General features: G+C 70.2%; 57 protein-coding genes and 1 tRNA gene (1 of these 58 only partly in view). 39 read left to right on the top strand and 19 right to left on the bottom strand.

The genetic code is table 11. The features are described from left to right. Positions 1 to 1,102, top strand: partial view of a YihY/virulence factor BrkB family protein gene (locus ACETWP_RS16940; RefSeq protein ID WP_373973459.1) — the 3' portion only. 110 nt of this gene lie to the left of the window's left edge; the window shows 1,102 of its 1,212 coding nt (coding positions 111-1,212); its start codon lies off the left edge, out of view; its stop codon occupies positions 1,100 to 1,102. Positions 1,103 to 1,148: 46 nt separating this feature from the next. Here ACETWP_RS16940 and ACETWP_RS16935 read toward each other — a convergent pair whose 3' ends face one another. From ACETWP_RS16935 to sdhC, 5 genes are all read right to left on the bottom strand, one after another. After that, positions 1,149 to 1,913: an alpha/beta hydrolase family protein gene (locus ACETWP_RS16935; RefSeq protein ID WP_373973458.1), complete on the bottom strand. Its 765-nt coding sequence runs from the start codon at positions 1,911 to 1,913 to the stop codon at positions 1,149 to 1,151. A gap of 141 nt (positions 1,914 to 2,054) precedes the next feature. After that, positions 2,055 to 2,837, bottom strand: coding sequence for a succinate dehydrogenase iron-sulfur subunit (locus tag ACETWP_RS16930; RefSeq protein WP_373973457.1), 783 nt, complete (start codon positions 2,835 to 2,837; stop codon positions 2,055 to 2,057). Continuing rightward, entirely contained in the window at positions 2,837 to 4,624 is a 1,788-nt protein-coding gene (gene sdhA, locus ACETWP_RS16925) for a succinate dehydrogenase flavoprotein subunit (RefSeq protein ID WP_373973456.1), read from the bottom strand. The genes ACETWP_RS16930 and sdhA overlap by 1 nt, the downstream gene beginning before the upstream one ends. A 53-nt stretch (positions 4,625 to 4,677) precedes the next feature. Continuing rightward, positions 4,678 to 5,127, bottom strand: coding sequence for a succinate dehydrogenase hydrophobic membrane anchor subunit (locus tag ACETWP_RS16920; protein ID WP_373973455.1), 450 nt, complete (start codon positions 5,125 to 5,127; stop codon positions 4,678 to 4,680). Positions 5,128 to 5,130: 3 nt separating this feature from the next. Further along, complete coding sequence (gene sdhC, locus ACETWP_RS16915; protein ID WP_373973454.1) at positions 5,131 to 5,526, bottom strand: succinate dehydrogenase, cytochrome b556 subunit; 396 nt, start codon at positions 5,524 to 5,526, stop codon at positions 5,131 to 5,133. A 240-nt stretch (positions 5,527 to 5,766) separates the two neighbouring features. Between sdhC and ACETWP_RS16910 the strand changes: the two genes are divergently transcribed. From ACETWP_RS16910 to ACETWP_RS16795, 24 genes are all read left to right on the top strand, one after another. Beyond that, positions 5,767 to 6,879 (top strand): mannose-1-phosphate guanylyltransferase, encoded by a 1,113-nt coding sequence (locus tag ACETWP_RS16910; protein ID WP_373973452.1) that lies wholly within the window; start codon positions 5,767 to 5,769, stop codon positions 6,877 to 6,879. Positions 6,880 to 7,030: 151 nt separating this feature from the next. Then, the gene (locus ACETWP_RS16905; RefSeq protein ID WP_373973472.1) at positions 7,031 to 8,176 is read left to right on the top strand and encodes an amidohydrolase; all 1,146 of its coding nucleotides are present in this window, start codon (positions 7,031 to 7,033) and stop codon (positions 8,174 to 8,176) included. A 268-nt stretch (positions 8,177 to 8,444) separates the two neighbouring features. Beyond that, positions 8,445 to 9,575 (top strand): BMP family lipoprotein, encoded by a 1,131-nt coding sequence (locus tag ACETWP_RS16900; RefSeq protein ID WP_373973451.1) that lies wholly within the window; start codon positions 8,445 to 8,447, stop codon positions 9,573 to 9,575. A gap of 205 nt (positions 9,576 to 9,780) precedes the next feature. After that, complete coding sequence (locus ACETWP_RS16895; protein WP_373973449.1) at positions 9,781 to 11,328, top strand: ABC transporter ATP-binding protein; 1,548 nt, start codon at positions 9,781 to 9,783, stop codon at positions 11,326 to 11,328. Beyond that, entirely contained in the window at positions 11,321 to 12,688 is a 1,368-nt protein-coding gene (locus ACETWP_RS16890) for an ABC transporter permease (RefSeq protein ID WP_373973447.1), read from the top strand. The genes ACETWP_RS16895 and ACETWP_RS16890 overlap by 8 nt, the downstream gene beginning before the upstream one ends. Beyond that, a complete protein-coding gene (locus ACETWP_RS16885; protein WP_373973446.1) occupies positions 12,685 to 13,974 on the top strand; it encodes an ABC transporter permease in 1,290 nt (429 codons plus the stop codon). The genes ACETWP_RS16890 and ACETWP_RS16885 overlap by 4 nt, the downstream gene beginning before the upstream one ends. 9 nt (positions 13,975 to 13,983) lie before the next feature. After that, positions 13,984 to 14,463, top strand: a complete 480-nt coding sequence (locus ACETWP_RS16880; RefSeq protein WP_373973445.1) for a cytidine deaminase — start codon at positions 13,984 to 13,986, stop codon at positions 14,461 to 14,463. Between the two features lie 69 nt (positions 14,464 to 14,532). Beyond that, positions 14,533 to 15,843, top strand: a complete 1,311-nt coding sequence (locus tag ACETWP_RS16875) for a thymidine phosphorylase (RefSeq protein ID WP_373973444.1) — start codon at positions 14,533 to 14,535, stop codon at positions 15,841 to 15,843. Positions 15,844 to 16,010: 167 nt separating this feature from the next. Further along, complete coding sequence (locus tag ACETWP_RS16870; protein ID WP_373973443.1) at positions 16,011 to 16,748, top strand: DedA family protein; 738 nt, start codon at positions 16,011 to 16,013, stop codon at positions 16,746 to 16,748. Between the two features lie 57 nt (positions 16,749 to 16,805). Continuing rightward, entirely contained in the window at positions 16,806 to 18,011 is a 1,206-nt protein-coding gene (locus ACETWP_RS16865; protein ID WP_373973441.1) for an adenosine deaminase, read from the top strand. A gap of 36 nt (positions 18,012 to 18,047) precedes the next feature. Then, positions 18,048 to 18,746 (top strand): MazG nucleotide pyrophosphohydrolase domain-containing protein, encoded by a 699-nt coding sequence (locus ACETWP_RS16860; RefSeq protein WP_373973439.1) that lies wholly within the window; start codon positions 18,048 to 18,050, stop codon positions 18,744 to 18,746. A gap of 16 nt (positions 18,747 to 18,762) precedes the next feature. Continuing rightward, positions 18,763 to 19,170 (top strand): DUF4259 domain-containing protein, encoded by a 408-nt coding sequence (locus ACETWP_RS16855; protein WP_373973437.1) that lies wholly within the window; start codon positions 18,763 to 18,765, stop codon positions 19,168 to 19,170. A gap of 121 nt (positions 19,171 to 19,291) precedes the next feature. After that, a complete protein-coding gene (gene eno / locus ACETWP_RS16850; protein WP_373973436.1) occupies positions 19,292 to 20,572 on the top strand; it encodes a phosphopyruvate hydratase in 1,281 nt (426 codons plus the stop codon). Positions 20,573 to 20,659: 87 nt separating this feature from the next. Further along, on the top strand, positions 20,660 to 21,451 hold the full coding sequence (locus tag ACETWP_RS16845) for an FtsB family cell division protein (protein ID WP_373973435.1): 792 nt from the start codon (positions 20,660 to 20,662) through the stop codon (positions 21,449 to 21,451). Between the two features lie 23 nt (positions 21,452 to 21,474). After that, entirely contained in the window at positions 21,475 to 22,188 is a 714-nt protein-coding gene (locus ACETWP_RS16840) for a DUF501 domain-containing protein (protein ID WP_373973434.1), read from the top strand. After that, complete coding sequence (locus ACETWP_RS16835; protein WP_373973471.1) at positions 22,185 to 23,144, top strand: Ppx/GppA phosphatase family protein; 960 nt, start codon at positions 22,185 to 22,187, stop codon at positions 23,142 to 23,144. Before ACETWP_RS16840 ends, ACETWP_RS16835 begins: the two co-directional genes overlap by 4 nt. 71 nt (positions 23,145 to 23,215) lie before the next feature. Further along, positions 23,216 to 24,727 (top strand): S8 family serine peptidase, encoded by a 1,512-nt coding sequence (locus tag ACETWP_RS16830; protein WP_373973433.1) that lies wholly within the window; start codon positions 23,216 to 23,218, stop codon positions 24,725 to 24,727. A 41-nt stretch (positions 24,728 to 24,768) separates the two neighbouring features. Continuing rightward, positions 24,769 to 26,214: an NAD(P)/FAD-dependent oxidoreductase gene (locus ACETWP_RS16825; RefSeq protein ID WP_373973432.1), complete on the top strand. Its 1,446-nt coding sequence runs from the start codon at positions 24,769 to 24,771 to the stop codon at positions 26,212 to 26,214. Positions 26,215 to 26,311: 97 nt separating this feature from the next. Next, positions 26,312 to 26,385: transfer RNA gene (locus tag ACETWP_RS16820), tRNA-Leu, on the top strand. A gap of 444 nt (positions 26,386 to 26,829) precedes the next feature. Beyond that, positions 26,830 to 27,234, top strand: coding sequence for a RidA family protein (locus ACETWP_RS16815; RefSeq protein WP_373973430.1), 405 nt, complete (start codon positions 26,830 to 26,832; stop codon positions 27,232 to 27,234). 440 nt (positions 27,235 to 27,674) lie between these two features. Then, complete coding sequence (locus tag ACETWP_RS16810; RefSeq protein WP_373973429.1) at positions 27,675 to 28,406, top strand: zinc metallopeptidase; 732 nt, start codon at positions 27,675 to 27,677, stop codon at positions 28,404 to 28,406. Positions 28,407 to 29,188: 782 nt separating this feature from the next. Beyond that, complete coding sequence (locus ACETWP_RS16805) at positions 29,189 to 29,677, top strand: hypothetical protein (RefSeq protein ID WP_373973427.1); 489 nt, start codon at positions 29,189 to 29,191, stop codon at positions 29,675 to 29,677. Positions 29,678 to 29,870: 193 nt separating this feature from the next. Continuing rightward, the gene (locus ACETWP_RS16800) at positions 29,871 to 30,056 is read left to right on the top strand and encodes a hypothetical protein (protein WP_373973426.1); all 186 of its coding nucleotides are present in this window, start codon (positions 29,871 to 29,873) and stop codon (positions 30,054 to 30,056) included. A 545-nt stretch (positions 30,057 to 30,601) separates the two neighbouring features. Beyond that, the gene (locus ACETWP_RS16795; protein WP_373973425.1) at positions 30,602 to 30,766 is read left to right on the top strand and encodes a hypothetical protein; all 165 of its coding nucleotides are present in this window, start codon (positions 30,602 to 30,604) and stop codon (positions 30,764 to 30,766) included. A gap of 96 nt (positions 30,767 to 30,862) precedes the next feature. Here the strand turns inward: ACETWP_RS16795 and ACETWP_RS16790 are convergent, their stop codons facing one another. Further along, on the bottom strand, positions 30,863 to 31,423 hold the full coding sequence (locus ACETWP_RS16790) for a hypothetical protein (protein WP_373973424.1): 561 nt from the start codon (positions 31,421 to 31,423) through the stop codon (positions 30,863 to 30,865). After that, positions 31,420 to 32,628 (bottom strand): hypothetical protein, encoded by a 1,209-nt coding sequence (locus ACETWP_RS16785; RefSeq protein WP_373973423.1) that lies wholly within the window; start codon positions 32,626 to 32,628, stop codon positions 31,420 to 31,422. The genes ACETWP_RS16790 and ACETWP_RS16785 overlap by 4 nt, the downstream gene beginning before the upstream one ends. 342 nt (positions 32,629 to 32,970) lie before the next feature. On the opposite strand from ACETWP_RS16785, the gene ACETWP_RS16780 reads away from it, so the two are divergent. Next, entirely contained in the window at positions 32,971 to 33,195 is a 225-nt protein-coding gene (locus tag ACETWP_RS16780) for a helix-turn-helix domain-containing protein (RefSeq protein WP_373973422.1), read from the top strand. Between the two features lie 138 nt (positions 33,196 to 33,333). On the opposite strand, the gene ACETWP_RS16775 is transcribed toward ACETWP_RS16780, so the two are convergent. The 4 genes from ACETWP_RS16775 to ACETWP_RS16760 all read right to left on the bottom strand — a co-directional run bounded on the left by ACETWP_RS16775 (position 33,334) and on the right by ACETWP_RS16760 (position 35,481). Beyond that, positions 33,334 to 33,492, bottom strand: a complete 159-nt coding sequence (locus ACETWP_RS16775; RefSeq protein ID WP_373973421.1) for a helix-turn-helix domain-containing protein — start codon at positions 33,490 to 33,492, stop codon at positions 33,334 to 33,336. Between the two features lie 196 nt (positions 33,493 to 33,688). Then, a complete protein-coding gene (locus tag ACETWP_RS16770; RefSeq protein ID WP_373973420.1) occupies positions 33,689 to 33,979 on the bottom strand; it encodes a hypothetical protein in 291 nt (96 codons plus the stop codon). A gap of 388 nt (positions 33,980 to 34,367) precedes the next feature. After that, positions 34,368 to 34,580 carry a hypothetical protein gene (locus tag ACETWP_RS16765; RefSeq protein ID WP_373973419.1) on the bottom strand — a complete coding sequence of 71 codons (213 nt, stop codon included), beginning with the start codon at positions 34,578 to 34,580 and terminating at the stop codon, positions 34,368 to 34,370. 280 nt (positions 34,581 to 34,860) lie between these two features. Then, a complete protein-coding gene (locus ACETWP_RS16760; protein WP_373973418.1) occupies positions 34,861 to 35,481 on the bottom strand; it encodes an L-threonylcarbamoyladenylate synthase in 621 nt (206 codons plus the stop codon). A gap of 204 nt (positions 35,482 to 35,685) precedes the next feature. Between ACETWP_RS16760 and ACETWP_RS16755 the strand changes: the two genes are divergently transcribed. After that, positions 35,686 to 36,936, top strand: coding sequence for an ABC transporter substrate-binding protein (locus tag ACETWP_RS16755; RefSeq protein ID WP_373973417.1), 1,251 nt, complete (start codon positions 35,686 to 35,688; stop codon positions 36,934 to 36,936). A 525-nt stretch (positions 36,937 to 37,461) separates the two neighbouring features. On the opposite strand, the gene ACETWP_RS16750 is transcribed toward ACETWP_RS16755, so the two are convergent. The 4 genes from ACETWP_RS16750 to ACETWP_RS16735 all read right to left on the bottom strand — a co-directional run bounded on the left by ACETWP_RS16750 (position 37,462) and on the right by ACETWP_RS16735 (position 41,649). Then, positions 37,462 to 38,247 carry an ABC transporter ATP-binding protein gene (locus ACETWP_RS16750; RefSeq protein WP_373973416.1) on the bottom strand — a complete coding sequence of 262 codons (786 nt, stop codon included), beginning with the start codon at positions 38,245 to 38,247 and terminating at the stop codon, positions 37,462 to 37,464. Then, positions 38,244 to 39,290: an ABC transporter ATP-binding protein gene (locus ACETWP_RS16745; RefSeq protein WP_373973470.1), complete on the bottom strand. Its 1,047-nt coding sequence runs from the start codon at positions 39,288 to 39,290 to the stop codon at positions 38,244 to 38,246. The genes ACETWP_RS16750 and ACETWP_RS16745 overlap by 4 nt, the downstream gene beginning before the upstream one ends. Before the next feature lie 95 nt (positions 39,291 to 39,385). Beyond that, entirely contained in the window at positions 39,386 to 40,366 is a 981-nt protein-coding gene (locus ACETWP_RS16740) for a branched-chain amino acid ABC transporter permease (RefSeq protein WP_373973415.1), read from the bottom strand. 8 nt (positions 40,367 to 40,374) lie between these two features. Next, a complete protein-coding gene (locus ACETWP_RS16735) occupies positions 40,375 to 41,649 on the bottom strand; it encodes a branched-chain amino acid ABC transporter permease (protein WP_373973469.1) in 1,275 nt (424 codons plus the stop codon). Between the two features lie 509 nt (positions 41,650 to 42,158). Between ACETWP_RS16735 and ACETWP_RS16730 the strand changes: the two genes are divergently transcribed. The 4 genes from ACETWP_RS16730 to ilvA all read left to right on the top strand — a co-directional run bounded on the left by ACETWP_RS16730 (position 42,159) and on the right by ilvA (position 46,498). Further along, positions 42,159 to 42,983 (top strand): Bax inhibitor-1/YccA family protein, encoded by an 825-nt coding sequence (locus ACETWP_RS16730; protein WP_373973414.1) that lies wholly within the window; start codon positions 42,159 to 42,161, stop codon positions 42,981 to 42,983. A 100-nt stretch (positions 42,984 to 43,083) separates the two neighbouring features. After that, complete coding sequence (locus tag ACETWP_RS16725; RefSeq protein WP_373973412.1) at positions 43,084 to 44,016, top strand: aldose 1-epimerase family protein; 933 nt, start codon at positions 43,084 to 43,086, stop codon at positions 44,014 to 44,016. Beyond that, positions 44,007 to 45,221: an AI-2E family transporter gene (locus ACETWP_RS16720; protein ID WP_373973411.1), complete on the top strand. Its 1,215-nt coding sequence runs from the start codon at positions 44,007 to 44,009 to the stop codon at positions 45,219 to 45,221. Before ACETWP_RS16725 ends, ACETWP_RS16720 begins: the two co-directional genes overlap by 10 nt. A 23-nt stretch (positions 45,222 to 45,244) precedes the next feature. Continuing rightward, positions 45,245 to 46,498, top strand: coding sequence for a threonine ammonia-lyase (gene ilvA, locus ACETWP_RS16715; RefSeq protein ID WP_373973410.1), 1,254 nt, complete (start codon positions 45,245 to 45,247; stop codon positions 46,496 to 46,498). A gap of 114 nt (positions 46,499 to 46,612) precedes the next feature. Here the strand turns inward: ilvA and greA are convergent, their stop codons facing one another. Continuing rightward, positions 46,613 to 47,104 (bottom strand): transcription elongation factor GreA, encoded by a 492-nt coding sequence (gene greA, locus ACETWP_RS16710; RefSeq protein ID WP_373973409.1) that lies wholly within the window; start codon positions 47,102 to 47,104, stop codon positions 46,613 to 46,615. Between the two features lie 226 nt (positions 47,105 to 47,330). Beyond that, positions 47,331 to 47,771: a DUF4307 domain-containing protein gene (locus tag ACETWP_RS16705; protein WP_373973408.1), complete on the bottom strand. Its 441-nt coding sequence runs from the start codon at positions 47,769 to 47,771 to the stop codon at positions 47,331 to 47,333. A gap of 75 nt (positions 47,772 to 47,846) precedes the next feature. On the opposite strand from ACETWP_RS16705, the gene mca reads away from it, so the two are divergent. Together mca and ACETWP_RS16695 are read left to right on the top strand one after the other, a co-directional pair. Continuing rightward, the gene (gene mca / locus ACETWP_RS16700; protein WP_373973407.1) at positions 47,847 to 48,755 is read left to right on the top strand and encodes a mycothiol conjugate amidase Mca; all 909 of its coding nucleotides are present in this window, start codon (positions 47,847 to 47,849) and stop codon (positions 48,753 to 48,755) included. Positions 48,756 to 48,855: 100 nt separating this feature from the next. After that, the gene (locus tag ACETWP_RS16695; RefSeq protein ID WP_373973406.1) at positions 48,856 to 49,152 is read left to right on the top strand and encodes a hypothetical protein; all 297 of its coding nucleotides are present in this window, start codon (positions 48,856 to 48,858) and stop codon (positions 49,150 to 49,152) included. Between the two features lie 468 nt (positions 49,153 to 49,620). Here the strand turns inward: ACETWP_RS16695 and trhA are convergent, their stop codons facing one another. Continuing rightward, positions 49,621 to 50,289 (bottom strand): PAQR family membrane homeostasis protein TrhA, encoded by a 669-nt coding sequence (gene trhA / locus ACETWP_RS16690; RefSeq protein ID WP_373973405.1) that lies wholly within the window; start codon positions 50,287 to 50,289, stop codon positions 49,621 to 49,623. A gap of 273 nt (positions 50,290 to 50,562) precedes the next feature. Between trhA and ACETWP_RS16685 the strand changes: the two genes are divergently transcribed. Both ACETWP_RS16685 and phoH2 read left to right on the top strand, forming a co-directional pair. Continuing rightward, positions 50,563 to 51,324, top strand: a complete 762-nt coding sequence (locus tag ACETWP_RS16685) for an isoprenyl transferase (protein WP_373973404.1) — start codon at positions 50,563 to 50,565, stop codon at positions 51,322 to 51,324. Positions 51,325 to 51,764: 440 nt separating this feature from the next. Further along, positions 51,765 to 53,057 carry an RNA 5'-3' helicase PhoH2 gene (gene phoH2 / locus ACETWP_RS16680; protein ID WP_373973468.1) on the top strand — a complete coding sequence of 431 codons (1,293 nt, stop codon included), beginning with the start codon at positions 51,765 to 51,767 and terminating at the stop codon, positions 53,055 to 53,057. 89 nt (positions 53,058 to 53,146) lie between these two features. On the opposite strand, the gene ACETWP_RS16675 is transcribed toward phoH2, so the two are convergent. After that, entirely contained in the window at positions 53,147 to 53,971 is an 825-nt protein-coding gene (locus ACETWP_RS16675; protein ID WP_373973403.1) for a hypothetical protein, read from the bottom strand. Between the two features lie 58 nt (positions 53,972 to 54,029). Between ACETWP_RS16675 and ACETWP_RS16670 the strand changes: the two genes are divergently transcribed. The 4 genes from ACETWP_RS16670 to ACETWP_RS16655 all read left to right on the top strand — a co-directional run. Then, a complete protein-coding gene (locus ACETWP_RS16670; protein ID WP_373973402.1) occupies positions 54,030 to 54,536 on the top strand; it encodes a prepilin peptidase in 507 nt (168 codons plus the stop codon). Between the two features lie 4 nt (positions 54,537 to 54,540). Next, on the top strand, positions 54,541 to 55,011 hold the full coding sequence (locus ACETWP_RS16665) for an NUDIX hydrolase (protein ID WP_373973401.1): 471 nt from the start codon (positions 54,541 to 54,543) through the stop codon (positions 55,009 to 55,011). A gap of 181 nt (positions 55,012 to 55,192) precedes the next feature. Further along, positions 55,193 to 55,642 (top strand): ferritin family protein, encoded by a 450-nt coding sequence (locus ACETWP_RS16660; RefSeq protein ID WP_373973400.1) that lies wholly within the window; start codon positions 55,193 to 55,195, stop codon positions 55,640 to 55,642. Further along, the coding region (locus ACETWP_RS16655) for a family 1 encapsulin nanocompartment shell protein (protein WP_373973399.1) at positions 55,639 to 56,460 on the top strand (822 nt) is incomplete at its 3' end. The genes ACETWP_RS16660 and ACETWP_RS16655, both read left to right, overlap by 4 nt.

Genomic DNA, 56,460 nt, shown 5'->3' with positions numbered 1-56,460 from the left:
TCCCGCGGAGCCCGTGGACCCGCTGGACCGCGCGGAGCTGCGCGCCGAGGCGATCCGCAAGCGCGCCGCGTGGGGCAAGACCCGGCGGGAGAAGGCCGGTCCCGTGGCCGAGGCCCTCGCCGCGGGCGGGTGGTTCATGGCGCGGATGGGGTCGCGGCGGCCCTTCCGCGCCCTGCGGCTCTACCTGCTGCGGCACGGGCCGTTGCTGGCCGCCGGCATCGCCTACAACCTGTTCTTCTCTGTCGCCGCCATGCTCGTGGTGGGGTTCTCCATCCTCGGGCTGATCGTCAGCGGCAACACCGAGCTGCAGGAGATCATCGTCGCCTTCGTCGCCCGCACCGTCCCGGGGCTGATCGACACGGGCGAGGGAGGGCTGGCCCAGCCCGAGGACCTCTTCGACGCGAGCGCCTTCGGCTGGTCGCTGGTGATCTCCACCGCGGCCATGCTGATCACGTCGCTGGGCTGGATCGCGGGCCTGCGAACGGGCATGCGGGGCATCTTCGGGATCCCGCCGGAAACGACCAACCCTGTCCTGGCGAAGGTCCGGGACCTGGGCGTGCTGGCGCTGCTGGCGGTGTCGCTGATCATCACCACGGTCCTGGCGCTGGCGGTCGGCACGGCGTTGGACTGGGTCACTGGGCTGCTGCGGCTGGATTCGGCGCTCGCGGCGCCGTTGGCGCGTGCCGGTGGCATCGCCGTGATGCTGGTGCTGGACGCCGCCGTCGCGGTGGTCCTCTTCCGCCTGGGGTCGGGGATCCGCATGCCGCGCCGCGTCATGTTCCAGGCGGCGGTGCTCGCCGCCGTCGGGTCCACGGTCCTGCGCTTCTTCAGCTCGTCGCTCCTGGGCAGTGTCAGCCGCAACCCGCTGCTCGCCTCGTTCGCGGTCGTGCTGGGCCTGTTCGTCTGGTTCTACCTACTCAGCCAGGTCTACCTGCTGGCCACCGCATGGGGCGCCGTGGGCACGGCCGACGCCGCGGCGCGCGACGGCGCGGCGACGACAGGCGGCGGCCTGCGGCGCAGGGCGATGCGCATGCGGAGGTCGGCCCGCGCCGCGAAGAGCCGCGAACCCGCGGGCGCGGCGGACTGGCCGCCCGGCACGTAGGTCCGGTGGGAACCGGCGGGGACCGGCCCGTGGGGGCCTGCCCGCGCTAGTCCCGTTCCCCGAGGTAGGGCTCGGCCCACACCGCGATCATCCGCGCGGCCCGCTGCCCGTGGACGCGCCCGGTCAGGAGGTGGTCTGCACCGTCCAGGGCAAAGAACGACTTGGGGTGCTTGGCGGCGGCGAAGATGTCCCCGGCGTTGGCGACGCCCACCGTGTTGTCGGTGGGGGAGTGCATCACCATCAGGGCGGCCCCGAGGTCCCGGATGCACGCGGAGAGGTCGTGCTCCTCGAGGTCCTTCACGAACGCCCGCGTCACCTCGAGGCTACGGGTCCCCAAGACGAGTTCGGCGCTGCCGTTGGCCTCGATCTCGTCGAGGAGGTGGCCGATGGTCTTCTCCAGGTGCCGGGGCGAGTACGGCGCACCGATGGTCGCGACGGCGCGCGGCCCGACCTCGCCGGCGGCGGCGAGGACGGCCGCGCCCCCCAACGAGTGCCCGACCAGCAGGTCGACCCGGTGCCCCCGCTCCCGCAGCGCGCGCGCCGCGAGGACGGTGTCCCGCGTCTTGAGGCCGAAGGACGTGTCGGCGAAGCGCCCCCCGGAGTGCCCGAGGCCGAGGTTGTCGAACCGCAGCATGGCGATCCCCTCGGCGGCCAGGCCCCGGCAGACCCGCACCGCGGCCAGCGAGTCCTTGCCGAGCGTGAAGCCGTGGGAGAAGACGCCCCAGCCGGCGGGTTCGCCGTCCGGGAGGTCGATGACGCCCGCGAGCTCGGCGCCGCTGGCGCTGGTGAACGTGATCTTCTCGCTGGGCATGGCGGTCGCTCGTTTCGTCGTGGTGGGGTGGTGCGGGTCCCGACGCGACGAAGGCGCCGCGGCCCGGAACCGGCCGGTCTCTCCGTGGTGTGGGGGAGAGACCGGATCCGGTGCCGGCCGCGGCGCCTTCGGGGCCGGTGGCTACATCGCGCGGGAGAGGATGGCCTGCTTGACCTCGGCGATCGCCTGCGTGACCTGGATGCCGCGGGGGCAGGCCTCGGTGCAGTTGAAGGTGGTGCGGCAGCGCCACACGCCTTCCTTGTCGTTGAGGATCTCCAGGCGCATGTCGCCGGCGTCGTCGCGCGAGTCGAAGATGAAGCGGTGCGCGTTGACGATCGCGGCCGGGCCGAAGTACTGCCCGTCCGTCCAGAAGACGGGGCAGGAGGACGTGCACGCGGCGCAGAGGATGCACTTCGTCGTGTCGTCGTAGCGCTCCCGGTCCTCGGCGGACTGGTACCGCTCGCCCGACGGCTCGTGGCCCTTGGCGATGAGGAACGGCATGACCTCGCGGTAGGACTGGAAGAACGGCTCCATGTCCACGATCAGGTCCTTCTCCACCGGCAAGCCCTTGATGGCCTCCACGGTGATGGGCTTGTTCGTGTCCAGGTCCTTGAGGAGCGTCTTGCAGGCCAGGCGGTTGCGGCCGTTGATGCGCATCGCGTCGGACCCGCAGACGCCGTGGGCGCAGGAGCGGCGGAACGACAGCGATCCGTCGTGCTCCCACTTGACCTTGTGGAGGGCGTCCAGCACGCGGTCCGTGCCGTACATGGTCAGCTGGAAGTCCTCCCAGGCGGCCTCCTCCGAGACCTCCGGGTTGTAGCGCCGCACGCGCAGCGTGATGTCGAACTGCGGGATCTCCCCGCCGCCGCCGACCCCGGGGGCGAGCTCGACCTTGGAAGGGGCATCCGGGATTTCTGTGCTCATCAGTACTTACGCTCCATCGGCTGGTAACGGGTGAAGATCACGGGCTTCGTGTCGAAACGCATGCCCTTGACGCCCTCGGTTTCCGCCTCAGCGTCGCGGTAGATCATGGAATGCTTCATGAAGTTGGCGTCGTCGCGGTCCGGGAAGTCCTCGCGGAAGTGGCCGCCGCGGGACTCGTGCCGGTGCATGGCCGCCACGGTCATGACCTCGGCCATGTCCAGGAGGAAGCCCAGCTCCACGGCCTCGAGCAGGTCCAGGTTGAAGCGCTTCCCCTTGTCCTGGACGCTGATGTTGGCGTACCGCCGGCGCAGGGCCTCGATGTCGGCCAGCGTTTCGGCGATGGTCTCCCCGCTGCGGAACACCTGCATGTTCAGGTCCATGGTGTCCTGCAGGTCCTTGCGGATCGCGGCCACGCGCTCGGTGCCCGTGCCGTTGCGCATCTGCTCCAGCAGGGCGACCGTCTCGGCGGCGGAGTCCTCGGGAAGCTCGACCCAGTCGGCCGTCTTGGAGTACTCGGCGGCCTGGATGCCGGCGCGCTTGCCGAACACGTTGATGTCCAGCAGCGAGTTCGTGCCAAGGCGGTTGGAGCCGTGGACGGAGACGCAGGCGACCTCGCCCGCGGCGAACAGGCCGGGGACGACCGTGTCGTTGTCCTGGAGCACCTCGGTGTCGATGTTGGTCGGCACGCCGCCCATGACGTAGTGCGCGGTCGGGAAGACCGGCACCGGCTCGGTGTACGGTTCGACGCCGAGGTAGGTCCGGGCGAACTCGGTGATGTCCGGGAGCTTGGCGTCGATGTGCGCCGGCTCCAGGTGCGTGAGGTCGAGCAGGACGTAGTCCTTGTTCGGCCCGCAGCCGCGGCCCTCGCGGACCTCGTTGGCCATCGACCGGGCGACGATGTCGCGCGGGGCCAGGTCCTTGATGGTCGGCGCGTAGCGCTCCATGAAGCGCTCGCCCTCGGAGTTGCGCAGGATCGCGCCCTCGCCGCGGGCCGCCTCGGAGAGCAGGATGCCCAGGCCGGCCAGGCCGGTCGGGTGGAACTGGATGAACTCCATGTCCTCCAGCGGGATGCCCCGGCGGAACGCGATGCCCATGCCGTCGCCGGTGAGCGTGTGCGCGTTCGAGGTGGTCTTGTAGACCTTGCCGACGCCGCCCGTGGCGAACACGACGGACTTCGCCTGGAAGACGTGCAGCTCGCCGCTGGCGAGGTCGTAGGACACGACGCCGGCCACGCGCTTCTGCAGGTAGGTGGTGCCGTCGGCGCGGACGGCCTCCTCCTCGACGGTCAGGAGGTCCAACACGTAGTACTCGTTGTAGAACTCGACGTTGTGCTTCACGCAGTTCTGGTACAGGGTCTGGAGGATCATGTGCCCGGTGCGGTCCGCTGCGTAGCAGGCGCGGCGCACGGGCGCCTTGCCGTGGTCGCGCGTGTGCCCGCCGAACCGGCGCTGGTCGATCTTGCCCTCGGGCGTGCGGTTGAACGGCAGGCCCATCTTCTCCAGGTCGAGGACCGCGTCGATGGCCTCCTTGGCCATGACCTCCGCGGCGTCCTGGTCGACGAGGTAGTCGCCGCCCTTCACCGTGTCGAAGGTGTGCCACTCCCAGTTGTCCTCTTCGACGTTGGCGAGCGCGGCGCACATGCCGCCCTGCGCGGCGCCCGTGTGCGAGCGCGTGGGGTAGAGCTTGGTGAGGACCGCCGTGCGCGCGCGCTGGCCGGACTCGATGGCCGCGCGCATGCCGGCGCCGCCTGCGCCGACGATGACGACGTCGTACTTATGTACCTGCATACCGGATGTTCTCTCTTATCTCTGGAATCTCGACTCGACGACGTGCGCCGGGACTACGGGCACATCTCGAGGGTGGACCCCGGGATGCACGGATCGAACGTGAAGATCACGAGCGTGCCGAGCACGATGATCGCGACCGTGCAGAAGTAGAGGACCGTCTTCAGCCAGAAGCGCGTGCCGTCCTTGTCCGCGTAGTCGTTGATGATGGTGCGCACGCCGTTGGTTCCGTGCAGCATGGCGAGCCAGAGCATGGCCAGGTCCCAGAACTGCCAGACGGGGTTGGCCCACTTGCCGGCGACGAAACCGAAGTCGATGCCGTGCACGCCCTCGTCGACCAGGAGGTTGACGAAGAGGTGGGCGAAGATCAGGACCACCAGGACGAGGCCGGAGAGGCGCATGAAGAGCCATGCCGCCATCTCGAAGTTGCCGCCCTTGTCCTTCGAGCGGTTGTACTTCGGGTCGATGCGGCCCGAGCGGGGAGCGACGAATTCAGTCGTGGCCATGGCTTAGTAACCTCCGAACGAGAGGGAGAGGTGGCGGATGGCGAAGCCGATCATGGCGACGGCCCAGACGACGAGCACACCCCACAGGAGCTGGCGGTGGTACTTGGGACCCTGCTTCCAGAAGTCGACCAGGATCAGACGCAGCCCGTTGAAGGCGTGGAACATGATGGCGGCGACGAGACCCAGCTCGCCGAGCGCCATCAGGGGGTTCTTGTAGCTCTCCATCACGGCGTCGTAGGCCCCGGGCGACACGCGCACCAGTGACGTGTCCAGCACGTGCACCAGAAGGAAAAAGAAAATGACGACACCCGTAATGCGGTGCCCCACCCAAGACCACATGCCTTCGCGGCCGCGGTAGAGGGTGCCTGACGAAGTCTTCGACACTGAAATAACCTCCATGCATCGCATAGGCGCTTGTGCGGTTTCCACACAAAAAATTGGCCGCCGTGCGTGAGCGTTCCTAGCCCGATCCTAGACTACGTACCCCCCGCGGGGTCATCAATCGGGTCCACCCTGTGACCATGCTCACGAATGCGTCGCGGCCCCGCGGAATCCCGCGGCAATTGCGCAACGCGGGCGTGCGCTAAATGCCGCGCTGAGGTGCGGGGGAGGGCCGGGGGCATCGGATAACCTGAGCGCATGAACACTGATCCACTGGGACGCTTCCACTGCGTCATTCCCGCGGGTGGCGTCGGGACGCGGCTGTGGCCGCTTTCGCGCGCCGCGGCCCCGAAGTTCCTGCACGACCTCACGGGGTCGGGCACCACGCTGATCCGCGCGACCTACGACCGCCTGGCCCCCCTGGTGGGGGACCGGGTCATGGTCGTGACCGGCCAGGCGCACCGCCTCGCGGTGCTGGGGCAGCTCCCCGAGCTCGACGACCACAACCTGGTGCTGGAGAGCGAACCCAAGGACTCGGCAGCCGCGATCGGGCTGGCAGCCGCCATCCTGCACCGCCGCGACCCGGAGACGATCATGGGGTCGTTCGCCGCGGACCAGGTGATCGGTCCGGTGGACGTGTTCCAGCAGGCCGTCCGCGAGGCCGTGTGCACCGCGGCGACCGGCAAGATCGTCACGATCGGGATCCGGCCCACCGTCGCCTCGACCGCCTTCGGCTACATCCGCCGCGGGGAGCGGCTCGACGTCCCCGGAGCGCCGAGCGCGACGCACGTCGTCGAATTCGTGGAAAAGCCCGACGAGGAGGTCGCCCGGGGCTACGTGGAGAACGGCGACTACTTCTGGAACGCCGGCATGTTCGTCGCCCCGGTCTCGCTCATGCTCGCGCACCTGGAGCGCAACGAGCCGGAGCTGCACGCCGGGATCGTGGAGATCGCCGAGGCCTGGGACACCGCCGGTCGCGACGAGACCATGGACCGCGTCTGGCCCGGCCTGCCGAAGATCGCGATCGACTACGCGGTCGCCGAGCCCGCGGCCGCCGTGGGCGACGTCGCGATGATCCCCGGGCTCTTCACGTGGGACGACGTCGGCGATTTCGCGGCGATCGGACGCCTGAATCCCGCCTCGGAGAACAGCCGCATGACGGTGCTCGGCGAGGGCGCCCGCGTGTACTCCGATCGCGCCTCCGGCGTCGTGGTCTCGGACACCAAGCGCGTGATCGCCCTCATCGGCATCGAGGACGTCGTCATCGTCGACACCCCCGACGCCCTGCTGGTCACGACCAAGGAGCACGCACAGTCCGTCAAGGAGGCCGTCGCGGCCCTGAAGGCCTCCGGCGACGTCGACGTCCTGTAGCCGTCCGGTGGTGCCCGAAGCGCCGGTCCGTGACGGCGTTCCGTTGCGCTGGCGGGGGATCGGCGCTCTTGGACGTAGGGTTTGAAGGGTGAGATCCGCAACCGGCAACGAGCCGCACCTTCCGTTCCTGGGCGACTGGGTGGAGCCCCTGATGGACCACCTGGTGGCCTTCCGCCGCGACGTGCACGCGAATCCCGAGCTCTCCTTCCACGAGTTCCGGACCACCGATGCCATCGTGGCCGCCCTTGAGGACGCCGGGCTGAGCCCCGTGCGGCTCGAGGACACCGGGGCCTACGTGGATGTGGGCGCGGGCCCGATCGCGCTCGGGCTGCGGGCCGACATCGACGCGCTGCCGATCCTGGAGGAGACCGACCTGCCGTACGCGTCCACCCGGACCGGCGTGTGCCACGCCTGCGGGCACGACGTCCACACCACGGTCATGCTCGGCGTCGCGCTCACGCTCAAGCGCCTGCTCGACGCCGGCCGGCTGCACGGGAGGGTCCGGGTGGTCTTCCAGCCCGCCGAGGAGACCATGCCCGGTGGCGCGCTGGCCGTCATCGAGCAGGGCGTGCTGGACGACGTCCCGCGCATCCTGGCACTGCACTGCGAGCCGCGCATCGATGCCGGCACCATCGGCACGCGCATCGGCGCGATCACCAGCGCCAGCGACACCATCAAGATCGAGCTCACGGGCCGCGGGGGCCACACCTCGCGGCCGCACCTGACCGAGGACCTCGTCTTCGCCCTCGCCGAGATCGCGGTCAACGTGCCGGCGGTGCTGAACCGCCGCATCGACGTGCGCAGCGCCGTGTCGGTGGTGTGGGGCCAGATCCACGCGGGTTCGGCCCCCAACGCGATCCCGGCGACCGGCTACATGGCGGGAACCATGCGCTGCCTCGATGGCGACGCCTGGCAGGACGCCGGCAAGATGCTGGACGAGGTGGTCCGGCAGGTCGCGGTGCCCTACGGGGTGGACGTCAAGCTGGAGCACATCCGCGGCGTCCCCCCGGTGGTCAACGCGGAGGCGGAGACCGACCTCATCGAGGACGCCGCCCGGTCCGAGATCGGGTCCGGGGCGATCGTGCTGACCCCGCAGTCCATGGGCGGGGAGGACTTCGCGTGGATGACCAACAAGATCCCGGGGTCGATGATGCGCCTCGGCACCCGGACGCCCGGCGGCGAGACCTACGACCTCCACCGCGGCGACTACGCCCCGGACGAGCGGGCCATCAACACCGGCGTGCGCGTGATGGCCGCCGCGGCGTTGCGCGCGATCGCGGAGCTGAACGCGCGCTGAACGCGCGCTGATCCGGGCGCGCGGGCGCGCCCGGCGCCGGTGCGCCCGGCCCGCCGGACCGCAGGGTTTACCGCTTGGTAACAAATCGTCAACGATCTGGAGATGCCGCCTCCCGTAGGGTGGTGGCCACGGGGCTGCCGCGGCTAGTGTGAGTGCGTTAATCTCGGGCGCCGCCGCGCCCGGGGTTCAGCACGCCCCGGGGACAACAGAACACTCGTGCGGACACCCGCCGCGGCCCGTGCTGGGCACCACTCTTAATGGAGGAACTTTGAAGAATTCACTGCGCAGGATCCAGCGCTCCACCGGTGTGGCCGCGGCCGTTCTGGGCGCATCCGCCCTCGTCCTCACGGGCTGCGGCGCCGCTCCGGAGGCGTCCCCGTCCGGTTCCGCGACGGGCTCCGCCTCGGCGTCCGTGCCGGCGGGTGCCGCCGACTACACGGGCTGCATCGTCTCCGACTCGGGCGGCTTCGAGGACCGGTCGTTCAACCAGTCCTCCTACGAGGGCCTGACCCAGGCCAAGGAGGAACTGGGCATCCAGACGAAGCAGGCCGAGTCCCAGGCCGCCACCGACTTCGAGCCGAACCTCAACTCGATGGTCCGGGGCGGCTGCGACCTGACCGTCACCGTCGGCTTCCTGCTCGCGGACGCCACGAAGAAGATCGCCGCCGGGAACCCGGACGCCCACTTCGCCATCGTCGACGACAACTCGATCGAGGCCGAGAACGTCAAGCCGATCATCTACGACACGGCGCAGGCCGCGTTCCTCGCCGGCTACCTCGCCGCGGGAACCACCGAGACGGGGAAGGTCGCCACGTACGGCGGCATGAACATCCCCACCGTCACCATCTTCATGGACGGCTTCGCCGAGGGCGTCGCCCACCACAACGAGACGAAGGGCACCGACGTCGAGGTCCTCGGTTGGGACGCCGACGCGCAGAACGGCACCTTCACGGGCGACTTCGAGAACCAGGGCAAGGGCAAGACCAACACCACCAACTTCGTCAACGAGGGCGCGGACATCATCCTCCCCGTCGCCGGACCGGTGGGGCTGGGCACGCTGGACGCCGTCAAGGAACTCAACGCCGGCGGCAAGGACGTCAAGGTCATCTGGGTCGACTCCGACGGCTACGAGACCGTTCCCAACGGCAAGGAGTTCATCCTGACCTCCGTCATGAAGCTCATGGGCGAGGCCGTGGGCGACGTCATCTCCGAGGACGTCGCGGGCAACTGGGACAACACCCCGTACGTGGGCACCCTGGAGAACGAGGGCGTCGCCCTGGCGCCGTTCCACGACTTCGATGCCGACGTCACCGACGAGATGAAGGCCGAGCTGGAGCAGCTCAAGGCCGACATCATCGCCGGCACCGTCAAGGCGGAGTCCCCCTCCAGCCCGAAGTAGTTCCGGGTGCCCCGCGAGGGGCCGATCCCGCCCACGGGCCGAGCGCCGAACGCGCCGTCCGTCCCCGCAGGGCTCCTGTGGGGACGGACGGCGCGCTTGCTGACCGGCCCCGACGGCGGGCGACTACGCTGGTCACTGACCGCCCCGCGCCGGGGCACGGTCCCCGGGAACGGCGGACCACACCAGAAGGGAACAAAGGTACGACGTGAAACTCGAGCTTCGGGGCATCACCAAGAGATTCGGATCGTTCACGGCCAACGACCACATCGACGTGGTCGTGGAGTCCGGAAAGGTCCATGCCCTCCTGGGGGAGAACGGCGCGGGCAAGTCCACGCTGATGAACGTCCTCTTCGGCCTCTACGAGGCGACCGAGGGCGAGATCCTCATCGACGATTCGCCCGTGCGCTTCAACGGTCCCGGGGACGCCATGGCGGCCGGCATCGGCATGGTGCACCAGCACTTCATGCTGGTGCCCGTCTTCACCGTCGCCGAGAACGTGGCCCTGGGCGACGAGTCCACCCGCGGCCCGGGGGTGCTCGACCTCGAGACGACGCGCCGCCGGATCCGCGAGATCTCCGACCGGTACGGGTTCCACGTCGACCCCGACGCGCTCGTCGAGGACCTCCCCGTGGGTGTGCAGCAGCGCGTGGAAATCATCAAGGCGCTCGTGCGCAACGCCCGGATCCTGATCCTCGACGAGCCCACCGCCGTGCTCACGCCGCAGGAGACCGACGAGCTGCTCGGCATCATCGGCCAGCTCCGCGACTCCGGCACCGCGATCGTGTTCATCTCCCACAAGCTCCGCGAGGTCAAGGCGATCTCCGACACCATCACCGTCATCCGCCGCGGCAAGGTCGTGGGCACGGCGGACCCGACGGCGTCGACGACGGAGCTGGCGTCCCTGATGGTCGGCCGCTCCGTGATGCTGAGCCTGGACAAGGCCCCGGCCGTCCCCGGCGAGGAGACCTTCCGGGTCGAGCACCTCACCGTGCTCTCGGACACCGGGCAGCGGCTGCTGGACGACGTCAGCTTCGGCATCTCCCGCGGGGAGATCCTGGCCGTCGCCGGAGTCCAGGGGAACGGGCAGACCGAGCTCACGGAGGCCATCATGGGCCTGCTGGGCCACGTCTCGGGCTCCGTGACCCTCGAGGGCCGGCAGCTCGTGGGGCGGTCGGTGAAGCAGATCATCCGCGGCGGCGTCGGGTTCGTCCCCGAGGACCGCAGCACGGACGGACTCGTGGGCACGTTCACGGTCGCCGAGAACCTCGTCCTGAACCAGTACGACCGCGCCCCGTTCGCCAGCGGCCTGGGCATGAAGCCCGCCGTGATCGCGCGGAACGCGGACGAGAAGATCGGCGAATACGACATCCGCACCCAGGGCGGACAGATCAACGTCGGGACGCTCTCCGGAGGCAACCAGCAGAAGGTCGTCATGGCCCGCGAGCTGTCCCGGCCCCTCAAGCTCTTCATCGCCTCGCAGCCGACGCGCGGCGTCGACGTCGGCTCCATCGAGTTCCTGCACCGCCGGATCATCGCCGAGCGCGACGCGGGGACGCCGGTGATGATCGTGTCCACCGAGCTGGACGAGGTCACGGAGCTCGCCGACCGCATCGCCGTGCTCTACAAGGGGCGGCTCGTGGGCATCGTGCCCGGGGACACCCCGCGCGATGTGCTCGGCCTGATGATGGCGGGAGCCGCCTCAGACGGCGCCGCACCGCACACCACCGACCAGACAGGGACCGACCATGACTGACGCCGAGAACCTGCCGGGCACGCGCCCCGAGGCGGACCCGGCACCGCAGCATCCGACGGCGGGGGCGCGGCCCGTGCCGGGCGGCGCCCCGGCCGGCAACACCCCCGCCCAGCTGGCCGAGGCCGGCAACACCCCCGCCCAGCTGGCCGAGGCCGGCCACACCCCGGGGGAGGGGCCGGGCCCGCTGCGGCGCATGGTCACCGGCGACGGGCTGATCGTGATCCTCGCGATCGTGCTGTCGCTGCTGGTGGGCGCCGTGCTGATCGCCCTCACCGACGAGCGCGTCCAGGCGACCGCGGGCTACTTCTTCGCGCGGCCGGGCGACACGCTCGCCGCCGCCTGGACCGCGGTGTCCGAGGCGTACGGAGCGCTCTTCCGCAGCTCCATCTACAACACGCAGGCCGACAGCTTCGCCGACGCGATCTACCCGCTCACCGAGACGCTCACCGTGGCGACGCCGCTGATCCTCGCCGGACTCGGCGTGGCCCTGGCGTTCCGCGTGGGACTGTTCAACATCGGCGCGCAGGGCCAGATCATCCTCGGCGCCCTGCTCGCCGGCTGGGTCGGCTTCACCCTGGACCTGCCCGTGGGAGTGCACCTGCTCGCGGCCATCGTCGCCGGCGTCGTCGGCGGCGCCATCTGGGGCGGCATCGCCGGCGTGCTCAAGGCCACGCGCGGGGCCCACGAGGTCATCGTGACGATCATGCTGAACTACATCGCCCTGTACCTGCTGCTCTTCGTGCTCAGCACCCCGGCGTTCCAGCGCCCGGGCTCCAACAACCCCGTCAGCCCGCCGATCATGGAGTCCGCGGCCTACCCGGCGCTCTTCGGCACGGGCTTCCGCCTGCACTACGGTTTCCTGCTGGCCCTGGGCGCCGTCGCGTTCGTCTGGTGGCTGCTGAACCGGTCCACCACGGGCTTCGAGCTGCGTGCCGTCGGCGCCAACCCGGCCGCGGCCAAGACCGCCGGCATCAACGTGGGCCGCGCCTACGTCACGGCCATGGTCCTCGCCGGGGCGCTGGCCGGCCTGGCCGGGACCGCGCAGATCGCCGGGACGGAACGGTCGCTCAGCGGCGACATCGCGGCGAGCTTCGGCTTCGACGCGATCACCGTGGCCCTGCTGGGCCGGTCGAGCCCCATCGGGACGCTCTTCGCGGGGCTGCTGTTCGGCGCGCTGCGCGCCGGCGGCGTCGGCATGCAGTCGGAGACCGGAATCCCGATCGACATCGTCCTGGTCGTGCAGTCGTTCATCGTCCTGTTCATCGCGGCCCCGCCGCTGGTCCGCTCGATCTTCAGGATCGGCACCAAGTCCACGAAGAAGCCGGCGGCCCAGGCCGCCCAGGCCGGAGGTGCCGCATGAGTGCCGCTACCGCAACAGCCAGCCCCTCCCGGAGCTCCACGGCGCCCGGCATCCGTAACTGGGGGGCCGCGGGCACGTATGCCGTGCTCGCCCTCGTCGCGCTCGTCGGATTCGCCCTCGGCAGCCCGGCCAAGTCCGCGCGCTTCCGCATCTCGAACGACGGCGACGCCCTGTTCGTCCCGGACATCGTCCTGGGCACCACGCCGGTCGGCTGGATCGCGTCCCTGGCCCTGCTCGGCCTCGCCGGCTACGCCGTCTACCTGACGGCGCGCGCCGAGCGCCTGCCCCGCTGGCTCGCCCCCGTGTTCGCGGCGGTCTTCGTCGCGGGCTTCCTGGTGTGGGTGATCGGCAGCGCCGAGAACCCCAACGTGTACTTCTCCGGGCTGATCGCCGGCTCGTTCACGCTCGCCATCCCGCTGATCTTCGGCTCGCTCTCGGGCGTCTTGTGCGAGCGCGCCGGGATCGTCAACATCGCGATCGAGGGGCAGCTCCTGTCGGGGGCGTTCTGCGCGGCGCTCGTCGGATCCATCACGCAGAACGTGTACGCCGGGGTGCTGGCCGCCGTGGCCGGCAGCATCGCCGTCTCGGTCGTGCTGGCCGTGTTCAGCATCAAGTACCTGGTCAACCAGGTGATCGTCGGCGTCGTGCTCAACGTACTCGTCGTCGGCCTGACCAGCTTCCTCTTCTCCACCGTGATGCAGTCCGACTCGGCGCGCTTCAACAGCCCGCCGAGCTTCGCCCCGGTCCGGATCCCTCTGCTGGCGGACATCCCGATCTTCGGACCGATCTTCTTCGACCAGACCATCCTGGGCTACGCCATGTACGCCGCCGTCCTCGTGGTCTGGTTCGGCCTGTTCAAGACGCGCTGGGGCCTGCGCGTGCGGGCCGTCGGCGAGCACCCGAAGGCCGCCGACACGGTGGGCATCAGGGTCAACTCGATCCGCTTCTCCAACGTGGTCCTCGCCGGCGTCGTGGCCGGCATCGGCGGCGCGTTCTTCACGCTGGTGACCTCGTCGAGCTTCAATAAGGAGATGACGGCGGGCCAGGGCTTCATCGCCCTCGCGGCCCTCATCTTCGGGCGCTGGAACCCGATCGGCGCGTTCTTCGCGGCGCTGCTGTTCGGCTTCTCCCTCAACCTGTCCTTCGTCCTGACGATCCTGGGCACCCCGGTGCCCAGCCAGTTCATGCAGATGCTGCCCTACCTCGTGACGATCTTCGCCGTCGCGGGACTGGCGGGCAAGAGCCGGCCGCCCGCCGCCAGCGGCGTCCCGTACGTGAAGGAATAGGGAGGCGCGGTGAGCCACGACGGCACGACGCCGGCGCCCCGCCGGGACGGGGACGGGCGGCCGGGGGCCACGGGCCCCGTCCCGCCCGTCCCGCCCGTCCCGACGGACGAGGAGTGGGCGCGGCTCGCCGAGGCCGCGCGGGAGGCCATGACGCACGCCTACGCGCCCTACTCGCGCTTCCCCGTGGGCGCCGCCGCGCTCACCGAAGACGGCAGGCTGCTCTCCGGATGCAACGTGGAGAACGCGGCGTACGGCGTCGTGCTGTGCGCGGAATGCACCCTGGTGGGCCAGCTGCACATGACCGGCGGCGGCAAGCTGCGCGCGTTCTACTGCGTGGACGGCGCCGGCAACGTGCTGATGCCGTGCGGCCGCTGCCGGCAGCTGCTCTATGAACACCGCGGCGCCGACCTGCGCCTGATGACCGTCAGCGGCGTCAGGACCATGGACGAGGTCCTGCCGGACGCCTTCGGCCCGCAGAACCTCGCCTGACCCCCCCGCCCCGAGCCCCCGCCCTTGCCCCGATCCCCCGCCCCTGCCCCGAGCCCCGAAAGGCCCCCCATGAGCTCCGAAGCCTTCGACGCCGTCGACATCATCCGCACCAAGCGCGACCGCGGAACCCTGACGCCCGAGCAGATCGACTGGACCATCGACGCGTACACGCGCGGCGCGATCGCCGACGAGCAGATGGCCGCGCTGAACATGGCGATCCTGCTCAACGGGATGGACCGCGCCGAGATCTCCCGCTGGACGACGGCGATGATCAACTCCGGGGAGCGCATGGACTTCTCCGGCCTGCGGGGGCCCGACGGCTCCGTCAAGCCCACCGCGGACAAGCATTCGACGGGCGGCGTCGGGGACAAGATCACCCTCCCGCTCGCGCCGCTCGTGGCGGTGTTCGGCGTTGCCGTGCCGCAGCTCAGCGGGCGGGGCCTCGGCCACACCGGAGGGACGCTGGACAAGCTCGAGTCGATCCCGGGTTGGCGCGCGGCGCTGTCCAACGAGGCCATGATGGCGCAACTCTCCGACTGCGGCGCCGTGATCTGCGCGGCCGGTTCCGGCCTTGCGCCGGCGGACAAGAAGCTCTACGCGCTGCGCGACGTGACGGGCACCGTCGAGGCGATCCCGCTGATCGCCAGTTCGATCATGAGCAAGAAGATCGCCGAAGGCACCGGCGCCCTGGTGCTGGACGTGAAGGTCGGCTCCGGCGCCTTCATGAAGGACGAGGCGTCCGCCCGCGAGCTCGCGGAGACGATGGTCGCGCTCGGCACCGACGCCGGCGTGCGGACGGTGGCGCTGCTCACCAACATGCGCACGCCCCTGGGGCTCACCGCCGGCAACGCCATCGAGGTGGAGGAATCGGTCGAGGTCCTGGCCGGGGGCGGACCGGCGGACGTCGTGGAGCTGACCGTCCGGCTGGCCGAGGAGATGCTCGAGGCCGCCGGCGTCCGCGGCGCCGATCCCGCCGCGGCGCTGCGGGACGGCCGCGCGATGGACGTGTGGAACCGGATGATCGAAGCCCAGGGCGGGGATCCGCGGGCCGCGCTGCCCGTCGCCCGCGAGTCGGAGACCGTCTACGCGCAGGCCGACGGCGTGCTCACCGAGCTGGACGCGCTCGGCGTCGGCGTGGCCGCGTGGCGCCTCGGGGCCGGCCGCGCCCGCAAGGAGGACGCCGTGCAGGCCGGGGCGGGCGTGCGGATGCACGCCAAGCCCGGCGACGTCGTCCGCCGGGGCCAGCCGCTCATGACGCTGCTCACGGACACGCCGGAGAAGTTCGCGCGGGCGCGGGAGGCGCTCGGGGGCGCCGTCGTGATCGCCGGGGAGGGCAGCCGCCCGGACCAGCGGCTCATCATCGACCGCATCGCGCCGTAGCCCGCATCGCGCCGTAGCCCGCGGCGCGGACGGGACCGCCGGGCCGTCCCGGCCGCCCAGGCGGTCCCGTCCGCGCGCGGAGCGAACATGGGGAAGACTGATAACCGGACGAACGGTTCCCCCGCCCGATGCGGGGGAACCAGAACAGGCAAGGGGACACCGGGACCGTGGACGTGATCAACGAGGCCATCCTCCAGGCCTCGGGCGCCTGGTGGATCCTGCCGCTGGTGTTCGTCTTCTGCCTGATCGACGGCTTCTTCCCCGTGCTCCCCAGCGAGAGCCTCATCGTGGGGCTCGCAAGCGTCGCCGTGGGCAGCGGGTCGCCCAACATCTTCGCGCTCGCCCTGGTGGGCGCGCTCGGCGCGATCGCCGGCGACCAGATCGCCTACCGGCTGGGCCGTCGCGTGGGGACCGAGCGGTTCCGCTGGATGCGCACGCGGCGTGCCCGGAAGGTGTTCGCCTTCGCCCGCCACGAGCTGATGAAGCGCGGAGCCCTGCTGATCTTCACCGCGCGCTACATCCCCATCGGCCGCGTCGCCGTGAACTTCACCGCGGGTGCCACGCACTTCCCGCTGACCCGCTTCACCGTTCTCAGCGTGCTCGGCTGCCTGACGTGGGGCGCCTATTCGGCCGGCATTGGGGCCGTGGCCGGCAACTGGATGCACGACAACCAGCTGCTGGGCATCGGGATCTCGATCGTCATCGCCATCGCGCTCGGCTACGTGCTGGACCGCGTCATCTACGCGATCCTCAAGCGCCTGGGGCGGCCGACCGAGGCGGTCGAGTACGAGCTCCTGCAGGCCGAGGAGGAGACCCGCCACGCGGGAGACGCCCGACGCCGGGGCACGGAATCCGGTCCGGAGGACGGGACGGAACCCGGCGCCGGCGCGTCCCGGAGCCGCTAGCGACGGGACCGGAGACGGTGGTACCGCGCCGGCGCGCTGTTGCGTAGGCTGGTGGGCGTGACTGACGAGCTGATTCATACCGCATACGATCCCGACTTCGACTTCCGCAGCCTGCCCAAGGTCTCGCTGCACGACCACCTCGACGGCGGGCTGCGTCCCGCCACCATCATCGAACTCGCGGCGCAGGTCGGCCACGAGCTGCCGGCGAACGACGCCGAGGCCCTCGGCGCCTGGTTCCGCGAGTCCGCGGACTCCGGCTCGCTGGAGCGCTACCTCGAGACGTTCGACCACACCATCGCCGTGATGCAAACGCGCGAGGCACTGGTCCGCGTGGCGAAGGAGTTCGTCGAGGATCTCGCGGACGACGGCGTCGTCTACGGCGAGGTCCGCTGGGCCCCCGAGCAGCACCTCGCGCGGGGCCTGAGCCTGGACGAGGCCGTCGAGGCCGTCCAGGAGGGCCTGGAGGCCGGCGTCGACGCCGTCGAGTCCAGCGGCCGCCCGATCCAGGTGGGCCAGCTGATCACCGCGATGCGCCACGCCGACCGGGGCCTGGAGATCGCCGAACTGGCGCTGCGCCACCGGGACCGCGGCGCGGTCGGCTTCGACATCGCCGGCGCGGAGGACGGTTTCCCGCCGTCGCGCATGGGCGACGCGTTCGCGCTCCTGGCCGAGAACATGTTCCCGGCCACCGTCCACGCGGGCGAGGCCGCCGGGATCGACAGCATCGCCGACGCGATCGTCACCGGCCGCGCGCAGCGCCTCGGGCACGGCGTGCGCGTCGCGGAGGACATCGAGGTGCAGTTCGGCGGCCTGGACGACGACGGCGAGGAGGTCTCCGAGGACACCGGACTCGTGACCCTGGGCCGCGTGGCCAACTGGGTGCGCGACCGCGGCATCGCACTGGAGATCTGCCCGTCGTCGAACCTGCAGACCGGAGCGACCGCGGCTTTCGGCGAGGGCATCGAGTCCCACCCGTTCGACCTGCTCTACCAGACGGGCTTCAAGGTCACCGTCAGCCCGGACAACCGACTGATGAGCGGCACGACGCTGTCGGACGAGTTCGAGCTCCTCATCGAGGCCTTCGACTACGACCTCGAGGACCTGCTTGAGCTCACGCTCAACGCCGCCGAGGCCGCCTTCCTGCCGCTCGAGGAGCGCGAGGCGCTCGTCGAGTACATCAACGAGGCCTACGCGGACCTCGGCGGCGAGAACGGGCTCGACGCGGACGAACACGAGGACGAACACGACGACGACGAGGCGTAGCGTCCAGGGCGGGGCCCAGCCCGAAGAAGGAGGGACATGTCAGCATCCGTCGACCGGCTCCTCGAGGTCGTGGCCGCCCTGCGGACCCATTGCCTGTGGACCGCCGGGCTCACGCACGCCTCGCTGGTCGAATACCTCGTCGAGGAGGCCTACGAGCTCGTCGAGAGCATCGAGGAGCGCCATCCCGACGCGGAGCTGAAGGGCGAGCTCGCGGACGTGCTCCTGCAGGTGGTGCTTCACGCCTCCATCGCGGAGGGGCGCGGCGCCTTCGGCTTCGACGCGGTCGCCGACGCCCTGACCGACAAGCTGGTCCGGCGGAACACGCACGTCTTCACGCCCTCGGGCGGACTGCGCGGCTCCTTCCCGGCGACGGTGGGGGAGGTCATCGCGTCGTGGGACGCCGCCAAACGCGCCGAACGCCCGGAACGGACGGACCCTTTCCAGGGGCTTCCCCGGCACCTGCCCGCGCTGGCGCTGGCCGACAAGGCGATCGAACGCGCGGGGCGCTGGCCCGGCGCGGACTCCTGGCCCGGCGCGAAGGCCGGCGCCGACGACGGGTCCACTGCGGCGGACCCGCGCACCGAGGAGGACCCGCGCACCGAGGAGGAGCTGGGCGCCCTCCTGCTGGACACCGTCCGCCGGGCCCACGCCCGCGGGCTGGACGCCGAACGCGCGCTGCGCGCCGCCGTCGCGCGCTACACCGACGAGGACTGGCGCGCGTCGCGCGCGCCGTAACGAGAAAGGTCAGGACATGGGTGCATGGGGAACCGGCCCGCTCGAGAACGACGGGGCGCTGGACTGGATCGACGAGTTGTCCGACGGCGGTCTCGACTTCGCCGCCTTCCGCGAGGGATGCGACGCCGAGCTCGACGAGGGGTTCATCTCCGAGCACGCGGACGGCGTCCTGGCGCTGGTCCGCGTGGCCCGGATCCTGGACGGCGAGTCCGAGGAGGACGGGCTCGACGAGGACATCGACCGGAACGCGCTCGCGGCGGGCCTGACGCCGGAGTTCCGGCTGTGGCTCGTGGAGGCCGGCCAGAAGGTCATCAACGCCGAGGGGTCGGACCTCTACGACCGGTGGGCGGCGACCGAGGACCTCAACGAGTGGCTCGGGACCGCCCGGGAGGATCTCGACTACCTGCGCACCTCCCTCGGCTAAGCCCGCGCAACGAACTTCACGATGACCCGCGCCGGGGCGCTACGCTAGTGCCGAGGCCACGTGTCACGCGCCACCCGCGGGTCCCGAACCTCCCCCATCCCACCACGAAGGAGCACCTTCCATGGCCCTGATCGATGCCATCCACGCCCGCGAGATCCTCGATTCGCGCGGAAACCCGACCGTCGAGGTGGAGGTCCTCCTCTCCGACGGCTCGCTGGGCCGCGCCGCCGTGCCCTCCGGCGCCTCGACCGGCGCCTTCGAGGCCGTCGAGCTGCGCGACGGCGACAAGGGCCGCTACCTGGGCAAGGGCGTCCGCAAGGCGATCGACGCGGTCCTCGACACGATCCAGCCGGCGCTCACCGGGCTGGACGCGACCGACCAGCGCGCGATCGACCAGATCATGATCGACCTGGACGGGACGCCGAACAAGGCCAATCTCGGGGCCAACGCGATCCTCGGCGTGTCCCTCGCCGTCGCCAGCGCCGCCGCCGAGTCCTCCAACCTGCCGTTGTACAAGTACCTCGGGGGCCCCAACGCGCACGTGCTGCCCGTGCCGCTGATGAACATCCTCAACGGCGGATCGCACGCGGACTCCGACGTCGACATCCAGGAGTTCATGGTCGTCCCCGTCGGCGCCGCGACGTTCTCCGAGGGGCTGCGCTGGGGCGTGGAGGTCTACCACGAGCTCAAGTCGGTCCTCAAGGAGAAGGGACTGTCCACCGGCCTGGGCGACGAGGGTGGCTTCGCCCCGAACCTGCCCTCCAACCGCGCGGCGCTGGAGCTCATCACCGAGGCCATCAAGCGGGCCGGCTACACGCCGGGCGAGGACATCGCGCTGGCGCTGGACGTCGCGTCCTCCGAGTTCTTCGAGAACGGCTCCTACCGGTTCGAGGGAGAGTCCCTGACGGCCGGCCAGATGAGCGACTACTACGCGCAGCTCGTGGCCGACTTCCCGCTGGTCTCGATCGAGGACCCGCTGGACGAGGACGACTGGGACGGCTGGAAGACGCTGACCGACGCAATCGGCGACAAGGTGCAGCTGGTGGGCGACGACCTCTTCGTCACCAACCCGGAGCGCCTGCAGGACGGCATCGACCGGGGAACCGCCAACTCCCTGCTGGTCAAGGTCAACCAGATCGGCTCGCTCACCGAGACGCTGGACGCCGTTTCCCTGGCCCAGCGCAACGGCTACAGCACCATCACGTCGCACCGCTCCGGCGAGACCGAGGACACCACGATCGCCGACATCGCGGTCGCCACGAACGCCGGGCAGATCAAGACGGGCGCCCCCGCGCGCTCCGAGCGCGTCGCGAAGTACAACCAGCTCCTGCGCATCGAGGAGGAGCTCGGCGACGCCGCGTTCTACGCGGGAAAGTCCGCGTTCCCGCGTTTCACCGCGTAGCACGCGCGGGCACCGCGTAAAGTCATGAGGGGAGCCGTCGTGCGCGGCTCCCCTCAGGCATCAACCCGCGAGACCGGCAGGAGTCAGATGGCCACCCGACGCCCCAACATGCCGCGCGCCCGCGCCGCCGGGCAGCAGGCCGGCGACCCCCGTGGCCCCCGCGGCGACGAGGCCGCGAAGGTGATTCCGCTGGGCGCGATTCCGGACGAGCCCGCGGCCGGTGCCTCGCGTCCGGCCCGTTCCGCCGAGCCCGCGGCCGGTGCCTCGCGTCCGGCCCGTTCCGCCGAGCCCGCGGCCGCGCGGCAGGTCCGCCCGGCGACCGTGCGCAACGGCGGGCACCCCCACCATCCGCCGGCCGCCAAGCCGCGCCATCCCGCCCCCTCCGAGCAGCGCCTGCGCGAGCGGGCCGAACTCTCCGGCGCCATCCGCGCCCCCAAGAACGCCCCCGGGGCCGGCAAGCGTCCGCCGTCGGGTCCGCAGCAGGCGGGCGGCGCGCCGGTGCCGGCCCGCAACTTCTCCGGCCGCATGCTGGCCCTCGCCGTCGTCCTGGTGACCATCACGGTCCTGCTGCTGCCGAGCGTGGGCACCTACGTCGCGCAGCGCCAGGAAATGGGCGAACTGCGCGAGTCCATCGCGGCGAAGCAACTCGAGCAGGCCGAGCTCCAGCAACAGATCGCCCGCTGGGACGACCCCGTGTACATCAGGCAGCAGGCCAGGGACCGCATCAATCTGGTCATGCCCGGCGAGCGGAAGTACATGGTGATCGGTTCCGCGGGGGAGGAGCCCGTCCCGGAGAGCGAGAGCCCCGGCGACGTCCGCACCGACCTGCCCTGGGTGGATGCGCTGTGGGACACCGTCCAGCGCTCCGCCACCGACTGACAACACCCGAGGAGGCCCCGCCGGTGGACACCACCCCCAGCACGCCGCGACACGAAAGCCTGGACGAACGGCAACGCGTTCCCAGCGACGCCGACCTGGACACGCTGAGCCGGCAGCTCGGCCGTCCCGTGCGCGACGTCGTGGAGATCGGCGCCCGCTGCGTCTGCGGCAACCCGCTCGTGGCCACCACCGCGCCGCGGCTGGCCTCCGGCATCCCGTTCCCGACGACGTTCTACCTCACGCACCCCGTCATCACCGCAGCCGTTTCGCGGCTCGAGGCGGCCGGGGAGATGGCGGCCATGACGGAGCGGCTCGGCCGCGACGAGGCGTTGGCCGGCGCGTACCGCGCCGCCCACGAGCACTACCTTGCGGTCCGCGACGCGATCGGGGAGCGCACCGGCGTCGGAGCCGTCCCGGAGATCGCCGGCGTGTCCGCCGGCGGGATGCCCACCCGCGTCAAGTGCCTGCATGTGCTCGTCGGCCACTCGCTCGCCGCCGGGCCCGGCGTCAACCCGCTGGGCGACGAGGCCCTGGGCAAGATCGCCGAGTGGTGGACACCCGAGCGCTGCCACTGCGCGGGGGCGTGGGACACGGCCGGCGAGGCGCCGGCTCGGGACCGCAGCCGCCACGTGAAGACCCAATCCGGAGACCCCGAGGCCAAGAAGCGCGAACGGGCGGCGGCGCGGGCCGCCGCCGACGCGGAACGCCCGGCGCGGGCCGCGGGGGGAGACTCCTGATGCGCGTCGCGGCCATCGACTGCGGGACGAACTCGGTCCGCCTGCTCATCGCCGACATCACGCACGAGGACGGCATCACGCGGCTCGTGGATGTCGAGCGGCTCATGCGCGTCGTGCGGCTCGGCCAGGGCGTGGACGCCACCGGCCGGCTGGCACCGGAAGCGCTCGCGCGCACCTTCGCCGCCGTCGAGGAGTACGCGGACCTGATCCGCGACCACGGCGCGGCGACGGTGCGCTTCGTCGCCACCTCGGCGACCCGCGACGCGTCGAACCGGCAGGAGTTCGTCGACGGCGTGCGCCACCGGCTCGGCGTCGAACCCGAGGTCGTCTCCGGGGCCGAGGAGGCGGCGCTGAGCTTCGCCGGCGCGGCCTCGGTGCTGCCGCCCGCGGCCGGGGAGAAGATCCTGGTGGTCGACCTGGGCGGCGGCTCGACGGAATTCGTGCTCGGCGGCGACGGCGGGGTCGATGCGGCGCTGAGCGTGGACATGGGCTGCGTCCGCTTCACCGAGCGCTTCCTCCACGGCGATCCCCCCACCCCGGAGGAGGTCGCCGCCGCGGAGGCCGAGGTCGCCCGGCAGCTCGACACCGTCATGCTCAGCGTCCCGCTGGACGCCACCGACCGCGTCATCGGCGTGGCTGGCACCATCACCACGGTCGCGGCGCACGCGCTGGACCTGAACAGTTACCGGCCGGACGACATCGACGGCACCGAGCTGCCCATCGGGGTCGTGGAGGCGGCGGCGTCCGAGCTGCTCGGATTCAGCCGCTCCTGGCGCGAGAACCTGCCGTTCATGCATCCGGGCCGCGTCGACGTGATCGGGGCGGGCGCCCTGATCTGGCGCTGCATCCTGCTGCGCCTCGAGGCCGAGACGGGCGGACGCGTCCGGACGGCCGTGGCCAGCGAGCACGACATCCTGGACGGCATCGCCCTCGCGCTGGCCGAGGGGCACCGCTGACGGCGGTCCGGGGGACCGGCGGCCGGCGCCCGCGGGGCACGACTTCCCTCGTCCAGCCCGCCGGGTTTCCCGTGCGCCGGCGGATTGCCCGGGGTGTCGCCGGGGCGCTGGCGGCGCTCGTGGCCGCGACCGGCCTGGCCGGCGTTGGCGGCCTCGCCGGCGCCGGGCCGGCCCGGGCGGATTACGTCCGGGACAGCCAGTACTGGATCGACGACTACGGGGTCCGCGAGGCCTGGCGGGAGTCCCGCGGCGCGGGGGTCACGGTCGCCGTCATCGACACCGGGGTGGACGCCTCCCACCCCGACCTGGTCGGAGCCGTCGTGGGCGGGGTCGATGTCTCCGGCAGCGGGGCGCCCGACGGCACCGAGCCCATCGGATCCCTGCCCGAGCACGGGACCCTGGTGTCGACCATGCTGGCGGGCCGCGGCAACAACGCGGAGCAGATCGCGGGGCTGGTGGCGGAGGAGGAGCAGCAGGAGATCGCGTGGAAGCGGGCCGCCGCCGAGGCGGAGAAGGACAAGAAGAAGCCCCCGGCGAAGCCGGACCCGCTGGAGATCCCGGAACCGGGCCCGGGCCCCGACGGCGTGATCGGCGTCGCGCCCGAGGCGGACCTGCTGGCCGTGTCGCTGTGGCTCGGGTCGGAGAACCCCGGGGGAGTCCCCGTCGAGGACCAGGTCCCCGAGGCCGTCCGCTGGGCCGTGGACCAGGGCGCGCAGGTCATCAACATGTCCCTCGGTTCCACGAAGCCCGACTGGCCCGCCAGCTGGGACCAGGCCTTCCTGTACGCCGAGCAGCACGACGTCGTCGTCGTCGCCGCCGCGGGCAACCGCGCCGGGGGGATGGAGCAGGTCGGGGCGCCCGCGACCATCCCGGGCGTGCTGACCGTGGCGGGCGTCGACACGAACCGCTCCGCCAGCTGGGACTCCTCGACGCAGGGCATCAGCATCGGCGTAGCGGCGCCCGCGGACCCGCTCATCGGCGGACTCCCCGGCGGTGGCTACGCCGACTGGTCCGGCACGTCCGGCGCCGCCCCGCTGGTCTCCGGCGTCGTGGCCCTGATCCGCTCCCGGTACCCGGAACTGAGCGCCGCGCAGGTGGTCAACCGGGTCCTGGCGACGGCGTCGGACGCCGGCGAGCCGGGGATCGACAACCTGTACGGCTACGGACTGCTGGACGCGGGAGCGGCGCTGACCGCGGAGGTGCCGGCCGTTGACGCCAATCCGCTCGGCACGATCGCCGAGTGGATCCGCGTCCACCGGCGCGGGACGCCGTCCCCGCCGGCATCCTCGGCCCCGGCCGTGGTTCCGCAACCCGAGTCCACGGTGCCCGCGGTTGCCGCGCCCGAGCCGGTTTCCCCGGAGGCGCCCGGGGGAGCCCTGCCCGCGGTGCTGGTGATCGGTTTCGCGACGCTGTTGGCCGCCGTCGCACTCGCGGGAACCGTGCACGTGGCGCGGGTTCGACGGCGGATCCACGCGGGTGCCGGGAAGGGTGGCGTGGACGAGGGGACGCTCGCCGGACACGCGTGGAGCGCCGGCGACAGGAGGCGGGATCCCTTCGACGACCTGCCCGAGGGACGCTCGTGAAGATTTTCACAATATCCTGATTCGGGGCTATCATGGTGCCTATGCCAAACACACTCCAGCTTTCAGACCGCCCGCGCATCCTGGTTGTCGGCGGCGGCTACGTCGGCCTCTATGTCGCCATGAAACTGCAGAAGAAGGTCAAGGACCGCGGCGGCATCGTCACGGTCGTGGACCCCCTGCCGTACATGACGTACCAGCCGTTCCTGCCGGAGGTCGCGGCCGGGCAGATCGAGGCGCGCCACGCCGTCGTGTCCCACCGCATGCACTTGAAGCACGCCGAGCTCATCACGGGCCGCGTGACCGCGATCGACCACGCGAACCGCAAGGCCGTGGTCCAGCCGACCGAGGGCGATCCCGTCGAGCTCGAGTACCGCGACGTCGTGGTGGCCGCCGGCGCCATCACCCGCACCTTCCCGATCCCCGGGCTGGCCGAGGCCGGCATCGGCCTGAAGACCATCGAGGAGGCCGTGGCGCTGCGCAACCAGATCCTGGAGCGCATCGAAACCGCCTCGATGCTGACCGACCCGGCGCTCCGCCAGCGCGCGCTGACCTTCACGGTCGTCGGCGGCGGCTTCGCCGGCATCGAGACCATCACCGAGATCGAGGACATGGCCCGCGCGGCCGCGAAGAAGAACGGCCGCATCGGCGCGTCGGAGCTGCGGTTCGTCCTCATCGAGGCGATGGGTCGGATCATGCCGGAGGTCACGGCCGAGCAGGCGGAGTGGGTCGTCGGGCACATGCGGTCCCGCGGCATCGAGGTCCTCCTGAACACCTCGCTGGCCAAGGCCGAGGGCGGGCGCCTGGAGCTCATCAACATGGCGGACAAGAGCCCCGCCGGGGAGTTCGAGTCCGACGTCCTGATCTGGACCGCCGGCGTCATGGCGAACCCGATGGTCCGTTCCACGGACTTCCCGATCGAGGAGCGCGGCCGCGTCCGCACCGGGACCGACCTGCGCATCGTCGGCGAGGACGGGCCAATCGAAGGCGCGTGGGCCGCCGGCGACGTCTCCGCGGTGCCGGACCTGACCGGCGGGCTGCCGGACGGGACCTGCGTCCCCAACGCCCAGCACGCCGTCCGCCAGGCGAAGCGCCTGGCCAAGAACCTTTACGCCGTCCGCTACGGCGTCGGCCAGGTCAAGGAGTACAAGCACAAGAACCTCGGCGCCGTCGCGGGCTTCGGCGCCTGGAAGGGCGTCGCCAAGATCATGGGCATCAAGCTGAAGGGCGCGCCGGCCTGGCTCGCGCACCGCGGCTACCACGGCATGGCCATGCCGACCTTCGAGCGCAAGTTCCGCGTGGTGAGCGGTTGGTTCTGGAGCCTCTTCTTCAACCGCGACACCACGCAGATCTCCGATCTGCAGAACCCGCGTCGCCAGTTCGTCGAGGCGGCCACTCCGAAGCCGAAGCCGGCCCAGAAGCCGGTCGAGCAGCCGGCCGCGGACCCCGCCGGGACGCGGACCCCGGAAGAGGCCGCGCCCTCGAAGTAGCCCGGCAGGGTTCCGCGGGAAGCCGAGGGGGACGGAACGGCCGTCGCCGTTCCGTCCCCTTTCCCGCGGCCGCGGATCCACTAGGCTGGAGCCGCACGCCCCCATAGCCCAATTGGCAGAGGCAGGGGACTTAAAATCCCTGTGTTGTCGGTTCGAGTCCGACTGGGGGTACTCGAAGATCCTTGGAACTCCGGGCTTGGATCGGGGTTCGCTGGCCGCCCGCCTCCCAAATCCGACGGCCAGGTCTTGCAAGTGCCCTGCAGGTCGTTCGGAATTGCGCCGGTTCGGCCGGCTTCAGCGTTTCGGTTGCGCCGCGGGAACATTGCCGCGTGAACTCCTCCGGCGCGCGACGCGGACGGGTCCGGGATGGCGCCCCGATCTGAAGACGCCGGGATCGTCACGCCTTGGATGCCGGCCTTGCCCGCAGGGTCGCCGCGTAGGAGAATCGGCGCAGCCAGCACTGTGGCGCTCCGCCCCTTCGGGGTCTTTGGAGCCCGTCCGGGTTCGTCCCATTCCCGCAACGGCCGGAGGGGTCCGCACCTGCAACCAGTGGCACTGTCGCACAGCGTGCGGTCGGGTTGCCAGACCGTTGACATCTTCTAGCGAAGGATAGCGATGACGGACCAGTCCGGGACATTCAGCCACGGTGTGTTTTGGGAGGAAGAATACGGATACAGCCAGGCCGTCCGGGTAGGTAGCACGATCTATATTTCGGGCCAGCTCGCTCACGACGACGAGGGCAATTTCATCGGCGAAGGTGACTTCAACGCCCAGCTCGATGCCGCCTTTGAGAATCTTGACAAGGTTCTCGCGCATTTCGGCGCGTCCCGTAGCCAAGTGGTCGAGGACACCGCCATGGTGGTGGGGCTGCAGGAGAACTTCGATGAACTTGTCGCGGCCCACAAGGCGTACTTCGGGGATCACCGGCCTGCGAGCACGGCGTTCGGGGTGACCGCCTTGGCCTTTCCCGAGCAGCTCTTCGAGATAGCCGCAACAGTGCGCCTAGACGTGGGTGCCTAGCGTCGGCGGTTCATGGGGAGGGAATCCCGCACCGGTTCCGGCCAGTGTGCGCCTGCACGACCTGGTCTGTCACGGCCGATCGGACGCGATCCTGCACCTCGCTTGATGGGTGCCCCCTTTCCGGAGCTCGTGGGGGTTCGGGATCATTGCTGCGGGACCCGTTGGCGGGCCGGCACAAGCCTCTCGATTGGGCGCTTCAACAGTGGGCGCGTCTGTGGGTGGTCAGGGATGGATTTGCTGTTTGGGGAACGATGAAGCGCGGGCGGTTCCGCCGGTTGGTCCCGCCACGCACATTTTCTACGAAGCCGCGCATACGGCGGGCAACCGCTCATGCTCATGGACTTCGAGGCCGCCGACGGTCTCGCCCACGAGATCAGGGACTTCGCCGCACTTCAGGGCAAAGAAACTCTTCCTAAGTTTGTTTTCAAGAAGTTTACTAAGTGCAGGACCCGCTGAAGCTTCACTGTCGGCGGCCTCCATCTCCTTCGTACCTTTCACCTCGCCGATTGGAGCCGGTCCTGAACAGCACCAAAGCCGTCAGCCTGGTGGCGATCACTCTCATATTGGCAACTTCGGCATGCGATGCGGCTCCGGCATCGACGGGCTCCGACGCCGTGGCCCATCCCACCCAGTGCGCCTTGTTGCGTGGAGGCGGGCAGCACGATGTGGATCCCGAGGATACGCCGGAAAAGCCGTGGCCTCATCGGAGGGACGGTGCGGAAGTGATCGTCGGATTCGAAACCGGCGGACTATCCGGCCGTTACGAGAAACTGGTGCGGGAGGCGGCGTCGATCTGGTCGGTGAGCCCCTGCATCCAGGCGATAGCCGTCGAGGAGTGCAAAGCGGGCGGAAATTGTGTCTTCGTCGAGGAGAGGTTCTCTGCCCGCGACCGGGGGACCGATGGTGAATTTCGGGGCAGGGGAGCCGGCCCTTTTCGCACTGGCGGAACCATAACGCTTTACACGGGACTTCTCGACCGGTCCAGCGACAATGGGGCGCTGGCCACCGTTGTCCATGAGATGGGCCACGCTTTGGGGCTCGTGCATCGTGGGAACCGGGAAACCGTCATGAACGCAGAAACCGATGACAAGACGAATGCGGTTCCCGACGCCGTCGACTTTACCAATCTCGTCGTGATATACGGTGCTCCCGCCGCAGCCCCATCTGGATAGCGTCGGCGGCCCACGCGTCTTTTTGCCGCTCGGAACTCGGAAGTGCAGGGCGGGCTTCTTCGGCGGCCGCCAACACCGCTGCGTCGCCTCCATCGGGGCGAACGCCCCGGAGTCGTTGGGGAACTCGCGGCGCGACGTGCCGGGGAACCTTTCGATCTTGCCCGTCGTGTTCGGAGACCGGTGCCGTGTCAGGAGCGCGGTCGCCCGCCATCCTCCGGTAGATCCGCCCGAAGAGGACCTCTACCGGTGCCGGCTTGGTGTGCTTGCCGGTGAACTGCTTGCCGAAGTCGTTCAGAACTTCGAACGGGCCCCCTTGGCAATCCTGTCGGCTGCTCGGCTGCCCAGACGCGACCCGTTGAATCGCCAGGAATAAGTACACGACATCCTGTATCTGTGCGTGAAGCCGTCGGTGTTGGCGGCGCGGTTCACCGTCCAGAGGGCCGTTGAGCACATGGGCTGTCCGTTCAGTCTGCGAAAGCGGAGGAGGGCGTCCCGGTGGACGTTGGTGCGGGCAGGACCGGCCACATGACGCGGTACCCTCGTTGCGGATGACGAGGACGTCGAACCCTAATGCGATGTCGCGGGCGTCAGTGCGGGGGTTTGATCGTGACTCTGGTGTGGCTGCCGATTCGCTCGCCGAAAACCAGCCGAGCGTTGTTGGCCGTGATGCCGGAGTCCAGGGACAACTCCTTAAGCTTGCGGGCTCACCGGCGGGCAGCCTCGACGTGGCGCGCCGCGCTCCCCGGATCTAATATTTGTCCCATCAGGAGATGTGGGGAGCCGTGGATCCGGACAGCAACCCGACGGACGCGGCGACGGGCGGGCGGCCGCACGTCGTCCTGAACCACTCTGCGATCGTCAAAGGCTGGGCTGTCGCCGTCTCCGCGTGGCTCGCCGGAAGCCTCGTGCTGTTCTGGTGGTCCGACGCGACCGGCATCGCGCAGCCCGACACGCTGCGCGTCCCGGACTTGGAGGTCTGGCCGTCCTTCGCCGTGGCCAGCGTCTGGGTCGCCCTTGTGGCCGCCCTCCCGCTCGGGGTGGCGCTGGCCTGGCTGCTGCGGCCTGTCCGACGGCAGCGGGTCCACGTGGCCGTGTTCTTCGCCGTGCCGGCGACCGTGTTGGCCGGCCCCTTCGCGCTCACGCCTGACGCTGCCTCGCTGGGGTTGGTTTTCGGTGCCGCGTTGGGCCTCTGTTCGGCGGTTGGCCGCGCGGCGGTCGTCCGCGACGCGGCCCGCCGTCCGCCGGAGTCCACGCCTGACGCGCCCGCGTGAACGGACGTGCACATCGGCAAGCATGCACGTTCCGCACCGGCCTGCCGCGGTGAGCCCGGGGGCGGAACCGGCAATCCCTGGGCCAAGACGACCACGACCTCCGCACCGGAACCGACTGCACCGGAATGGACCACCGCGCCGACCCTGACCACAGCTTCGATACAGACCCTGGCCGAGTACCGCAGCGCGCGCTGTGCTGGGCCGGTTCCGCGACAGCAACAGCTGGCTCCGCCGCTTCAACGACGGAACCTGCAGCGAGGAGAACCTCCAGGCGATCGCCCAGTGCGAACGGGTGTGCCGCCGCGCAGCTGCGACCATCCCGACCGAGGAGTACGAGGCCGAGAAACGCCTTGCGAAGGTCAAGGTGTTCGTCCCCTGAGGGACCGGCGTGACGCTCATCGCCTCAGGCGCCTTCGTGTTGGGACTGATCGTCTACAGCTTCCGTCGCTTCCGTGGGCACCAGAGGCCCCGCCCCCGCGGAGAGCGAGTGCGGCTCGGGGCGCACCAGCAGGGCGAGGACGACGAGATGAGCCACGTAGATGGTGAGCGAGAACCGTCCCCGCCTACACCAGGAACCCGAACCGTCGGGACACGAAATCCCCGGCCAGCAGCACGATGCCCAGGAGCAAGAGGGCACTTCCCGTTCCCGAGACGATCCACAGCGGCCCCCGAGGCCCGAACCGGCCACCAGAGTTTTGCAAGCATTTCCAAATGAGGCAAGGACCCTGTTTCGCGAGCATTTGCGGTGAATCAATGCGGCGCCTTGCGCACGGCTTTGGGGCAGGCCATCATGTGGGACTCCATGGATTAGCACGGAGCCGGGGGTGAGAACGGCGTCGAAACGCGTCTCGCCGAAACCGATGAAATCGCGGGCAAGGCAGGTGGGACGAGGACGGCTGACTTCACGCGTTTCTCGAAGTTCGGTTGATTCACCTCAACCGCGCCTACGAGGGAACCCCGGACGAGGACAGCGGGAGTTCGCAGTCCAGGATCGATGCCCTGCACTCTCTTCTCGACGAGGTCGCCTGGTCTCTGGAGCCGCCGATGGCGTGGGAGGTCTACGATAGGGAATTCCGCATCGACGGCTGACCATGGGAGTGCCGCGCGAAGTCCATGGCTCCAGCCGGCCGGCCGCCCTCTGTCGTTCTACTGGTCAAGACCCTAAAGGCCCGCCGAGCCTGTCGATCAGGGTTCGTCCATCATGTAGTCGCAACCGTCGGGCTCCAGCTTGTAGGACACGTTGGTGACCTCCGCGTACTCGCGCCCGTTGGACCTGTAGCGGACCCGCAGCTGGTGCGCGCCGGCCGGTTGGGAGGCGTCCAGAACCTCCGCGGTCACGGCGACGCCCGCCCCGTCCCCGGGGTTCAGGACGAAACCTTCGGCGGGGGAAAGGTTCGCAACAAACTTGGCGGTGTCCCGGTCGCGGGCCGCTTCCGCGTCGGACCACATGTAGTGCAACAGGATGCCGTCGTCCAGCTTCCACGCCCCGGTGCCCGTGACCTCGAGGTTCCGCGGCTCGGCCAGATCGATGGACAGGATCTCCGCCGGATGGTTGGTCTCGTTGTAGATCGTCTCGGCAAAGCCGGGTCTCAGCATCTCGGGCTCGATGGCGGAGCAGATGGTGTTTTCCGGTTCCCCGGACGCGGGTCCGACGACCAGCGGACCGGTCTGGTCCGTGTACGTGCCGCAGCTGGCCAGAAGTGCCGCGCAAGCGAGCATGGGGACAACCGCGGCGCGGCGGCTCACGGGTTGACGACCTTGATGCTCCGCGGGCCCAACCCCTCGGTCGTGCCCGGCAGCGCGTGGTGTCCGCAGATCCTCCGGTCCTTGGATCCGGGGTTGACGATGAGCCTGGACTCGTTGCTGAAGCCCGAGCGGGAGGACAGGTTCACCCCGATCACCCGTCCCGTTTGCAGGCCGGCGGACCAGGTGATGGCCGTGGTCGTGTTCTTCTCCCATACGTGGCCCTTTTCGAGCTTGGTGCAGTATTTCAGCGTCTTGAACGTCGAGCCCTGCACGGTGCTGCCCCCACCCGCGTAGGACGTCGCGCGGACCTCGTACCAGGACGTGTAGGGCACCCCGTCCGGGGTGAGGCAGGTGGTCCTCAGCTTCTTCGGGACCACGTACGCCTGGTGGAAGCGGGCCCCCTGCGTGGTGGTCGGGAAGTTGATCGAGAAGTCGCTGGTCAGCGTGCTGGTACCCCCGGCCGCGTAGGTTCCGAAGCGGCCCTCGCCGGACATGCCCACCCCAAACGTTCCGGTGGCCCCGGAGGTGAACCGGAAGCTGGACGTCGCGCCCTTGGAGTGGACGAACGTTCCGCCCACCTGGGACGGCACCTCCCGGTACGTGGCGGAGAGGGTGGCCCCGCAGAACCCGCCGGCACCCTCGGGCCACGCGGCCGGGGACGACGCCGCAACGGACGGCGCCGCCGGGGACGGCACGGTCGGGGACGGCTTGATGGCGAGGGGGGCCTCGGGGTCCGCGGCGGCCGGCGTCGGACCGCCGCGCAGGGTCGCAGGGTCGATGGACGTCGCGTACCGGTGCACTCCGGCGGCGGTGGCTCCGACGATCGTGACGTTGACCGGCTCGCCGCTCGCGGTGTGCGCCGCGAGTGCCCCGGTCCCGGTGAAGCTGAAGTTGCCGTCCGCGTCCGTGGACGCCTCCCCGACGGGGACGAGCGGGACGGTTTCGCCGACGAGGAGGGCGTCCAGCGCCTTGTTGGACGGCCACGCGTACATGGTCAGCGGACCGTGGGACCGGGCCCCGTTGCCGGCTGCGTCGACCAGCTGTCCCGAGAGGATGGCGGGCGCGCCCCGGGCCGTGGCGGATGGCGTTTCGGTGCCCTGTCCGGCGGCCGCGGCGGGTGAGACCAGCAAGCCCGCGGCGGGTGAGACCAGCAAGCCCGCGGCGAGTGCCGCGCACACCACCGACGAGTACTTTCCGCCGTACATGCTTCCGCTTGCGACCTCCGGGCCTTGGGGGCCCCGTCGTGAACTGCCGTGCTGGACGGGGGCATTCTAGTCCCGCGCCCGTCCCGCGACAAGAGAGGTCAGCGGCAGGGTTCCGTCTTCGCGACGTACCCCTGACCACCACACCTTGCCCATGGTCGCCGCGTGCGGTACCCGGCGCCGCCGATCCGCGGGATCTTTTGCCGAAATTGCGCCTTTTCCGCATGTCGCTCGGGTGTTGCCCGTGGTTCTCTTGCGATCACAAGGGTGCTGCCGTGGCCATGAGCCACTGTTGCACTTCCTGGACCGTCGTGGGGACGACGGGCAACCTGAATTGGGGATGAAATGGTTGATTTGCAGAAGTTCGAGCACGCCCACTATTTGACGGTCGCCGAAGTCGCGGCCGCGATGCGGGTCTCGAAGATGACCGTCTACCGGCTGGTGCACACGGGGGAGCTGCCGGCGGTGCGTTTTGGCAGGTCCTATCGGGTGCCCGAGCAGAGCGTCCAGGAATACCTGACGGCCGGCCAGAACGCTGCCGGACCACCGCCGGAGGGGTCCCAGAAGTAGGCAGGGCGCAGGGTCTCCATGACGAGCAGGCGGGCGGCGCGCCCGGGAGACTGCCCAAGCTTCGCCAACGGGGGCGGCGTGTAGGACCAGCAGGTCGCCGATGCCGCGCTCCGGCGACCGGCAGATGGTGGTCAGGGTCTAGAGCCAAATGGCTTGGGCATGGCTGTTCTTCAGGACGGACAGGCTCACGCCGATCCGCTTGCCCAAGTCCTTCAGAGTCATGTCCCGCGCCGCGAGGAGCCCATCGATCCTGCAGTGGGCGAGCAAGGCCGCGTCCTGCTGCCTTCTGCGGGGCATCGGTCCATGCCCTCGCCGTCTCGCTGGCGCAATCGGCCGAGGGGGAAGGCACCGGGGGTGAGGGTGAGGAATGCCCCGGCGGCGAGAATCCGGGAGTTCGGCGCCTGGGTGATCGCTCTTCAGACGCCCATCGTCCCGGCATGGGGGACAAGCGCGGGCGAGTGAGCCGGCTCCTCGGCGTCCGGGGAAGCGGAGGCTAGGGGTTCGGTGTCCCGCGCGGGCTGGCGTGCGTTTCCGGACCAACCGTCGCCGTACTCTCGGGCGCGGCGGAGACCAGGAAATCCAACGCCGTCACGATACGCCACGCGGTCCAGACGGCGCACGCCAGCGCGGCGAAAAAGAGCGCTCCGGCCACCGCCAGCGTCACGCTCAGGGAGCCGCCGATGCGGGATTCCAGAAAACCCAGATAGCCGAAGACACCCGCCGCGACGAACAGTGAGACGGTGGCGATGAACGGTCCGGCGATGGAATTGGGCCGGTAAGACATTGGCTCCCCCTGGTGACGTGATGCCTCAGCGTAGCGCCGCCGCGGACCCGGGCGAAGCGTCCGTCCTGCCGGCCCCAAGACAGCGGACGGTTACGCGCCGCCGGTCGCGGTCGAATGCCAGAGGCGAAGACCAAGATCCGTCTCCGGCTCGGGGTCGAGCCAGAGGCCTAGGATTCCCGTCGACAAGACGGCCATCGCGGCAATCACGAGGATGGCCAGAATCCACAGCGCGCGAACGAGGCGATCCATCTTCGCCCGCTCCGTCTCCGCTGTGACAACGCGATTCCCCGTGCTCACGGACCTTCCACGGGGAAGTGGAGGTGTTCCGGCCGTTGCTGCCCCTTGGTTTGCGGGGCCGGGGACGTTGGTCGAGGCCCCCGCCGCCGGTTTACGGCCGGATCCGGTCACGGACGAGTTCCGCCTGGTGGGCGGCGAACCGTCGGACCAGGGTGTCCACGATCCCCACCGGGCCGCCCTCCGAGTCCAGGTGCTCGAGTCCGAGTTCCGAGGACCACCCGCAGGCGCAATGGTGGACGAAGCCGCCCATGCCCCCATCGATGGGTGCGCACCCCAGCGAGAGGTGGCTTGCGAGAATGTCCACGACCGGGTCTGCCCCCGTCGGTGCGGCCGTCGCCAGCGCGTGGTTCAGCGACGGCGTGATACCGCGCGCGGTGGCTCTGTCCGGCGCACCGGCGCCCGAAACGCCCATCCGATGGTTTGCCGCCGCGGTTGGCAGCTCTTCTTCAAGCATGTCATCTCCCCAAGTCCGCTTCCCCCAAGTCAGCCGATGCGGGAAATCTACCACCGGAGGACGCGCGCCGTGCCGCGGCACACCGGTGCGCCGCGGATCGTCGTCGTTTCACCCGGCAGCGGCCATCCGGCTACTCGAAGCGCGAGGGGTCGCCCATGCCGCGCCGCACGATCTCGGCCACGCCGCTGGAGAAGTCGACGACGGTGGTCGGCTCGGCACCGCAGTCGCCGGAGTCGATGACCGCGTCCACCACGTGGTCGAGCCGTTCCTTGATTTCCCAGCCCTGTGTCAGCGGCTCTTCCTCGTCCGGCAGCAGGAGCGTGCTGGACAACAGGGGCTCGCCCAGTTCCGCCAGCAGGGCCTGCACCACGACGTGGTCCGGGATGCGCACCCCGACCGTCTTCTTCTTGGGGTGGAGCAGCCGGCGCGGCACCTCCTTGGTGGCGGGCAGGATGAACGTGTAGCTGCCGGGGGTGACGGCCTTGATGCTGCGGAAGACGGTGTTGTTGATCTCGACGAACTGGCCCAGCTGTGCGAAGTCCTTGCAGACCAGCGTGAAGTGGTGCTTGTCGTCCAGGTGCCGGATGGCGCGGATCCGCTCCAGCGCCTCCTTGCTGCCCAGCTGCGCACCGAGCGCATAGCAGGAGTCGGTGGGGTACGCGATCAGGCCCCCGGACCGCACGATGTCAACCGCCTGGTTGATCAGCCGGGCCTGTGGGTTGTCGGGGTGAACGTCGAGGTATCTCGCCATGTCACGAGCCTACGCCAGGCCCGCGCGGGCGTCTGCCGACCGAGCGGAAATCGCATTTCTGAAGCGAATGTCACGACGTTACAAGGATGTAACAAAAAAGCCTTATGCCGCTCGGTTTTCTCGACTACTTTCGTCTGTAATCAGGAACCCCTGAGATGCGCATCACAGGGTCCGAGTGGACCCTTGATCGAGGAGAAAACATTTATGACTGCATCAACCGATGCCCGCTTCGTCCGCGGCGCAAAGTTCCTGGCAGCCGGTGCCGCGATCGCCCTGATGGCGACCGCCTGCGGCGGCGGGTCCGAGACCCCCGAGGCCTCCGGTAGCTCCGATGCCGCGCTCAAGATCGGCTCGCTGCTTCCCACGACCGGCGCGCTTGCCTTCCTTGGCCCGCCGGAGATCGCGGGCGTCGACCTCGCCATCCAGGAGATCAACGACGCCGGCGGCGTGAACGGCAAGGACGTGGAGGTCATCCACCGCGATTCGGGCGACACCACCACGAACATCGCGACGCAGTCGACCACCGACATGCTGGGCCAAGGCGTCTCCGCCGTCATCGGCGCCGCCTCCTCGGGCGTCTCGAAGACCGTCATCAACCAGATCACCGGTGCCGGCGTCATCCAGTTCTCGCCGGCGAACACGTCGCCCGACTTCACCGACTGGGACGACGACGGACTCTTCTGGCGCACGGCACCCTCCGACGTCATGCAGGGCAAGATCCTGGGCAACTTCATGGTCAGCCAGGGAGCCCAGAACATCGGCATGATCGTCCTGAACGACGCCTACGGCACCGGCCTGGCGACCAACATCAAGGGCGCCGTCGAGGAGGCCGGCGGCACCGTCGTTGCCGAGCCCATGTTCAACGAGGGCGACTCGCAGTTCTCGGCCCAGGTCGACGAGGTCGTCGCGGCGAAGCCGGACGCGATCGCGATCATCTCCTTCGACCAGTCCAAGCAGATCGTGCCGCTACTGGTGCAGAAGGGCATCACGCCGGACCAGATGTACTTCGTCGACGGCAACCTCTCCGACTACAGCAAGGACTTCGACCCCGGAACGCTCGAGGGCGCCTACGGCACCCAGCCGGGCTCCTTCGCCAAGGACGACTTCAAGGAGCGCCTGGCCGAGATCGACGATTCGCTCGAGGTCTGGAACTACGCCGGGGAGTCGTACGACGCCACCAACCTCGTGGCCCTGGCCGCGGTGGCCGCCGGCTCGACCGACGGCAAGGCGATCGCCGCGAAGCTCGAGGAAGTCTCCAAGGACGGCGAGAAGTGCACTGACTTCGCCTCCTGCAAGACCCTCCTCGACGCCGGAACCGACATCGACTACGACGGCATCTCTGGACCGATCAGCTTCTCCGAGAAGGGCGACGTGTCCGAGGGCATCATGGGCATCTACAAGTACGACGGCGACAACATCCCGCAGCCGGAGATGGAGGAGGCCGGAGCCGTCTAGGCGCCGCACCTCACACTCGCACCCTTCGAAGGACCCGCCGCTGGGGGATAGCGGCGGGTCCTTTGCGTGTGCCGCGCGGTCCTTCCGGCGGGTCCGCCAGTGGGCCGCGGGTGGGTTGCCACGGGGCCGGGAGGAAGGTGTAGGACGACGCACGGAACCCCGGGGCGTCACTCGGATTGCGGCCCGACGGAGACGCCTGGGGGCTGCGGGGACTGCGCGGAATCCGGGGCGCCGGGATGCCGCGCCCCGGACCGCGCGGCCCGTCAGGGAAGTCGCGGGGTTGGCGAGCAGCGGTGACCGTGCAGTGGCCGCGGACGTATGCCGCGCACGCAACGTCCAGGCGTGCCCTCCGGAGGCCCGCCGGCGCGGGAGGGCCGCGATCGGTCGTCGCGGACCAGCGGTGCTCCGGGCGGCGGGCCGCGACGGCCGCGCTTGCGCGTCGCCGCGATGGCCGGGGGCACACAAGGAAGCAGGGCCCCGGTTGCCCGGAGCCCTGCGGATGCCGACGATCTCGGCGGGGTTTCGCTAGTTGTCGGCCTCGGCGACCTTGTCGGCGAGGTCGCCGAGGTACAGCTTGATGACATTCGGGTCCTTCATCAGGTCCCGGCCCGTGCCGGTGTACGCGTCCTTGCCCTGGTCCAGGACGTAGGCGCGGTCGCAGATCTGCAGGCAGCGTCGGGCGTTCTGCTCGACCATGATGACGCTGACGCCCGCCCGGTTGATCTCGTGCACGCGCAGGAAGGTCTCGTCCTGCTTGACGGGGGACAGGCCCGCCGACGGCTCGTCCAACAGCAGCACGGCCGGGTCCATCATCAGGGCCCGACCCATCGCGACCATCTGCCGCTCGCCGCCCGAGAGCGATCCGGCGCGCTGCTGGCGACGCTTCCCCAGCTCGGGGAACAGCGAGGCGACGAAGTCGAAGCGCTTCGCGAAGTCCTTGGGACGCTGGTACATGCCCATCTGGAGGTTTTCCTCGATGGTGAGCGACGGGAAGACGTTGTTCGTCTGCGGGACGAAGCCCACGCCGCGGGCCACCAGCTTGTTGGCCTTGAGCCCCGTCAGGTCCTTGCCCCGGACGACGACGGAGCCGGAGTGCACCTTGACCAAGCCGAACATCGCCTTCAGCAGGGTCGACTTGCCGGCCCCGTTGGGACCGATGATGCCGATCAGCTCGCCCTTGCGGGCCTCGATGCTGCAGCCGTTGAGGATGTTCACCCCCGGGAGGTAGCCGGCCACCAGGTCGGTGACCGTGACGACGGCCTCGGCGTCCTGCGCGCGGGACGCGTCCGTGGCTGTTTCGTGCTTGGTCATGACTTGTCCTCCTTGGACTGTCCATCGGTGTCGTGGCCGGGTGCGGGCGGCGTGCCCGGCGCGACCTCCGGGGCAGTGCCCGGCACGGCATCGTCTGCGGCGGGACGGTCCGTCGCCGCGGGGACGTGGGCGAGGATGCCGGCGTCCTCGGTGCCCACGACGGACTCCTCGTCCTTCGCCAGCTCCTCCTCCAGGGCCTCCACCCCCTCCTCGGATCCGAGGTCGACGTCGTGGTGCGCACCAAGGTAGGCGTCGATGACGGCCTGGTCCTTCATCACGACCGCGGGCGGCCCCTCGGCGACGACCTTGCCCTCGGCCATGACCACCACCCAGTCGGCGATGTGGCGGACCACGTGCATGTCGTGCTCCACGAACAGGACCGTCATGCCCTCGGCCTTGAGGTTCTTGATGTGGTCCAGCAACGACTGGGTCAGCGCCGGGTTCACGCCGGCCATGGGTTCGTCGAGCATGACCAGCCGCGGGTTGGTCATCAGGGAGCGCGCCATCTCGAGCAGCTTCCGCTGGCCGCCCGACAGCGACGCGGCGTAGTCCTCCCGCTTGGCGTCCAGCTTGAACTTCGCCAGCAGGGCGTCGGCGGTGGCCGTGATCTCGTTCTCGCGCGACCTCCACAGCCCCCCGAACAGCGCCCTGAGCAGGCTCTCGCCGGGTTGCGCGTTGGCGCCCAGGCGCATGTTCTCGATCACGGACAGCTTGCCCATGACCTTGGTCAGCTGGAAGGTCCGGACCATGCCCATGCGGGCCACCTTGTGCGGGGCGACGCCGGCCAGCTTCTTGCCGTCGAACTCCCAGTCGCCGCTGTTGGGCGTGTCGAACCCGGTCAGCAGGTTGAAGAGCGTCGTCTTTCCGGCGCCGTTCGGGCCGATCAGCGCGGTGATCTTGTGCCGCGGGATCTCCAGGTACTCGACGTCCACGGCCTTCAGGGCGCCGAAGCTGCGCGTCACGTGCCGCGCGACGACGATGGGGTCCCGCTTGCGGCATCCGGGTCCGGCGGGCTCGGCCGCGATGGGGCTCGAGTCCGTCATGTAGTCGGTTCCGGCCGGGGTCGACGCCGCGGCGCCCGCGGCGTCGGCGGCAGCGGTGCCGCCCGCCGTCGGACCAACGGGTGATTGTGCGTGGCTCATGCGAATGCCAGCTCCTTCTTGTTGCCGAGGATGCCCTGCGGACGGAAGATCATCAGCGACATCAGCGCGACGCCCACCAGGATGTAGCGCAGCTGGCCGGCCTGCGCCGCCGTGAGGAAGGTGATGACGTCGGCCTGGATCAGTCCCAGCAGGATGCCCTGCGTCAGGGAGAGCACGACCCAGAAGATCATCGACCCCACGATGGACCCGAAGACGGTGGCCATGCCGCCGATCAGCAGCGCGGTCCAGAGGAAGAACGTCAGCTCGGTGCCGTAGTTGGCGGGCTGGACGGCCCCGGTGGGCAGCGTGAAGATGATGCCCGCCAGGGATCCGAAGATGCCGCCGATGATCAGCGCCTGCATCTTGTAGAGGAACACGTTCTTGCCCAACGAGCGGACCGCGTCCTCGTCTTCGCGGATGCCCTTGAGCACGCGGCCCCAGGGGCTGCGCATCAGGAGCAGGACGATCAGCGCGCACAGGAGCACGATGCCCCAGGCGACCAGCGTGACCCACAGGGAGCGGTCGTTGAAGCGCAGCGGGCCCAGGTTGTATGAGCCTGGCGGGAACGGATTGAACGCGTAGAAGGTGCGCTCGAACGAGGCCAGGCCGTTCGCCGATCCCGTGACCGAGGTCAGGCTGTTGGTCGTCACCACGTAGCGGACGATCTCGGCCGCCGCGATGGTCACGATGGCCAGGTAGTCCGCCCGGAGTCGCAGGGTGGGGATGCCGAGCACCAGGGCGAAGAGCACCGAGGACACCAGCGCGACGAGCACGGCCACGGCCAGGGGCGCATCGAAGGTGAGCGTGGAGATGGCGAAGCCGTAGGCGCCGACGGCCATGAAGCCCGCCTGGCCGAAGTTGAGCAGCCCGCCGTAGCCGAAGTGCACGGCCAGCCCGAGCGCCCCGAGGGCGTAGGCGGCGGTCTGCGGGGAGACGGCCTCACCGAGGGCGTTGCCGAGGATTGTTGCGAAGTCCATGGAGTCTCCTAACCCACGCGCTCTTTGCGGCCCAGGATGCCCTGCGGCCGGAAGAGAAGGACGGCGATCATGACGAAGAGCGCTCCGACGTACTTGAGGTCGGCTTCGAGCCAGATGGTGGAGATCTCCACCATGAGGCCGACGAGCACGGAGCCGATGAGCGCCCCGAACACGGTGCCGAGGCCGCCGAGGGTGACGCCCGCGAAGATGAGCAGCAGGATCTGCTGACCCATGTTGAAGGAGACGCCGGGCCGGTAGTACGCCCAGAGGATCCCACCGAGCGCCGCGAGCATGCCGCCGACGACCCAGACCATGCGGATCACGCCGTCCACGTCGATGCCCGAGGCCGAGGCCAGGGCCGGGTTGTCCGAGACGGCGCGCGTCGCCTTGCCCAGCCGCGTCTTCAGCAGCAGGAAGCCGATGACGACGATGACCACCAGCGAGATGATGAGCGAGATCAGGTTGTTCCGGGTGATGCCCACCGTGCCGAACTCGATCACCTCGCTCTGCGCGCCGGGCAGCTGGCGGGTGGAGCCGCCGAAGAAGAACTGGATGGTGTACCGCACCGCCAGGGCGAGGCCGATCGAGACGATCATCATCGGGACCAGCGCGGAGCCGCGCCTCCGCAGGGGGCGCCACAACCCCCAGTCCTGGACGTAGCCGAAGGCCCCGCCGACGATCACCGCGAGGATCATGGCCGACCAGACCGGCATGCCGGTGGCGCTGAGCCCGAAGGCCGCCACGGCCCCGAGGGTGACCATCTCGCCGTGCGCGAAGTTGGTGAGGCCCGTGGTGCCGAAGATCAGCGACAGTCCGACGGCGGCCAGCGCCAGCAGCAGGCCGAAGCTCAGCCCGGCCAGGGCGCGCTCGGCGAGCGTGTCCAGGAAGCTGACCTCCGCGGCCTCGACGGCCTCGCCGATCTTGAAGATGACGCCGGCGTTGGAGCTCGTGCCGAACGTCACGGTGCGCGGATTCTCCTGGCCCTCCGTCAGCTGGGCGTCGGCCGGGAGCGTGGCCACATCCAGCTCCACCTGGTACGTGGACTTGGACGGGACGATGATTTCCCAGCGGCCGTCCTCGTCGGTGGTGGCCTCGCCCGTGAAGCCGTTGCCGGTGGCGGTGATGCGCACCCCCACGAGCGGCTCCTGGCCGTCGCGCAGCGTGCCCCGGATGGCGAGATCCTGGGTGGAGCCCTGCGCCGCGACGGCCGCCGGGGGCCCCCCTTGGGGGACGGCGCTCGCCGCGGGTGCTACTGCGAACATCGCTGCCAGCAGCGCCAGCATCAGTGCGCCGAGGAATCCCCAGCGGGGCAGGCGTCGGGCTTGGATCACGTTGTGAACCTCCGGTGTGGGGCAGTCCCGCCGGGGCGGGGATGAAATGATGTGGAGTCGGCCGCTGTGAGCTGAATCACTTGTCAAGGTCATCGTAGCGCCCAGTTGTTTCGCTCCTGTCAAGGAACGGTTTCAGAACAGGTCGCAATCCGGTAACGACCCGCGGCTGAGTTGGGACGGAGCCCGGGGTGGCGCGGGTTTGAAGCTGGCGGAGAGCGGTGCGACTGGGGCGCCGCGGGGGACGCACGGGCCGCCCGGCACGGGCGTCCGGCCACCGTCGCGCTTGTCAAACGACCGGTCCGCCTGCGGTCCGAGCGCCCGTCCGGCGGGCGCCGCGGACGCCGGGCACCGGCGGGCGGATGGTCACGTTTGCATGAGAAATGCCGAGGCGGGGATCATCTCGGGACTCCCGCGCGTTGGGACAGTAAGGTAAGACGCAACAACCACACGAGGAGACACCCATGGCAATCGGGGGAAATCCGGTCTTCAATTCGAAGTCCTTCCGCTCGCAGACCCAGCCCGGCTCCGCCGGGCCCGGCACCACCTTGGCCTATCCAGGCCAGCAGGCCGACATGAGCCCGCAGCAGCTGCAGGACCTCTACACCCAGCGGTCCGCCGGACCGGCCGAAACCGGCCGCATGACCTACGCCGACGTCATCAACAAGACGGTGTTCTCCTTCGGCCTGCTGCTCGTCGGCGCGTACGTCGGGTGGCAGCTGCCCGGCCTGATGCTTCCGGCCGTGCTCATCGGGCTGGTGCTGGGGCTCGTCAACAGCTTCAAGAAGGAGCCGTCGCCGGCGCTGATCCTGCTGTACGCGGCCGTCGAGGGCGTGTTCATTGGCGGGCTCTCCGGCGTGCTGGAGAGCATGTACCCGGGGATCGCCGTCCAGGCCGTGGCCGCGACGCTGAGCGTCTTCGCCGTGACCCTGGTGCTCTACCGCTCCGGAAAGTACCGGGCGACGCCGAAGATGACCAAGATGTTCATGATTGCGATGATCGGCTACCTGGTCTTCTCGCTCGTGAACTTCGGCATGATGATGTTCGGTGCGATCGAGGGCATGTTCGGGATGCGGAGCGGCTGGTTCGGCCTCGCGATCGGCGCGCTGGCGGTCCTCCTGGCGACCTACGCCCTGGTGCTCGACTTCACGTCCATCGAGCAGGGCGTCCGCAACGGTGCCCCGGAGAAGTACTCGTGGACCGCGGCCTTCGGCCTGACGGTGACCATGGTCTGGCTCTACGTCGAGATCCTGCGCATCATCGCGATCATCCGCGAGATGTCTCAGTAGCTGTCCACCGGTACCGAAACCGACGATGGCGGCGCCCGCACAGGGCGCCGCCATCGTCACGTATTCCGCGCGCGGCACGTCTTGGCGCTACCGTAAGTCCATGAGCGAGCACGAGCGGGGGAACCCCGCGACCACCGTGACCGGGCGCCAGTGGACCATCCGCAACGGGGGCGCCGAGGCCACCATCACGGAGTTGGCCGCCGCTTTGCGCGAATACCGGTGCGGCGGCACGCATCTCGCGGAGCCCTTCTCCGCCGACGAACTGCCGCCCTCCGGCTCCGGGATCCTGCTGGCGCCCTGGGCGAACCGCATTCGCGACGGCCGGTGGACGCTGGACGGACGGACCCAGCAACTCGACATCACCGAGCCCGCCCGCGGCAACGCCACGCACGGGCTCTTGCGGAACACGGGCTACGCCCCCGTGGCCGCGTCGGCCGCGTCGGTCACCCTGGCCGGAGAGATCTTCCCGCAGCACGGCTTCCCTTTCCGCATGACCCACACCGCCACGTACGCGCTCGACGGGGACGGGCACCTCGCGGTGACCCAGGACGTGGTGAACCACGGGCCGGGCCGCGCCCCCGCGGCCCTCGGGGCCCACCCCTACCTCCGGATCGGCGACGCGCCCGTGGAGGATCTCGTGCTCACCGTGCGCGCCGACCGCCACCTGGTGGCCGACTCCCAGAAGATCCCGACGTCCGAGGAGCCCGTCTCCGGCGACGTGGACTTCCGCTCCGGCCGGCGAGTCGGCGACGTCCGCGTCGATGTCGCGCTGACTGGCCTGCACGCGGACGACGACGGCCGCTACCGCCACACGCTTGAGGCCCCCGACGGCCGCCGGCTGGCGCTGTGGGCGGACGAGACATTCCCCTACGCGCATGTTTTCGTGACCGACACCTACCGCGGACGACCCCTCGTCGTCGCCGTCGAACCCATGACCGCCCCGGCGGACGCCTACAACAGCGGCGACGGACTGCGCTGGCTGGAGGCCGGGGAGCGGCTCACGGGAAGCTGGGGCATCCGGTCATGGCTCTGACCAAGTCCACCGGGAGCGGTGGCACCGACACCGATGTCCCGTACGGGGTGCGCATCGCCGCCGCCTGGTCCTGGCGCGTCGCCGCCATCCTGGTGACCACGGGGATCGTCGTTTGGCTGCTCTCGCACGTGTCGCTGCTGATCATTCCGCTGATGATCGCCGCGCTGCTGTCCGGGCTCCTGTCGCCGATCGTGGCCGCGCTGCGCCGCTGGCGCGTCCCGAACGGCCTCGCCACGGGCGGCACCGTGGTCGGCTTCATCGTGGTGGTCAGCGTCGCACTCTCGCTCGTCGGGCGCACCCTCGCGCGGGGCTTCGCCAGCCTGTGGGACTCGGCGCTGGCCGGCATCGCGCAGGTCCAGTCGTGGATGGCCACCGGGCCGCTGAAGATCACCAGCGAGGAGCTCGACGGATACATCGCCGACGCGCTGGACCAGTTGCAGTCCAACAGCTCCTCGATCGTCAGCGGAGCCCTGTCCGCCGGGTCGACGCTCGGCCACGCGGCCGCCGGGGCCCTGCTGGCGGTCTTCGCGCTGGTGTTCTTCCTGCTCGAGGGCAACCGCATCTGGACGTTCGTCGTCGGCCTCATGCCGCGCCGGGCGCGGGCCGCCACCGACGGGGCCGGACGCATGGGCTGGAACAGCCTGGTCAACTACGTCAGGGTCCAGCTCTTCGTGGCTTTCATCGACGCCGTGGGCATCGGGCTCGGGGCGTTCATCCTCGGCGTCCCGCTGGCGTTGCCGCTGAGCGTCCTGGTGTTCATCGGTTCCTTCATCCCGATCCTCGGCGCACTGTTCACGGGAGCGTTGGCCGTGCTCCTGGCCCTCGTGGCCAACGGGTGGGTGAATGCGCTCATCATGCTCGCCGTGGTGTTGGTGGTGCAGCAGGCCGAGTCGCACATCCTGCAGCCGCTGGTCATGGGCAAGGCGGTGAGCCTGCACCCGCTGGCCGTCGTCCTGGCCGTCGCCGGGGGCACGATGATCGCCGGCATCGCCGGCGCCCTTTTCGCGGTCCCGATCATGGCGATCGTGAACACGATGGTCCGGTACATCGGCGCGCGCGGCTGGGAGACCCCCGGCGTCGCGGCGGACGGGCCCGGGCCGCAGCCACCGCCGCTCCCGGCCGGCGCCCCGGCACCGGCGGACATCGACGGCGAGACCGGCCCCGCGGGACACCCCGCAGCGGCCCCGCACCGCCGACACCCGTGATCCCCCCTTCGAGAAAGCCCCCCATGGACACCCAGACCACATTGCCCGTCTCCCTCTCCGACGTCGAAGCGGCGGCGGACCTGCTCCGGGGCGTGATCGCGCGCACCCCGGTGGAACACTCCCGCGCGCTGGGCATGGTGACCGGCTCCGACGTCTACCTCAAGTGCGAGAACCTGCAGAAGGCCGGCTCCTTCAAGGTGCGCGGCGCGTACGTCCGCATGGCGCGGCTCACCGCCGAGGAGCGCGCGCGCGGCGTCGTCGCGGCCTCGGCCGGCAACCACGCGCAGGGCGTCGCGGTCGCCGCGGACCGGCTTGGCATCAAGGCCCGGATCTACATGCCGCTCGGCGTCGCCCTGCCGAAGCTGACCGCCACCAAGGACCACGGCGCGGAGGTCGTCCTGCACGGCCACAACGTCGACGAGGCGCTGGCCGAGGCCAAGCGCTACGCCGACGCCACGGGCGCCGTCTTCGTGCACCCCTTCGACAACGCGGACATCATCGCCGGGCAGGGGACGATCGGCCTGGAGCTGCTCGAACAGCTGCCCGACGTCGACACCGTGCTCATGGGCGTCGGCGGTGGCGGGCTGCTGGCGGGCGTGGCGGTCGCGATCAAGGCCAAGGCCCGCGAGCTCGGCCGGGACATCAAGGTGATCGGCGTGCAGGCGGAGAACGCGGCCGCGTATCCGCCGTCGCTGGCCGCCGACGCACTCGTCCCGCTGGAGAAGGTGTCCACGATCGCCGACGGCATCGCCGTGGGCCGCCCGGGACAGCTGCCGTTCCAGATCATCCGCGAGCTGGTCGACGACGTCGTCACCGTGAGCGAGGACGCCCTGGCGCGGGCGCTCGTGTTCCTTCTGGAGCGCTCGAAGCTGGTCGTCGAGCCCGCCGGCGCGGTGGGCGTCGCCGCGCTGCTCGAGGGCAAGCTCGCGGAGCTCGGCATCGAGTCGAAGACGACGGCCGTGATCCTCTCGGGCGGCAACATCGACCCGCTGCTCATGCTCAAGGTCATCCAGCGGGGCCTGTCCGTCGCCGGTCGCTACCTGACGGTGCGCATGATGCTCGACGACCGCGCCGGCGAGCTCGCCACCATCTCGCGCGTCATCGCCGAGTCCGACGCTAACGTCACCCGGGTGGACCACACGCGGGTCGGCGGCTCCCTCAGCATGGGGGACGTCGCCATCACGATCGACATGGAGACCAAGGGGCACCTGCACTCGGAGCAGGTCCTGAACAACCTCCGGGCCGAGGGGTTCCAACCCGTCGTCGTGCACCCGTAGGCGGATTCGCCGGGACGACGCGACGAGCGCGGCCGGAACGACGCACGACGGAAACGACGCGGGGCCGGCCACCGGTGACGGTGGCCGGCCCCGCGCGGGTCGGTGAAGCGGACGCTAGCCCTTGAAGGGCGTCGCGCCGGTGATCTCGACCGTGATTTCCTTGCCGTTCGGCGCCGTGTAGGACAGCGTGTCGCCGACCTTCTTGCCGTGCACGGCAGCGCCGATGGGGGAGCGCTCGCTGTAGACCTCCAGATCGGAGTCCCCGGCGACCTCGCGGCTGCCGAACAGGAACGTGGTCTTGTCGCCCGCGATCAGGGCCTCGACCAGCATGCCGGGCTCGACAACCCCATCGTCCGCGGGGGATTCCCCGACGTGCGCGCGCTGGAGCAGATCCTTGAGGTAGGAGATCCGCGCCTCCGCCTTGCCCTGCTCCTCCTTGGCGGCGTGGTAGCCACCGTTCTCCTTCAGGTCACCCTCGGAGCGCGCCTGCTCGATGCGGTCCACGATCTCGGCTCGGCCCGGTCCCTGCAGGTGCTCGAGCTCTACCTTGAGGCGGTCGAACGCCTCCTGGGTCAGCCAGACGACGGCTTCATTGTTGGTGGCCACGCACTTCTCCTTGTAGTGATGGGCCGGGCATCCGCCCGGCCGCAGACTGCAATGCCCCACAGGTATCCCTGTGCAAGCAAAGACCCCGCCGACGAGGTGATGAACCGCGGTCCTTCACTGATGATGGCGGGGTGGATCGTATTAGAGCCATTTTAGCCAGTTCCCAGAGGAAACCCCAACAGGAGACGCCGTTGGCGCGCCGGAGGCGAGGACGCGCGGCCCGGGATCAGAGGGTCCAGCAGTCCCCGACGCCGCCGGAGACCCCGAGGGACTCGGTGCGCAGCTCCACGGTCGAACGGATCTTCTCCCGGCCGCCTCCCTCGCCTGCCGGCAGCACGATGCTCTTCCACCCGACGACGGCGTAGCTTTCGCTCAGCACGCGGACCGAGCACTCGACGTCGTCGCCCGCGCTCTTCTCGACGTCGAAGGTGACGGTCGCGCGCGTGGGGGAGAGGATCTCGAAGGCGATGTCCTTCGAGGTCAGGGTCGCGGTGTTCCACCACGCGACGAGTGCCGACGCGGCGATCGCCAGCACCAGGCCCGCGGCGACGCCGGCAATGCGGGCCCTCTTGCCGAGGGCGCGCTTGGGGGTGCCGTAGCGATTGACTACGCTTGACCGTGGCGCCTCGCCCGACGTGTCGGCGGGCGCTGAATGGTGGGAACTCATCCCGTTCATTCTATGTCCTTCCGGGGTCGGCATCCGCCGGACCGGAAGCGGAGGGAGTCAGACCCAGTGGAAGAAATGCGCATCGTACCGATACCGCCGTCGGAGGGGCTGCGGCTCCTCGCCGTGCACGCCCATCCCGACGACGAATCGAGCAAGGGCGCGGCGATGATGGCCGCGTACGTGGCGGCCGGCGCCGAGGTGATGGTCGCGAGTTGCACCGGCGGTGAGCGCGGCGACATCCTGAACGCGGCCGCCGGCGAACTGGCGCACGCCCACCGTGATCTGGCCGGCCTGCGCCGCGAGGAGATGGCGGAGGCCGCCGCGGTGCTGGGCATCCAGCACCGGTGGATCGGATTCGTGGACTCCGGCCTCCCGGAGGGTGATCCGCTGCCCGACCTGCCGTCCGGGTGCTTCGCGCTGCAGCCGCTGGAACGAGCCGCGGCGCCGCTCGTGCGGCTGATCCGCGAGTTCCGGCCGCACGTCGTGACGACCTACGACGAGAACGGCGGCTACCCCCACCCGGACCACATCATGGCGCACCGCGTTGCCGTGGAGGCCTTCGAGGCCGCAGCCGACCCCGAGCGCTACCCGGGGCTGGGCGAGCCGTGGGCGGCGTCGAAGCTCTACTACGACCGCGCCTTCAGCCCCGACCGCTTCCGGACCCTGCACTACGGCATGGTCGAGGAAGGGCTGGAGTCGCCGTACGCCGAGCGTGTGGCGGCGTGGGAGGAGAACCCGGAGGGTGAGATGTTCGCCTGGGTCACGCACCATGGCACAACCACGCAGATCGCCTGCGCCGAGTTCTTCGGGCATCGGGACCGCGCGCTGCTGGCCCACCGCACGCAGATCGACCCGGAGGGCTTCTTCTTCGCCGTGCCGACCGACGTGTACGCCCGCCATTGGCCGTGGGAGGACTACACGCTGGCGACCTCCAGGGTGGAGACCACACTGCCGGAGTCGGACCTCTTCGCGGGCCTGCGCTGAGCCCGGCGTCCCGGGCCCGTCGGTGGCCCGGGGCCGCGGGGGGCCCTAGGATGGAAGGGTGCCGGCGCCGGCCGGCGAAACCGCAAGAAAGAGCCTCTCCGTGAACCTGTTGTACCAGATCGCCGCCTCCTCCAGCACGATGCCGTCCGTCCCCACCGGGGACGCGGCCCGCGCGATCGGTCCGGGATTCGCGGGCTTCGTGGCCACCGCCCTGCTGGTGATCGTGGTGATTTTCCTGATCCGCGACATGGTCCGCCGCATCCGCCGCGTCCGGTACACGGCCGAGACGGAGCAGCGCCAGCAGGACCTGGTCGAGCGCGGGCGCCTCATCCAGGGCGACGACGACTTCCCCCCCACGGCCGGCGATGCCGGCGCCGCCGGACGTCCGGGCGCCTAAGGCGCCCGGCACCGCCCCGGCGCGGGCCCGCTCCATCTGGCCGCAGACCGACGCAGCGGCGGCCCGTCCGGGATCTTCCGGTGGGTGGTGCGCCGTCTCGCACCCGCGGAATGATGGTCGATTGATCGACTAGTCGACGGAGTCCGCATGGGCCCGGAATCCGGGCGTGCCGACTTCGGCGTCGCCCCTGCCGGCTCTCACCGTCGCGGGCTCCAGGCCGGCGCCGTCCGGAGGCCGGTCGTGGACCGGCGACGGTTCGCCGCCCAACGGCCCACCTTCTGGCGCTCGCGGGACGGACATAGGTACGCTGATTCATGGCTGGAACCTCCAGACGTCCAAAGGTGGCTCTACCAGTCCATACCCGCCCGTCCCGGGCGGGAAGAACCAGCGGGACTGGCAATCCACGCCCTGCTTCGAACCCGGGGTTCCAGTCCTACGCCTGCGAACCGGCGCCACACCTCATATCGTCTAGCGGGCGCCGAGGACCGCGATCATGATGGCGATGTAGTGGCAGGTGAACGCGCCGACCGTGAACGCGTGGAACAACTCGTGGAATCCGAACCATTCCAGGTGGATGTTGGGGCGCTTCAGGGCGTAGAACACGGCACCCGCGATGTAGAGTGCGCCACCGGCGCAGATCAGGACCGCTGCGGGAACGCTGGCCGCGAAGAAGTCGCCGATGTAGAGCATGGCCGCGAGCCCCAGGGCGATGTAGACGGGGACATACAACCACCGGGGGGCATCGGTCCACAGTAGGCGGAAGAGCACGCCGAAGATCGCCCCGGTCCACACGAGGGACAGTAGCCAGACGGCCTTGTCCTGGGGGAGCAGCGCCCACGCGAGCGGAGTGTAGGAGCCGGCGATGACCAGCATGATGTTCGTGTGGTCGAGGCGCTTGAGAACCCGCTTCACCGGCGGCGACCAATTGCCGCGGTGGTAAACGGCGGACACCGTGAACAGGAGCAGCCCGGTCACCGCGTAGACGGCCGACGCCGCCTTGCCCCACGGCGCCGGCGCCAGGGCGATCAGGACGATGCCTGCGGCCAGCGCGAGGGGCGCCATCCCGGCGTGTATCCAGCCCCGCAGGTGCGGCTTGATGTCGTCGACCGGCGCGGCCTCGCGGCGCAGTGCTCCCATGGTTCGATTCTAAACTACGGGCCGGTAACGACGCTCCGCGCACGCCCCCGCAGGTTCCCCGCACGCTCCCCGCACGGAGGGCGAACCCCTCGTCCGGCTTGCCTTCCGGCGCGCCGTCGGGCCGCCGGCCCATGCCGGTGTCCGCCGAGGAGACGGCCAGCCCGGCGCCGCGGTGGCGTGGTCTTCGTCCGCCGGGCCCCCGAGCGGGTAGCGTTGGTCCTGCGGCGGCCCGCGGTGGGTGCGGCTGGCTGGGACAGGATCGGAGGACGCGAGGTGAGGCTGCCCGGATTGCTGTACCGGCTCTATGGCCGGGTCATCGCCAAGGACCTTCCGCCGGAAAAGCTCCCGCACCACATCGGGATGATGGTCGACGGGAACCGCCGCTGGGCGAAGCTGGCCGGTGCCCCGACGGCCCACGGACATCAGGCCGGTGCCGACAACATCATCGAGTTCCTCGGCTGGTGCGACGAGTTCGGGATCCGGACCGTGACGCTCTACATGCTCTCCACCGACAACATGAACCGCTCCAGCGACGAGCTGCAGCAGCTGATGGGCATCATCGCCAACATGCTGGACCGGCTGGGAGAGAAGCCGAACCTGCGGATCCAGCCCGTCGGCGCGCTGGAGCTCCTGCCCGAGTACCTCTCCGACAAGCTCTGCTCGCTGGGCGAGTCCACGAAGGACGCGACCGGCCTCCATGTAAACGTCGCGGTCGGCTACGGCGGGCGGCGCGAGATCGTCGACGCCGTCAAGGAGCTGCTCCGGGACGAGGGCAGGGCCGGCAAGTCCGCGGAGCAGATCGCCGACGAGCTCGACATCGAGGACGTCTCGCGCTACCTCTACACCCGCGGTCAGCCCGACCCGGACCTCGTCATCCGCACGTCGGGAGAGCAGCGGCTCTCGGGGTTCCTGACCTGGCAGAGCGCCTACAGCGAGTTCTACTTCTGCGAGGCGCTTTGGCCCGATTTCCGCAAGGTCGACTTCCTGCGCGCCCTTCGTGACTTCGCCGACCGACAGCGCAGGTTCGGCTCCTAGGCGCGCCCGACGGGCTCCGCCGTCGTGCCCGGTGCCGGGCCGGGCTCGCGCAGTGCTTTCGAGGCCGGCGCCGACCGGCGCGCTCCGCCGTCGTCCCCGGTCCCCGGCCGGACCCGCGCCGTTCATCCGGAATTAACGCGAATCGCCGGACGAAGGGCGTGGCGCCGTCGCCGCGCCGGGGTTAGTTTGGGGTCATCGGACGGCAACCGGGCCGTCCGGGCGGAAAGGCCACCCGTTGCGATCGATCCCGATCCCTGGGGAGGCCGGTAGCGGCCTCGCGGCCGGACCGGCTCACCCGCAGAGCTAGAGTCCTCGGGCGCAAGCCCAGGTTGGGAGTCATCGTGGCAGCAAACATCCCGTCCGCAACCCCGTCCGTCGAGGCCGCGGCCGCGTCAGAGGCGTCCACCGCCGGCTCGCCGGCGGCCGCGGACCGGAACGGCGTGGAAGAGAAGTCGTTCGTTCTGGACACCTCGGTGCTCATCGCCGATCCCCGGGCGGTGCTGCGGTTCGCCGAGCACGAGGTCATCCTGCCCCTCGTCGTCATCTCCGAGCTGGAGAAGAAACGCCACGACCCGGAGGTGGGGTACTTCGCCCGCAAGGCCCTGCGTCTGCTGGACGATTTGCGCCTCGAACACGGCGGCCTGGACCGCCCCCTGCCGCTGGGCGAGGCCGGGGGAACCCTGCGCATCGAACTCAACCACATCTCCACCGAGGTGCTCCCGGTCGGCTTCCGCGGTGGGGACAACGACTCGCGGATCCTCGCCGTCGCGAAGAACCTCAGCGACGAGGGCCGGGATGTGACCGTGGTGTCCAAGGACCTCCCGATGCGGGTCAAGGCCTCCGCGATGGGCCTGCAGGCCGACGAATACCGGAACGAACTGGTCAAGGACTCCGGGTGGACCGGCATGTCCGAGGTCGACGTGCCGGACGAGGACGTCGTCGCGCTCTACGGGAACGAGGCGGTCCTGATCGAGGCGGCCGCCGGCCTGCCGGTGAACACGGGACTGGTGATCCTGTCCAACCGCGGCTCGGCGCTGGGCCGCGTCGGCGGCGACGGGCTGGTGCGGTTGGTGAAGGGGGACCGCGACGTGTTCGGGCTCCATGGCCGCTCCGCGGAACAGCGGCTGGCGCTGGACCTGCTGATGGACCGGGAGGTCGGCATCGTCTCGCTCGGCGGCCGGGCCGGCACCGGCAAGTCGGCGCTGGCGCTCTGCGCGGGGCTCGAGGCCGTGATGGAGCGCGGAGAGCACAAGAAGGTGGTCGTGTTCCGGCCTCTCTATGCGGTCGGCGGGCAGGAATTGGGCTACCTGCCCGGTTCTGAGGGGGACAAGATGAACCCGTGGGCCCAGGCCGTCTTCGATACGCTCGGCGCCCTGATCAGCGCCAACGTGATGGACGAGATCGTGGACCGCGGCATGCTCGAGGTCCTGCCGCTAACCCACATCCGCGGCCGCTCGCTGCACGATTCCTTCGTGATCGTGGACGAGGCGCAGTCGCTGGAGAAGAACGTCCTGCTCACGGTCATGAGCCGCATCGGGCAGAATTCCAAGGTCGTGCTGACCCACGACGTGGCCCAGCGCGACAACCTCCGCGTCGGCCGGCACGACGGAATCGCCGCCGTCGTCGAGACGCTGAAGGGACACCCGCTCTTCGGGCACATCACGCTGACCCGCTCCGAGCGTTCGCCCATCGCCGCGCTGGTCACCGACATGCTGGAGGACGCGGGCCAATAGCCGGGCGCGCTCCGACGCTCCCCGGGTTGTGGGGGCCGTGGGCGGCGTGGAGGGCGCGTTTCCCGGGGAGCGTCGGAGAGTATGGACGGCTACGGGGCCTCGGGTGGGACGACCCACGGGATGTGGTCGCGCACGTCCGTGAGGTGCATGGAGTGCTCCACGAACAGGTCGTCGAGCATGTACTCGTCGACCCCGAGAATGCCCAGGTCGTGCCCGGCGCCCCGGTCCGCGCCGTCCAGCGCCTCGGAGTACACACACACGGCCGTCTGCAGGTCGATGCGCACCCGCGACCTCCCCGGACCGAGCAGCGGAAAGCCCTCCGCCGCGGGCCGGTAGGTCTGATTGGGCGACACGACCGCCTCCACGCAGGCGCGGCCCTCGTGCACCCCGTCGGCCAGCGCATGGATCTCGACGACGTTGGAGAACGGGAACTCGAGGGCGACGGGCGCGTTCCCCGCGAGTTCGACGGGGTCGAGCATGGCGGCCCAGCGCGGATCGGCGAAGACGGGGTCCCCGTAGGCGGCCTCGGGCCGACGGCGCACCAGCCCGTCGTCGTCGTACACGGGGGTGGTCAGCCGCGGCGGCAACAGCCACGACTTGCGGGTCGACGCGATGTAGAACGCGCCGCGCGAGTCGTTGATGCGCGTGGTGCTGAACAGGAGACGGCCCGCGGGATCCTCCACCCGCAGCGCGTCGGGCCGGCGCAGCCAGGCGCACACCCGGGGCACGGCCTCCGCTCCGGCCGCGGAACCCGGCGCGGCAAGTCCCCGCCGGGCCGCCGGAACACGCCACTCGACGTCGAAGCGGAGCGTCTCCCAGCGCCACGGCGAAGACCTGCACAACCGGCGGAAGCCGGCCGCCGCCACCGGGCCGACGTCGTCCGCGGGGACCGGCGGTGGCTTCCTGTGGACCATGCACACAGTCTAGACACCGTGCGACGCCGCGGCGGCGCGCGTGCAGTAGCGTGGAGCCATGATCGACGCCCTCGGCGAGTTGCGCGCCGCCCAGCCGTTGGCCGTCGTGCCGCTGGCCCTGGCCCTCTTCCTGTTCCTCGTCAACGGCGCCCGGCTGGCGTGGATCGACGCGCGCACCCATCTGCTGCCCAACCGCATCGTCTTCCCCTGGTATCCCGCGGCGTTCCTGCTGCTGGGGACCGCCGCCGCGGCCGCCGGCGACTGGGGGGCGCTGCTCCGCCTGACGCTGGCCGGCGTCGCGCTCTTCGCCTTCTACCTGGTCCTCCACCTGATCCAGCCGAACGGCATGGGCCTGGGCGACGTCAAGCTCGCCGGGATCCTCGGCATGTACCTGGGCTACCTGAGCTGGGAACACCTGCTGCTCGCCACACTCGTGACGTTCGTGCTCGGCGGGGTCTTTGGGGTTCTGATGATTGCCGCGCGGCGTGCCACGCGGAAGTCCTCCATCCCGTTCGGCCCGTTCATGATCCTCGGGTCGGGCGCGGCCCTGCTGGTCGCGGGGTAGCGGCGTGCCCGTCCCGGATTTCATCGTCGAGCTGCGCTCCAGGATCGGCACGGCTCCGCTGTGGCTGCCCGGCGTCAAGGCGGTCGTGGCACGCGACGACGGCGCCCTGCTCCTGGTGCGGCGGGCCGACAACGGCTTGTGGACCCTTCCCGCGGGGATCCTGGAACCGGGGGAGGAACCCGCCGCGGCGGCCGTGCGCGAAGTCCGCGAGGAGACGGCCGTGGACGCCGATGTCGTGCGGCTGGCGGGCGTGGGCACCACCGACCCGGTCACCTACCCCAATGGGGACCAGGCCCAGTACCTGGACATCGTGTTCGAATGCCGGTACGTCGCGGGGGAAGCCCGCGTGAACGACGATGAGAACACCGAGGTCGGCTGGTTCACGGACGGGGACCGGCCCGCGCTGCCGCCACAGCACGAGCGCGCCATCGCGTGGGCCCGTTCCGGGGAGCAGGCCGCCCGTTTCATCGGATGAGCCGCGGACCGGGCCCGCGCGCGGTCCCGCGGATCCGGGGGATCCAACCGGGCGGGCGCGGGCGACGTGCCGCGCAGAGGCATGGCGGAGACCCGTGTCGAGGGTCTAGTCTGGCGTCACGGACCACGCCATCCCGCCGCCGGGCCGCGAGCCGCCGGCGGCGCGTTCCGAAGGGGCGACCATGGGATTCGAGCAGTACCACGAGCCTCCGGCCGAACTCTCGGCCGAGACCCGGACCTTCGCGCGGATGTGCGCCAACCTGACGGAAGAGGCCGAGGCGATCGGCTGGTACCAGCAGCGGATATCCCTCGAGACCGATCCGGTCGCCCGTGCCATCATGGAGGACTCGCTCGGCGAGGAGTTCAAGCACTTCTGCATGGAGCTCGAATACCTCTTCCGCGCCAAGCCGCAGTGGGGTCGGACGGCGCGCGGCACGCTGTTCCAGGAAGGCGACATCGTCGTCAACGGCCGCGCGGCCGAGGAGGCCGCCGGGCCGGACGGCGGCCCGCCGTCCGGAACCGTGCCGTCCGGAAACTTGCCAGCGGGGGACGGCGCACCGCCGGTGGGCCCCCCGCCGCCCCCGGGCTCCGGATCCCTGGGGATCGGCTCGTTGAAGGGAAACGCGTCATGACCACCGACCACCTGCTCCGCGAACTCGCCCCGATCACCGGGGCGGGCTGGAAGCTCCTCGACGACGAGGCCCGCGCCCGCCTCACGACGACGCTCGGCGCCCGCAAGCTGGTCGACTTCGCCGGTCCGTTCGGCTGGGCCTACTCGGCCACCAACCTCGGGCGGGCGGAGCCGCTCGCGGGGCCGGACGGCGACGGGATCGTCTCGAGGCGGCGCCGCGTGCTGCCGCTGGCGGAGATGCGCGTGCACTTCACGCTCTCGCGCGACGAGCTGCTCGACGCCGAGCGGGGGGCCGCGGACGTCGACCTCGCGAACCTGGACACCGCCGCGGTCCTGATCGCCAGCGCGGAGAACCGGGCGGTGTTCCACGGCTGGCGTGAGGCGCACATCACGGGCATCACGCAGGCCACCTCCCTGCCGACGGTGCCGCGCGTGGAGGACTTCTCCGACTACCCCCAGCGCGTGGCCCGGGCGGTGAACCTGTTGCTGGAGGAGGGCATCTCGGGTCCGTTCGGTCTGGCGCTCGGCCCGGGGCACTACACGGCGGTCATGCAGTCCACCGAGCGCGGGGGCTACCTGCTCTCCGAACACCTGCGCCGCATCCTGGAGGGGCCCATCGTCTGGGCTCCCGGTGTCCGCGGCGCCGTCGTGATGAGCCTTCGCGGTGGCGATTTCCTCTTCGAATCCGGACAGGACCTGTCGATCGGGTACAGCCACCACGACGCCGACAACGTCCACCTCTATCTGGAGGAGACCTTCAGCTTCCGGGTGGCCACCCCCGAGGCGGCCGTGCACCTGACGTCGGGGGCGGAGGAGGCC

Source organism: Arthrobacter halodurans, assembly GCF_041877255.1.
GTDB classification, from domain to species: Bacteria; Actinomycetota; Actinomycetes; order Actinomycetales; family Micrococcaceae; genus Arthrobacter_N; species Arthrobacter_N halodurans.
Note: the sequence above shows the minus strand (reverse complement) of the source record. Positions and strands in the feature narration are given on the sequence as shown.

Bases quoted from the DNA above. Each gene is read 5' to 3' on its own strand.
- ACETWP_RS16935 (WP_373973458.1), bottom strand. From the start codon at position 1,913: ATGCCCAGCGAGAAGATCACGTTCACCAGCGCCAGCGGCGCCGAGCTC.
- ACETWP_RS16930 (WP_373973457.1), bottom strand. From the start codon at position 2,837: ATGAGCACAGAAATCCCGGATGCCCCTTCCAAGGTCGAGCTCGCCCCC.
- sdhA (WP_373973456.1), bottom strand. From the start codon at position 4,624: ATGCAGGTACATAAGTACGACGTCGTCATCGTCGGCGCAGGCGGCGCC.
- ACETWP_RS16920 (WP_373973455.1), bottom strand. From the start codon at position 5,127: ATGGCCACGACTGAATTCGTCGCTCCCCGCTCGGGCCGCATCGACCCG.
- sdhC (WP_373973454.1), bottom strand. From the start codon at position 5,526: ATGGAGGTTATTTCAGTGTCGAAGACTTCGTCAGGCACCCTCTACCGC.
- ACETWP_RS16910 (WP_373973452.1), top strand. From the start codon at position 5,767: ATGAACACTGATCCACTGGGACGCTTCCACTGCGTCATTCCCGCGGGT.
- ACETWP_RS16905 (WP_373973472.1), top strand. From the start codon at position 7,031: ATGGACCACCTGGTGGCCTTCCGCCGCGACGTGCACGCGAATCCCGAG.
- ACETWP_RS16890 (WP_373973447.1), top strand. From the start codon at position 11,321: ATGACTGACGCCGAGAACCTGCCGGGCACGCGCCCCGAGGCGGACCCG.
- ACETWP_RS16885 (WP_373973446.1), top strand. From the start codon at position 12,685: ATGAGTGCCGCTACCGCAACAGCCAGCCCCTCCCGGAGCTCCACGGCG.
- ACETWP_RS16875 (WP_373973444.1), top strand. From the start codon at position 14,533: ATGAGCTCCGAAGCCTTCGACGCCGTCGACATCATCCGCACCAAGCGC.
- ACETWP_RS16860 (WP_373973439.1), top strand. From the start codon at position 18,048: ATGTCAGCATCCGTCGACCGGCTCCTCGAGGTCGTGGCCGCCCTGCGG.
- ACETWP_RS16855 (WP_373973437.1), top strand. From the start codon at position 18,763: ATGGGTGCATGGGGAACCGGCCCGCTCGAGAACGACGGGGCGCTGGAC.
- eno (WP_373973436.1), top strand. From the start codon at position 19,292: ATGGCCCTGATCGATGCCATCCACGCCCGCGAGATCCTCGATTCGCGC.
- ACETWP_RS16845 (WP_373973435.1), top strand. From the start codon at position 20,660: ATGGCCACCCGACGCCCCAACATGCCGCGCGCCCGCGCCGCCGGGCAG.
- ACETWP_RS16825 (WP_373973432.1), top strand. From the start codon at position 24,769: ATGCCAAACACACTCCAGCTTTCAGACCGCCCGCGCATCCTGGTTGTC.
- ACETWP_RS16815 (WP_373973430.1), top strand. From the start codon at position 26,830: ATGACGGACCAGTCCGGGACATTCAGCCACGGTGTGTTTTGGGAGGAA.
- ACETWP_RS16785 (WP_373973423.1), bottom strand. From the start codon at position 32,628: ATGTACGGCGGAAAGTACTCGTCGGTGGTGTGCGCGGCACTCGCCGCG.
- ACETWP_RS16780 (WP_373973422.1), top strand. From the start codon at position 32,971: ATGGTTGATTTGCAGAAGTTCGAGCACGCCCACTATTTGACGGTCGCC.
- ACETWP_RS16775 (WP_373973421.1), bottom strand. From the start codon at position 33,492: ATGCCCCGCAGAAGGCAGCAGGACGCGGCCTTGCTCGCCCACTGCAGG.
- ACETWP_RS16770 (WP_373973420.1), bottom strand. From the start codon at position 33,979: ATGTCTTACCGGCCCAATTCCATCGCCGGACCGTTCATCGCCACCGTC.
- ACETWP_RS16760 (WP_373973418.1), bottom strand. From the start codon at position 35,481: ATGGCGAGATACCTCGACGTTCACCCCGACAACCCACAGGCCCGGCTG.
- ACETWP_RS16755 (WP_373973417.1), top strand. From the start codon at position 35,686: ATGACTGCATCAACCGATGCCCGCTTCGTCCGCGGCGCAAAGTTCCTG.
- ACETWP_RS16750 (WP_373973416.1), bottom strand. From the start codon at position 38,247: ATGACCAAGCACGAAACAGCCACGGACGCGTCCCGCGCGCAGGACGCC.
- ACETWP_RS16745 (WP_373973470.1), bottom strand. From the start codon at position 39,290: ATGACGGACTCGAGCCCCATCGCGGCCGAGCCCGCCGGACCCGGATGC.
- ACETWP_RS16740 (WP_373973415.1), bottom strand. From the start codon at position 40,366: ATGGACTTCGCAACAATCCTCGGCAACGCCCTCGGTGAGGCCGTCTCC.
- ACETWP_RS16735 (WP_373973469.1), bottom strand. From the start codon at position 41,649: ATGCTGGCGCTGCTGGCAGCGATGTTCGCAGTAGCACCCGCGGCGAGC.
- ACETWP_RS16730 (WP_373973414.1), top strand. From the start codon at position 42,159: ATGGCAATCGGGGGAAATCCGGTCTTCAATTCGAAGTCCTTCCGCTCG.
- ACETWP_RS16725 (WP_373973412.1), top strand. From the start codon at position 43,084: ATGAGCGAGCACGAGCGGGGGAACCCCGCGACCACCGTGACCGGGCGC.
- ACETWP_RS16720 (WP_373973411.1), top strand. From the start codon at position 44,007: ATGGCTCTGACCAAGTCCACCGGGAGCGGTGGCACCGACACCGATGTC.
- ilvA (WP_373973410.1), top strand. From the start codon at position 45,245: ATGGACACCCAGACCACATTGCCCGTCTCCCTCTCCGACGTCGAAGCG.
- ACETWP_RS16705 (WP_373973408.1), bottom strand. From the start codon at position 47,771: ATGAGTTCCCACCATTCAGCGCCCGCCGACACGTCGGGCGAGGCGCCA.
- mca (WP_373973407.1), top strand. From the start codon at position 47,847: ATGCGCATCGTACCGATACCGCCGTCGGAGGGGCTGCGGCTCCTCGCC.
- trhA (WP_373973405.1), bottom strand. From the start codon at position 50,289: ATGGGAGCACTGCGCCGCGAGGCCGCGCCGGTCGACGACATCAAGCCG.
- ACETWP_RS16675 (WP_373973403.1), bottom strand. From the start codon at position 53,971: ATGGTCCACAGGAAGCCACCGCCGGTCCCCGCGGACGACGTCGGCCCG.
- ACETWP_RS16670 (WP_373973402.1), top strand. From the start codon at position 54,030: ATGATCGACGCCCTCGGCGAGTTGCGCGCCGCCCAGCCGTTGGCCGTC.
- ACETWP_RS16660 (WP_373973400.1), top strand. From the start codon at position 55,193: ATGGGATTCGAGCAGTACCACGAGCCTCCGGCCGAACTCTCGGCCGAG.